Annotated in this window: 55 protein-coding genes (1 of these 55 running past the window's edge); 40 read left to right on the top strand and 15 right to left on the bottom strand. The window is 42.8% G+C overall.

What is annotated here, in order from left to right:
• Both NE638_RS12020 and NE638_RS12015 read right to left on the bottom strand, forming a co-directional pair.
• Positions 1 to 1,434 carry the 5' portion of a relaxase/mobilization nuclease domain-containing protein gene (locus NE638_RS12020; protein ID WP_173706623.1) on the bottom strand. It extends 216 nt beyond the left edge of the window, so the window shows 1,434 of its 1,650 coding nt (coding positions 1-1,434); the start codon lies at positions 1,432 to 1,434; the stop codon falls past the left edge of the window.
• Positions 1,421 to 1,798 (bottom strand): plasmid mobilization protein, encoded by a 378-nt coding sequence (locus NE638_RS12015; RefSeq protein ID WP_173706624.1) that lies wholly within the window; start codon positions 1,796 to 1,798, stop codon positions 1,421 to 1,423. The genes NE638_RS12020 and NE638_RS12015 overlap by 14 nt, the downstream gene beginning before the upstream one ends.
• A 375-nt stretch (positions 1,799 to 2,173) precedes the next feature.
• Here NE638_RS12015 and NE638_RS12010 point away from each other — a divergent pair, with 375 nt between their 5' ends.
• From NE638_RS12010 to NE638_RS18075, 8 genes are all read left to right on the top strand, one after another.
• Complete coding sequence (locus NE638_RS12010; protein ID WP_055056609.1) at positions 2,174 to 2,434, top strand: DUF6870 family protein; 261 nt, start codon at positions 2,174 to 2,176, stop codon at positions 2,432 to 2,434.
• 170 nt (positions 2,435 to 2,604) lie between these two features.
• Positions 2,605 to 4,260: a recombinase family protein gene (locus tag NE638_RS12005; RefSeq protein ID WP_173706625.1), complete on the top strand. Its 1,656-nt coding sequence runs from the start codon at positions 2,605 to 2,607 to the stop codon at positions 4,258 to 4,260.
• Complete coding sequence (locus NE638_RS12000; protein WP_173706626.1) at positions 4,248 to 5,750, top strand: recombinase family protein; 1,503 nt, start codon at positions 4,248 to 4,250, stop codon at positions 5,748 to 5,750. Before NE638_RS12005 ends, NE638_RS12000 begins: the two co-directional genes overlap by 13 nt.
• A 2-nt stretch (positions 5,751 to 5,752) precedes the next feature.
• The gene (locus tag NE638_RS11995; RefSeq protein WP_173706627.1) at positions 5,753 to 7,432 is read left to right on the top strand and encodes a recombinase family protein; all 1,680 of its coding nucleotides are present in this window, start codon (positions 5,753 to 5,755) and stop codon (positions 7,430 to 7,432) included.
• Positions 7,425 to 9,029 (top strand): recombinase family protein, encoded by a 1,605-nt coding sequence (locus tag NE638_RS11990; RefSeq protein WP_173706628.1) that lies wholly within the window; start codon positions 7,425 to 7,427, stop codon positions 9,027 to 9,029. Before NE638_RS11995 ends, NE638_RS11990 begins: the two co-directional genes overlap by 8 nt.
• On the top strand, positions 9,026 to 9,361 hold the full coding sequence (locus NE638_RS11985; RefSeq protein ID WP_173706629.1) for a DUF6050 family protein: 336 nt from the start codon (positions 9,026 to 9,028) through the stop codon (positions 9,359 to 9,361). The genes NE638_RS11990 and NE638_RS11985 overlap by 4 nt, the downstream gene beginning before the upstream one ends.
• On the top strand, positions 9,358 to 9,792 hold the full coding sequence (locus tag NE638_RS11980) for a helix-turn-helix domain-containing protein (protein ID WP_055052928.1): 435 nt from the start codon (positions 9,358 to 9,360) through the stop codon (positions 9,790 to 9,792). The genes NE638_RS11985 and NE638_RS11980 overlap by 4 nt, the downstream gene beginning before the upstream one ends.
• A gap of 193 nt (positions 9,793 to 9,985) precedes the next feature.
• Positions 9,986 to 10,114 (top strand): hypothetical protein, encoded by a 129-nt coding sequence (locus NE638_RS18075; RefSeq protein ID WP_330597992.1) that lies wholly within the window; start codon positions 9,986 to 9,988, stop codon positions 10,112 to 10,114.
• A 127-nt stretch (positions 10,115 to 10,241) separates the two neighbouring features.
• Here the strand turns inward: NE638_RS18075 and NE638_RS18250 are convergent, their stop codons facing one another.
• Positions 10,242 to 10,418 carry a helix-turn-helix domain-containing protein gene (locus tag NE638_RS18250; protein ID WP_334298095.1) on the bottom strand — a complete coding sequence of 59 codons (177 nt, stop codon included), beginning with the start codon at positions 10,416 to 10,418 and terminating at the stop codon, positions 10,242 to 10,244.
• A 228-nt stretch (positions 10,419 to 10,646) separates the two neighbouring features.
• On the opposite strand from NE638_RS18250, the gene NE638_RS11965 reads away from it, so the two are divergent.
• Together NE638_RS11965 and gloA2 are read left to right on the top strand one after the other, a co-directional pair.
• Positions 10,647 to 11,132, top strand: coding sequence for a hypothetical protein (locus NE638_RS11965; RefSeq protein ID WP_173706630.1), 486 nt, complete (start codon positions 10,647 to 10,649; stop codon positions 11,130 to 11,132).
• Between the two features lie 92 nt (positions 11,133 to 11,224).
• Positions 11,225 to 11,602 carry an SMU1112c/YaeR family gloxylase I-like metalloprotein gene (gene gloA2 / locus NE638_RS11960; protein ID WP_173706631.1) on the top strand — a complete coding sequence of 126 codons (378 nt, stop codon included), beginning with the start codon at positions 11,225 to 11,227 and terminating at the stop codon, positions 11,600 to 11,602.
• Between the two features lie 74 nt (positions 11,603 to 11,676).
• Here the strand turns inward: gloA2 and NE638_RS11955 are convergent, their stop codons facing one another.
• Positions 11,677 to 12,297 carry a helix-turn-helix domain-containing protein gene (locus tag NE638_RS11955; protein WP_173706632.1) on the bottom strand — a complete coding sequence of 207 codons (621 nt, stop codon included), beginning with the start codon at positions 12,295 to 12,297 and terminating at the stop codon, positions 11,677 to 11,679.
• 268 nt (positions 12,298 to 12,565) lie between these two features.
• Between NE638_RS11955 and NE638_RS11950 the strand changes: the two genes are divergently transcribed.
• The 3 genes from NE638_RS11950 (at position 12,566) to NE638_RS11940 (ending at position 15,543) form a co-directional block, all read left to right on the top strand.
• Positions 12,566 to 13,510 (top strand): ParM/StbA family protein, encoded by a 945-nt coding sequence (locus NE638_RS11950; RefSeq protein ID WP_173706633.1) that lies wholly within the window; start codon positions 12,566 to 12,568, stop codon positions 13,508 to 13,510.
• Between the two features lie 3 nt (positions 13,511 to 13,513).
• Positions 13,514 to 13,867 (top strand): hypothetical protein, encoded by a 354-nt coding sequence (locus tag NE638_RS11945; protein WP_173706634.1) that lies wholly within the window; start codon positions 13,514 to 13,516, stop codon positions 13,865 to 13,867.
• Between the two features lie 107 nt (positions 13,868 to 13,974).
• Positions 13,975 to 15,543 (top strand): caspase family protein, encoded by a 1,569-nt coding sequence (locus tag NE638_RS11940; protein WP_173706635.1) that lies wholly within the window; start codon positions 13,975 to 13,977, stop codon positions 15,541 to 15,543.
• A 150-nt stretch (positions 15,544 to 15,693) separates the two neighbouring features.
• On the opposite strand, the gene NE638_RS18245 is transcribed toward NE638_RS11940, so the two are convergent.
• Positions 15,694 to 15,876, bottom strand: coding sequence for a helix-turn-helix domain-containing protein (locus NE638_RS18245; RefSeq protein ID WP_180214205.1), 183 nt, complete (start codon positions 15,874 to 15,876; stop codon positions 15,694 to 15,696).
• A gap of 313 nt (positions 15,877 to 16,189) precedes the next feature.
• On the opposite strand from NE638_RS18245, the gene NE638_RS11930 reads away from it, so the two are divergent.
• From NE638_RS11930 to NE638_RS11900, 7 genes are all read left to right on the top strand, one after another.
• Complete coding sequence (locus NE638_RS11930; protein ID WP_167338123.1) at positions 16,190 to 16,498, top strand: helix-turn-helix domain-containing protein; 309 nt, start codon at positions 16,190 to 16,192, stop codon at positions 16,496 to 16,498.
• Positions 16,499 to 17,503, top strand: coding sequence for an AAA family ATPase (locus NE638_RS11925; RefSeq protein ID WP_173706636.1), 1,005 nt, complete (start codon positions 16,499 to 16,501; stop codon positions 17,501 to 17,503).
• Positions 17,490 to 19,373: a recombinase family protein gene (locus tag NE638_RS11920; protein ID WP_173706637.1), complete on the top strand. Its 1,884-nt coding sequence runs from the start codon at positions 17,490 to 17,492 to the stop codon at positions 19,371 to 19,373. The genes NE638_RS11925 and NE638_RS11920 overlap by 14 nt, the downstream gene beginning before the upstream one ends.
• Positions 19,370 to 20,092: a hypothetical protein gene (locus NE638_RS11915; protein WP_118315255.1), complete on the top strand. Its 723-nt coding sequence runs from the start codon at positions 19,370 to 19,372 to the stop codon at positions 20,090 to 20,092. Before NE638_RS11920 ends, NE638_RS11915 begins: the two co-directional genes overlap by 4 nt.
• 38 nt (positions 20,093 to 20,130) lie before the next feature.
• Positions 20,131 to 20,505, top strand: coding sequence for a hypothetical protein (locus NE638_RS11910; RefSeq protein ID WP_173706638.1), 375 nt, complete (start codon positions 20,131 to 20,133; stop codon positions 20,503 to 20,505).
• Between the two features lie 174 nt (positions 20,506 to 20,679).
• Positions 20,680 to 20,964 (top strand): hypothetical protein, encoded by a 285-nt coding sequence (locus NE638_RS11905; RefSeq protein WP_173746236.1) that lies wholly within the window; start codon positions 20,680 to 20,682, stop codon positions 20,962 to 20,964.
• Positions 20,965 to 21,278: 314 nt separating this feature from the next.
• Entirely contained in the window at positions 21,279 to 22,904 is a 1,626-nt protein-coding gene (locus NE638_RS11900) for an LCP family glycopolymer transferase (RefSeq protein ID WP_129975947.1), read from the top strand.
• 120 nt (positions 22,905 to 23,024) lie between these two features.
• On the opposite strand, the gene rfbD is transcribed toward NE638_RS11900, so the two are convergent.
• The 4 genes from rfbD to NE638_RS11880 all read right to left on the bottom strand — a co-directional run bounded on the left by rfbD (position 23,025) and on the right by NE638_RS11880 (position 27,290).
• On the bottom strand, positions 23,025 to 23,957 hold the full coding sequence (rfbD, locus tag NE638_RS11895) for a dTDP-4-dehydrorhamnose reductase (RefSeq protein ID WP_173746264.1): 933 nt from the start codon (positions 23,955 to 23,957) through the stop codon (positions 23,025 to 23,027).
• Positions 23,954 to 24,988, bottom strand: a complete 1,035-nt coding sequence (gene rfbB, locus NE638_RS11890; RefSeq protein ID WP_015525710.1) for a dTDP-glucose 4,6-dehydratase — start codon at positions 24,986 to 24,988, stop codon at positions 23,954 to 23,956. Before rfbB ends, rfbD begins: the two co-directional genes overlap by 4 nt.
• A 94-nt stretch (positions 24,989 to 25,082) precedes the next feature.
• Entirely contained in the window at positions 25,083 to 25,979 is an 897-nt protein-coding gene (rfbA, locus tag NE638_RS11885; protein WP_118170718.1) for a glucose-1-phosphate thymidylyltransferase RfbA, read from the bottom strand.
• A 129-nt stretch (positions 25,980 to 26,108) separates the two neighbouring features.
• Positions 26,109 to 27,290, bottom strand: a complete 1,182-nt coding sequence (locus NE638_RS11880; protein ID WP_173746262.1) for a MerR family transcriptional regulator — start codon at positions 27,288 to 27,290, stop codon at positions 26,109 to 26,111.
• A gap of 203 nt (positions 27,291 to 27,493) precedes the next feature.
• Between NE638_RS11880 and NE638_RS11875 the strand changes: the two genes are divergently transcribed.
• Both NE638_RS11875 and NE638_RS11870 read left to right on the top strand, forming a co-directional pair.
• On the top strand, positions 27,494 to 28,492 hold the full coding sequence (locus NE638_RS11875) for an acyltransferase (RefSeq protein ID WP_173746260.1): 999 nt from the start codon (positions 27,494 to 27,496) through the stop codon (positions 28,490 to 28,492).
• 170 nt (positions 28,493 to 28,662) lie between these two features.
• Positions 28,663 to 29,373, top strand: a complete 711-nt coding sequence (locus NE638_RS11870; RefSeq protein ID WP_173746258.1) for a hypothetical protein — start codon at positions 28,663 to 28,665, stop codon at positions 29,371 to 29,373.
• A gap of 86 nt (positions 29,374 to 29,459) precedes the next feature.
• On the opposite strand, the gene glgD is transcribed toward NE638_RS11870, so the two are convergent.
• The gene (glgD, locus tag NE638_RS11865) at positions 29,460 to 30,581 is read right to left on the bottom strand and encodes a glucose-1-phosphate adenylyltransferase subunit GlgD (protein WP_118514924.1); all 1,122 of its coding nucleotides are present in this window, start codon (positions 30,579 to 30,581) and stop codon (positions 29,460 to 29,462) included.
• A gap of 1 nt (position 30,582) precedes the next feature.
• Positions 30,583 to 31,722 carry a glucose-1-phosphate adenylyltransferase gene (locus NE638_RS11860; protein WP_059086314.1) on the bottom strand — a complete coding sequence of 380 codons (1,140 nt, stop codon included), beginning with the start codon at positions 31,720 to 31,722 and terminating at the stop codon, positions 30,583 to 30,585.
• A gap of 356 nt (positions 31,723 to 32,078) precedes the next feature.
• Here NE638_RS11860 and NE638_RS11855 point away from each other — a divergent pair, with 356 nt between their 5' ends.
• Both NE638_RS11855 and NE638_RS11850 read left to right on the top strand, forming a co-directional pair.
• The gene (locus NE638_RS11855) at positions 32,079 to 32,732 is read left to right on the top strand and encodes a DUF3786 domain-containing protein (protein WP_015525717.1); all 654 of its coding nucleotides are present in this window, start codon (positions 32,079 to 32,081) and stop codon (positions 32,730 to 32,732) included.
• A 159-nt stretch (positions 32,733 to 32,891) separates the two neighbouring features.
• Positions 32,892 to 35,318 (top strand): putative bifunctional diguanylate cyclase/phosphodiesterase, encoded by a 2,427-nt coding sequence (locus tag NE638_RS11850; protein ID WP_022426269.1) that lies wholly within the window; start codon positions 32,892 to 32,894, stop codon positions 35,316 to 35,318.
• A 29-nt stretch (positions 35,319 to 35,347) separates the two neighbouring features.
• On the opposite strand, the gene NE638_RS11845 is transcribed toward NE638_RS11850, so the two are convergent.
• Both NE638_RS11845 and NE638_RS11840 read right to left on the bottom strand, forming a co-directional pair.
• Positions 35,348 to 36,142, bottom strand: coding sequence for an ABC transporter permease (locus NE638_RS11845; RefSeq protein WP_022426268.1), 795 nt, complete (start codon positions 36,140 to 36,142; stop codon positions 35,348 to 35,350).
• Positions 36,135 to 36,902, bottom strand: coding sequence for an ABC transporter ATP-binding protein (locus NE638_RS11840; RefSeq protein WP_044961273.1), 768 nt, complete (start codon positions 36,900 to 36,902; stop codon positions 36,135 to 36,137). The genes NE638_RS11845 and NE638_RS11840 overlap by 8 nt, the downstream gene beginning before the upstream one ends.
• Positions 36,903 to 37,031: 129 nt before the next feature.
• Between NE638_RS11840 and NE638_RS11835 the strand changes: the two genes are divergently transcribed.
• From NE638_RS11835 to NE638_RS11805, 7 genes are all read left to right on the top strand, one after another.
• Complete coding sequence (locus tag NE638_RS11835) at positions 37,032 to 37,697, top strand: epoxyqueuosine reductase QueH (RefSeq protein ID WP_092069260.1); 666 nt, start codon at positions 37,032 to 37,034, stop codon at positions 37,695 to 37,697.
• 151 nt (positions 37,698 to 37,848) lie between these two features.
• Positions 37,849 to 39,228, top strand: a complete 1,380-nt coding sequence (argH, locus tag NE638_RS11830) for an argininosuccinate lyase (RefSeq protein ID WP_173746256.1) — start codon at positions 37,849 to 37,851, stop codon at positions 39,226 to 39,228.
• Positions 39,229 to 39,321: 93 nt separating this feature from the next.
• Entirely contained in the window at positions 39,322 to 40,407 is a 1,086-nt protein-coding gene (gene asd / locus NE638_RS11825) for an aspartate-semialdehyde dehydrogenase (protein ID WP_015525720.1), read from the top strand.
• Positions 40,408 to 40,506: 99 nt separating this feature from the next.
• Complete coding sequence (locus NE638_RS11820; protein ID WP_173746254.1) at positions 40,507 to 40,743, top strand: DUF3343 domain-containing protein; 237 nt, start codon at positions 40,507 to 40,509, stop codon at positions 40,741 to 40,743.
• 181 nt (positions 40,744 to 40,924) lie between these two features.
• Entirely contained in the window at positions 40,925 to 41,680 is a 756-nt protein-coding gene (locus NE638_RS11815) for a formate/nitrite transporter family protein (RefSeq protein WP_173746252.1), read from the top strand.
• 1 nt (position 41,681) lies between these two features.
• Positions 41,682 to 43,733 (top strand): DNA topoisomerase, encoded by a 2,052-nt coding sequence (locus NE638_RS11810; RefSeq protein ID WP_173746250.1) that lies wholly within the window; start codon positions 41,682 to 41,684, stop codon positions 43,731 to 43,733.
• A complete protein-coding gene (locus NE638_RS11805) occupies positions 43,730 to 44,398 on the top strand; it encodes a transferase (protein ID WP_021651109.1) in 669 nt (222 codons plus the stop codon). Before NE638_RS11810 ends, NE638_RS11805 begins: the two co-directional genes overlap by 4 nt.
• Before the next feature lie 124 nt (positions 44,399 to 44,522).
• Here NE638_RS11805 and NE638_RS11800 read toward each other — a convergent pair whose 3' ends face one another.
• Positions 44,523 to 45,260, bottom strand: coding sequence for a TraX family protein (locus NE638_RS11800; RefSeq protein ID WP_173746248.1), 738 nt, complete (start codon positions 45,258 to 45,260; stop codon positions 44,523 to 44,525).
• 246 nt (positions 45,261 to 45,506) lie between these two features.
• On the opposite strand from NE638_RS11800, the gene NE638_RS11795 reads away from it, so the two are divergent.
• From NE638_RS11795 to NE638_RS11785, 3 genes are all read left to right on the top strand, one after another.
• Positions 45,507 to 46,199 carry an iron-sulfur cluster assembly scaffold protein gene (locus NE638_RS11795; RefSeq protein ID WP_015525726.1) on the top strand — a complete coding sequence of 231 codons (693 nt, stop codon included), beginning with the start codon at positions 45,507 to 45,509 and terminating at the stop codon, positions 46,197 to 46,199.
• Between the two features lie 40 nt (positions 46,200 to 46,239).
• Positions 46,240 to 47,250, top strand: a complete 1,011-nt coding sequence (locus NE638_RS11790; protein WP_015525727.1) for a GGGtGRT protein — start codon at positions 46,240 to 46,242, stop codon at positions 47,248 to 47,250.
• Positions 47,251 to 47,462: 212 nt separating this feature from the next.
• A complete protein-coding gene (locus NE638_RS11785) occupies positions 47,463 to 47,756 on the top strand; it encodes a phage holin family protein (protein WP_118752457.1) in 294 nt (97 codons plus the stop codon).
• 189 nt (positions 47,757 to 47,945) lie between these two features.
• Here the strand turns inward: NE638_RS11785 and NE638_RS11780 are convergent, their stop codons facing one another.
• A complete protein-coding gene (locus NE638_RS11780; RefSeq protein WP_173746239.1) occupies positions 47,946 to 49,229 on the bottom strand; it encodes an O-acetylhomoserine aminocarboxypropyltransferase/cysteine synthase family protein in 1,284 nt (427 codons plus the stop codon).
• 512 nt (positions 49,230 to 49,741) lie between these two features.
• Here NE638_RS11780 and NE638_RS11775 point away from each other — a divergent pair.
• The 6 genes from NE638_RS11775 (at position 49,742) to NE638_RS11750 (ending at position 57,531) form a co-directional block, all read left to right on the top strand.
• The gene (locus NE638_RS11775; protein ID WP_173741460.1) at positions 49,742 to 50,746 is read left to right on the top strand and encodes a Gfo/Idh/MocA family protein; all 1,005 of its coding nucleotides are present in this window, start codon (positions 49,742 to 49,744) and stop codon (positions 50,744 to 50,746) included.
• Between the two features lie 202 nt (positions 50,747 to 50,948).
• Positions 50,949 to 51,782 (top strand): sugar phosphate isomerase/epimerase family protein, encoded by an 834-nt coding sequence (locus NE638_RS11770; RefSeq protein ID WP_173746238.1) that lies wholly within the window; start codon positions 50,949 to 50,951, stop codon positions 51,780 to 51,782.
• A 45-nt stretch (positions 51,783 to 51,827) separates the two neighbouring features.
• Positions 51,828 to 53,936: a cytidylate kinase family protein gene (locus tag NE638_RS11765; protein ID WP_015525732.1), complete on the top strand. Its 2,109-nt coding sequence runs from the start codon at positions 51,828 to 51,830 to the stop codon at positions 53,934 to 53,936.
• Positions 53,933 to 54,853 (top strand): sugar phosphate isomerase/epimerase family protein, encoded by a 921-nt coding sequence (locus NE638_RS11760; protein ID WP_015525733.1) that lies wholly within the window; start codon positions 53,933 to 53,935, stop codon positions 54,851 to 54,853. The genes NE638_RS11765 and NE638_RS11760 overlap by 4 nt, the downstream gene beginning before the upstream one ends.
• A 439-nt stretch (positions 54,854 to 55,292) precedes the next feature.
• Positions 55,293 to 56,198, top strand: coding sequence for a quinolinate synthase NadA (nadA, locus tag NE638_RS11755; protein ID WP_173746237.1), 906 nt, complete (start codon positions 55,293 to 55,295; stop codon positions 56,196 to 56,198).
• 73 nt (positions 56,199 to 56,271) lie between these two features.
• Positions 56,272 to 57,531: an FAD-binding protein gene (locus NE638_RS11750; RefSeq protein WP_161209438.1), complete on the top strand. Its 1,260-nt coding sequence runs from the start codon at positions 56,272 to 56,274 to the stop codon at positions 57,529 to 57,531.
• Positions 57,532 to 57,671: the final 140 nt, after the last annotated feature.

The following is a 57,671-nucleotide window of genomic DNA, read 5'->3' as shown; positions in this document are numbered from 1 at the left end:
TGTTCGGAGAGCTGTATCGTAAAGGGAAAGTTCTGCCCGGTGTTCTTCGTAGAATTTATCCTTATTGCGGCTTTTACGGTAGTCGGCATATACGTTTTTATATGCAAGGTACTGTCCGGTAAAATGTATTTGCTCATTCACATCTTTAAGTTGTTGCTCTGTATCCTTTAAAGATTTTCTGGCGGCACTGGTCTGATCGGATGCCTGGTCAAGTGCAGTATGGAAATCTTCAAGAGAGTCATAACCGTGTTCCTGGATGTAGGCAACAGTCTGAGCCATCTGCTTTAAATTAGAGAGTTTGACCTTTTGGGCATAGGCTTCACTCTGCTGTGCTTTGATACAGGTCTGTAAATCTATCACAAGTCGGAGATCTGATTTTATGAAAATGAACGGTACAGGAATATCGGAAGCATCAGGAGAAAGTGCTGTCTGCAAATCTTTCACAGTGTTTGGAACTTGTGGTTCTTCAATTTTCATTTTCCTATCAGAGAGTGATTTTTCATTTTCCTTAAATGTCTGTAATAGAAAATCCTCTTCATATCGTGTTCCGAGATTTCGTCCAGTGATATATTTTTTTCTGCCTGGATGAAGATAGCTGTACCGGTTTCTGCTGATTTTGAAGATGATATGATATTTTTTATCGAGGATTTGTGCAAACTCTTCTGGTGACTTGGCGGTGCTTGCAGCATCATCAATAGCATCCCGGAGAAACTGTTTCTCTGTTTGATAGCGAGTCTCTTTTGGTGTGATACCATCTTCAAGCATTTTCTGGTTGAGCTTATCAAGTGTTTCCTGTCCACGACGCTGTGCCCAGTATTCTTTTTCCGTGATTTTTCTTTCAGCAGGAGAGAGCAAGTCAACTTGATGCAGGCCCTCTTTCTGACACATGTCCATAACATCTTGTTTTAAGTGAGCAAGGTAGGCTATGCTTAGGTGGTGTTTATATCCGGCTTTTGATTCACAGTCAAATTCCATATAGGGTTCTTGGGGTACGTCATATTTCCGAAGGCTGTTGATCACAATATGCACATGGATATTGCCGCTTTCATTATGACCGTCTGTATGAGTACAAACTAAAGCCTGATGACCGGGAAAGTTCTTCTTTGCAAAAGTCAGTCCAAGCTGTTGTGCCCGTTCACCAGTCAGTCCACATTCATCTCTGTCTTTTGGGTCAAAGCTGATAATGTAATGATGAGACTTGATCTCATTGAAATTTTTATTTTTATGGTAGTAGCTGTTTAGTTCCTGACATTCAGATGCAAAAGTAAACGGATCACAGTTCAGACCATCCAGGTAATATTCATCTCGTAATATCATATACCCCTCATCATCGAGGATTGGCTTTTGGGTGTATTCATTATGCTGAAAGATGAGATACCGTTCGGATTCTCCATAGTCAGCATTTTTGCTTGCGATATGTTTAATCACTGCCACGGAAATCACCTGCCATTCTCATCACTTCATATTTCATTTCATAAATATCCCGGAGAGATTTTTTTATTTCTGTTCTCATTTCTGAGGAGATAATTCCACCTTGATTAAAATATCGGGCAATCTGATTGAGGTTGCCTCCTATTTTTCCAAATTCACCAATCAGCTTTTTTATTTCTTTGACATCTGCAGTAATTTCATATTTGATAATAACATTCTGCTTATCCAAAGCATTGCGTATAAAATCAGAAACAGTCATGTTGGATGCAGTGGCTCTTCCAAAAAGAATCTCATATTCTGTTTCGCTCATACGCAGGTGAACGTCTTTGGTCTTGGTAAGTGATTCATCTTTTTTTGGTCTTGTCATTAAATGCTCCTTTCTGCATAAAGGCTCCGCACGGGAAAGAGAAAATTTTACAGCTTGCTGTGAAAACAAGTGATGAAGAATCATCACGCTGTGACCATGGCAATGGGAACCAATACGCATATCTTTGATTGCGGTCGAGGGTATGGGGAAACGAAATCCCCATCAAGTTGCAAGTGGCCAGTAACCCCGGAAGGGGTTATTGTGCTACATTGCGAAACTTGCTCTAAGAGAGAATCCCTTCCCATAATCATGCGTGGGAGACATCAAAAAGACAGGTAAAAATGTAAAAAAATAAAAAAAGTGAAAATTCATCTGACATTTTGCCCTCTGCCAGCTGTGATTAGTAGAAAAAGAGAGATCACAGGAGGTAGTCAGATGAAAAATATAGAAATGCCTACACTGGAAGAATTGCAGGAAATGGCAGCAGTGGACATCCGTACCGTAGATAAAAGTACGTTAGCAGAGCTGGATGATGTGGAGATTCATGAAGAATTACCGCAGGCAGAAAGGATTGCAGATTATATCAAGCAGATTAAAAATCCGTATTGCTATAAATCACATGGGATAGTTGTGAAGATCAGCTTTGCAGGAAAATGCTCTCTGGAAGAAAGCCTGAGCAGATGTATCTCCATGTAAAAGAAAAATCGTCCAGAAAAAATAATCGAAAAAAGAAAGAAAAAGGTATGGTAGTAATCCAGAAGTTATGTTAATATGGATGTGGGTCAAAATTTAAAAGCATTCAAGGAGCCGTGAATTTCTTGGTTTACACCGCCACAGAGCGAGTAAAGTAGGAGGTTGATGGCTTTATGTATTTCAATCAAAAGTCTATTTTAGCAGCGGATTATCTCCGGTTATCCAGAGAGGATGGAGACAAACTGGAGAGTGACAGCATCCGCAATCAAAGAAGTCTCATTAACGATTTTGTAAAACAGCACAAAGAGATTCAGCTGGTCGAGGAATATATCGACGATGGATACAGTGGAACGAACTTTGACCGTCCGGCATTTCAAAGGATGCTTGAGGATGTGAAAAGGAAGAAGATCAACTGTATCATCGTAAAAGATTTATCCAGATTGGGAAGAAACTACATTGAAACAGGAAGGTATCTGGAAAAAATCTTTCCATTTATGGGTGTACGGTTCATCGCAATCACAGACCATTATGACAGTGCTACAGGATCGGATGATGCAGATCAGATCATTGTCCCGTTTAAGAATCTTATCAATGATGCTTATTGCAGGGACATCTCAATTAAAATCCGAAGTCAGTTAGATGTAAAAAGGAAAAACGGGCAGTTTATTGGTAACTTTGCAGCTTATGGATACTTAAAAGATCCAGAAGATAAGAACCATCTTATTGTTGATGAATATGCGGCAGATATTGTACGGCTTATTTTTAATCTGAAAATAGATGGGTACAGTTCACAAAGAATAGCAGCCCGGTTAAATGAAATGGGAGTTTTGCCGCCATTGGAATATAAGAGAAGCCGGGGGATGAATTATAACAGCGGATTCCGTTCCGGTTCTGATCCTAAATGGGCAGTCACTTCCATCAACCGTATTTTGCAGAATGAACTTTACATAGGCACAATGGTTCAGGGCAAAAACCGAAAGATCAATTATAAGGTGAAGAAAAGTTCTCCTATCGCAAGAGAAAACTGGATTCGTGTAGAAAATACACATGAAGCAATCATTCCAGAAGAGAGTTTTCAATATGTACAAAGTCTGTTGGAAATAGATACCCGGATCGCTCCGAAAAGAAAATCCGTCTATTTGTTTTCTGGATTTGTACGTTGTGGGGACTGTGGTGAGAACATGGTCAAGCGAAGCACAACGAAGAAAGGGAAAAAATACTGTTATTATCATTGCTCCACTTATAAGAACAAAGAAGGATGCAGTTCCCATCTGATCAGTGAAAAAATGATTTATGAAGTTGTCCTGGATTCTGTAAAAAAGCAGATTGCATTATTGACCGAAGCAGAAGAGATTATCAAGAAAAATGGAATGGATACTTACAAGAAAGTGGAGAGCCGGTCTTTAGAACAGCAGTTAATGGCACTTTATGAGGAAGTGGAAAGATATAAAGACTTAAAGGCGAGATTGTATCAGGATATGGTAGACGGTATTGTCAGCAGAGAAGAGTACCATGAATATAATCAGAGATTCACAGAGAAGATGCAGAAAGCAGAAAAGGCGAAACAGGAAACGGAAGAGAAGAAAGAAAAGTTATCTGCGGAAGAAAAACGGATGCACCCATGGATAGAGGATTTCAAAAAATATAAAAATATCCAAAGCCTTGACCGGAAAGCAGTTGTTACATTGATAGAGCAGATCATTGTATACAGCAAGGAGCAGATTGAGATTCAGTTCAAGTATAGTGACGAGATGCAGGAAATGATAGAAGCAGTGCAGATCATACGTGAGCGGAAGGAACGGAAAGGAGAATTTGTATGCGGTGCGTAAGTTATACCAGAACGACTTCCTGTAAAGAGGACGGAAAGATTCCGGCGGATATTATAAAACAGCAGGACCAGCATATACAGGAATACTTGAAAAAACAGGGATGGACATTATCTGCAAAGTATTGCGACAGAAAAAAAGATACAGAAGAGAACACAGTTTTTGAAGAACTGACAAAAGATGGGATCAACCGCAAATTTGATATGGTAGTTGTAGACAGCATTGACAGATGCGGAAGGACAATATCCTGTGCAGATGATGTCTTAGTAAAAACATTTGTCCCGGCAGGAATACATTTTGCAGTTGTACAGGACGAATTTATCAGCATTGGAAAAACGAAAGAAGAATTATATGAATATATAAAGAAAGCTAGGTATGCGGCAGTTCAGTTAAAAGGCATGAGAGAGTATGCAGTCAGAGAACAGCTGGAGGGACTTTATACCGTGCATGATGAAAAGTATGGATACATTCTTTCTGATGACCGCAGGGAATTGCTTATTGATGAAGAAGCGGCAGTTGTTGTGCGGGAGATCTTTCAGATGGTATTAGATGGTATGCCGATTGCAAATATAGTGAAAATTTTAAATGACAGTGGAATAGAATCTCCGATGGTGCATAATGCACGAGTCGGTCATAAGGTATGGCCGACATATGACAATAAATGGTTATTCTGCTCTGTAAAGAGAATCCTTAGATGCACAGCGTATGCTGGTTATTGGCAAAAGACGATCAACAAAAAAATTTGTACACTTCCTATAGCTCCTATTTTGGAAGAAGGCATGTTTGAAAAAGTGCAGGAGATTCTCGATAAGAGAAAGAAGCCAAGAAAAACAAGACCAGGTAAAAATGGATTATTTGTAAAAAAGATATTTGATGCCGAGACAGGAAGAAAAATATCACAGAGAAATTTTAAAACGGGGGAAACGGTTTTTCTTTTCGCAAGTGGGACGAATCAGCTTCCAAGAGATAAAAGTACCTACATTTCTTTTGAAACCGTGATTGCTGAAGTAAGAAAAGCTATACAAAGAGAAATGGAACTGGCAGAACAGATAAAAAAGAAACTATCAGCCAGAGAAGCAGAATCAGAAAAATATGAATGGTTGAAGCAGTATTCACAAAGAGCGTGGACAATCTTTGAAGAGATGGAGCAAGTGGAAAAAGAGCGTATTCCATTATATCAGAACTACCAGACAGGAAAAATCAATGAAGAAGAATATCTGGTGGGAAAAGAAGAAATACGGGATCAGCTTCGTATGTATGATGGAGATTTCAGTGAACTTATGAAAGAGGTATCCGTTATAGAAAAGGCATATAGCAATAAAAATGAATGGTTAGAGACTTTTAAGAAAGAAAATCTTCCGAAAGAACTACAGCCAGAGCATATCAATAAATGGATTGAGAAAGTATTGATAAGAGATTTTAAAGAAGTGCAGGTATGTTTATCCAAGCAGGAATGGAAAAAATACTTTCCATCAGAATGGATGGAGGAATAGGGATGGCAAGAAAGAGCAGAAAAAACAGAAACGTAGAATCTAATATACAAACGGTTGTCAAAAAAGAAAACTTACTGGATACGGCTGCGTATATTCGTCTGTCTGTTGAAAACGGAGGAAATGAAACGGATGAAACATTAGTTGTGCAGCAGATGCTTGTAGAAAGATTTATAGAAGAGCATCCGGATCTGAGACTGGAAGAGGTATACATTGATAATGGATTTACAGGCACAAATTTTGAACGTCCCGGATTTATGAGATTAATGGAAGATGTTCGTTCTGGAAAGGTGCAATGTATCGTTGTAAAAGATTTATCCAGATTCGGCAGAGACTATCTGGAAACAGGATATTACCTGGAGACTATATTGCCAAAGTTAAATGTACGCTTTATTGCGATTACAGATGATTATGATAGCTCTAGAAAAGAGGACAGGGAAAATATAAGTGTTCCCATCAAAAACATGGTAAATGCCATGTATGCAAAGGATATGTCTAAAAAAATCCTGGCGGCAAAGGAAGCACAAAAGCGGAACGGAAATATCACGTTATCTAAGGTTGCATTTGGCTATGTCCGTTCTGAGGATAAAACAAGACAGGTCGTAGATGAAACGGTTGCCCCGGTTGTGCGTATGATATTCCAATGGACATTGCTGGGAGTCAGTAAGAGAGAAATTGCTGACAGGCTGAACCTGTTGGGAATTGCGACACCCGGACAGAAAGAAAAAAGAAAGATAGCAAGAGTGCCACTTGAGGAGACAAAGTGGAATGGAGGAACTGTCAGAAAAATATTAGAAAATCCAACCTATACAGGAGATATTGTCACAGGAAAATTGAAACAATCTTTGTACAAAGGAGTGAAACAGTATCGTACAGTACCAGAAGAGTGGGATGTGCAGAAAGATATGCATACTCCGCTGGTTGCGAGGGATGATTATGAGGAATTGCAGGAAAGCAGAGAAGAGATTCATAAGGTAACGAAGAAACGCCAGTCCAGATGTATGAAGGACAGAGAAAAGTATCAGGATAGTTTTCCGGGAATGGTCCGATGTGGCGAGTGTGGGAACGTTATGTATTTCAGACGATATACTCATAATTATACAACCAATGAAAAAATGGGAAGCGATTACTATTGTGGGAATGAACAATGTTCCAGAAATTTGATAGAAGGAAACTTACTCAAGATCCTTGTGATGGATCAGATCCAGATTTTGATCAAGAGTATGTGTGACAGAAAATTGCTTTTGCAGAAAATGAAAAGTGCAACAAAAGAAAACAATATTTTTTATAAAGCAGCGGCAAAGGTAAGGACATTGGAGCGTAAGATCGCACAGACGGAAGAACGCAATACAAGACTATATGAAGATTATGTAGCAGGTGTTGTGGATAAAGATGATTTTGATATGATGAAGGAACGCTATATAGGGGAACTCCAAAATCTCCGGGAAGAGCTTCAGGTACAAGAACAGAATCAAAGGATCTTGGAAAAGAAAGCAAACCGATATATGGATATGGTAAATCATATGGAAAAATATCTGGATAAAAGAGAATATAATGAGGCACTTGTACAAGAACTGGTGGAATATATAGAAGTATATGCAAATGGGAGTATCCATGTGTGCTTCAAATGTAAGGATGAATTCCAGCAGATAGCAGAAGAAATGGAAGGTGTTCAGATTGGCTAATGGATTGTATTTAAGACTCTCTATAGCAGATGGAGATTTAAGGAAAGAAAATAAAGATGAAAGCAACAGCATTGACAACCAGAGATCACTTCTTGTCAATTTTATCACTGACAGAGAGGACATGAGTGATGAATACATAGAATATGTGGATGATGGGTATTCCGGAACGAATTTTGAACGTCCGGCATTTAAGAAAATGATAGAAGATGCGAAGGCAGGAAAAATAGATACCGTCATTGTAAAAGACTTTTCACGATTTGGGAGAGATTATATTGGAGTTGGAGATTATCTGGAGCAAGTGTTCCCACTCCTGGGAATCCGCTTTATTTCATTAAACAATAATTATGACAGTAAAGAGTACATAGGAAGAACGATGGGATTAGATATGGCAATCAATAATCTTGTCAACAATCTTTACAGCAAGGATATATCCAAAAAGTTAAAGAGTGCCTTGAAGGTGAAATGGAAGAATGGAAAATGGACAGGCTCGAAACCTCCATTTGGTTATTTAAAAGATGAAGAGCATGGATGCTGGAAAATAGATCCGGTAGCGGGTAAATATGTCCGTATGATATTTGATAAAGCGATGGAAGGCTGCAATACTTCTCAGATTTGCTATTACATGAACGAGCAGAAGGTGCCGACACCTGGAAAATATAATCAGATGAACGGATTGCTGCGGCAGGGGAATTATAAAATGCCAGATAAGGAAGTTGTTTGGGATACCGGGATGATCCGTACAATTCTTGGAAGGTTTGAGTACACAGGTGCTTTAGTTATGGGAAGGCGGCATACAGTAGCGGTTGGAAGTAAAGTAACAAGAAAGACAGCAGAACGAGATGTCATTATACGGAAGAATATCAATCCGGCAATCATTACGGAAGAAGAGTATGAAGTGGCAAGTGCATCTATTATGTTTATGACAAAGCCAGAATATCGTGGTGCGAAAGACTTTCTTCTGAAAGGAAAAGTACGGTGTGGAAACTGCCACAGGGCATTAGCTTATACAGATGGCGGTATTCATCCGAAAGTATATTGTCCCCATAAAGCTCAGGCAGGAAGATATTCCCATTGTTCTGAAGATGTATATCCGGTATCTGTGATAGAGGGACATATCTGGTATTCTTTAAAAAGGATACTAAGGATATTGGATTCAGTGCAAAGAGAATCCGAAGAAAAATATACGGATAATAGTTTTACAGGGAAAAAACAACAAAGGGTGTTGGAATCGGAACTGGAAAAATTAAAAAATGAACGTATTCATCAGTATGAAGCTTATGCAGAAGGTGTACTTAGCAGAGAAAAATATATAACAGTGAAGAAACAACTGACAGAAAAAATCGAAAAAATACAATCCGAACAAAAAGCACTTGCCAGTGTGATCATTGAAGAAGAACGATACAGAAGCCGGATAAGAACAGCAGTCCAACAGTTGGAGGTACAGATAGAAAGAGGAAAGCTGACCAAAGAGATTATAGATACGATGATAGATACGGTGTATGTGTATGATAAAAAACGGATTGAAGTAATTTTAAGATTTGATGATGTTTTACAAAAGGTGATCTCAGAATATATGGAAGGGGCGAAGGGTGCATGACATTTAAAAATTTTATGTATAAAGGGGTATTGATGATAGCTGTGCTGGCATTGATCGGATGGCTTGGAAAGTATCTGTATCTGGTAGATGGAGAAATTGACTGGTTTCGGCTGATGTTGGTATATGGTGTTCCGGTAGGAATCCCATATATGTTTTTCATCATTCCGTGGCATTGGGATTTATCTGGAACGATAGGAATGGTAGCCTTGTGTGCGATAATCGGAGCTGTATTTGGTTTTATTATTGCGATTGGAATTGCAATCAGGGCAGTATGGTATGTAATCGCATTTCCAATAAGCTGTTTGCTGCGAAAGGAGAAAAGCAGGCTATGAGTACAGGTGAAAATATTAAAAGAATACGGAAATTTAGAGGAATGACACAGAAAGAACTTGGAATTGCAATTGGAATCGGAGAAGAAAGTGCAAGTCCAAGAATGGCACAATATGAAACTGACAATAGAACACCGAGAAAGGAAATGCTGCATAAAATGGCAGTAGTCCTTGATGTAGATCCGAGAAACATTTCCATTCCGACCGGTTATAGGGAAGAAGATATGATATATAGGCTTCTTGTGCTGGAAGATTACTTTCCAGAAATGAAACTGGAGAGGAACGGAAGGACAGGCGAGGTCGTGATCAATCTGCAGAATAAGAAAATCAATGAATTCCTTTATCAGTGGGGAACTATTAGAGGAAAGAAAAAGCAGGGAATGATTTCCGAAGATGAATATATGCAGTGGAAATATTGCAGAAATCATGCGTAATATTATATATTATATATCATATATGTGAATTCACAGATAAAGGATGAAACAGCACTGGGAAAACTTATGCATGATTTTGCCTGTACAAATACGAAAGATATGTATTATGAAGTTCTGGCTGACCGTGTGCATTATTTTAAAGAAGATGAGAAAGGGGTGGCGGTAATGTGTAAAGCGATGGAAGATATGAGAAATGAAAGCAGTCCATATAGCCCGTTTAATGCTGGATGGTGGCAAACTCAGTTATGAAGATATTGCAGCATACACAGAGCTAACCATAGAGGAAGTCGAAAAGATAGCTTCAGAGAAGAAAAGTGCATAATTGTAAGGCAGTTTAATACCGATACAGCTTAGAAAATAGAAACCGCAGGAATTTTCACCTGCGGTTTTTCTCTGCCCTGCTATATACAGAAATACCGCCATAGAAATATTGCTATACTATGACGGTATTACAAATCTTTTTCATCTTTAAAAGCGAACACATCATTGGGTGTACAGTTAAGAATATTGCACAGTTTTTCAACGGTAAGGATTGTGATGTTCTGATTTTTCCGGAGCTGATCGAGGGTGTGCTTGTCAATTCCTTTGTTAATCAGGGCATATTGGGAAATGTGGCGTTTTTTCATGGTTTCCCATAATGGACTATAGTCAATCAAGGTATCCCCGCCTTTCTTTGCTTTTTGGCATAAAATACCATTAATTTTAATTATAATTGTCGAATAAAATAAAAAATATGGTGGACATCTTCACCATAAGAGATATAATTTGGTTGAGGGATATGTAAAATAAAGGAAAATAAAGTCGGGTAATGTAAGAATTGATTGATGGGTGCATGTGGGAGGAGAGTTATATAAGTGAATATTGAAAAGTTTTACTACGATGAACAGACAGAAATGTATGAGCAGATGAAGAAGGAACAGGATGAGCATGAACAGTCACTTTCGGTAGAGGAAAGGGAAAAAGAACATCAAAAATTATTCCAGGAAGCAAGAACGATTATGGAAAAAGCAGAGCGTAAAAAGAAAGAAGAATATCAGATCATCAATCCTGTAAAATATCAGAGATTTATATATCTGTCAGAACGGGCAATACAGTTTTCAAAAATCTCAGGATGTAATATTAAGATTCAGACATTTCCAGACATGTCTGCACTTATTAAAATGCAGACGGGATATATCTGGTTGCTGAGTGATGGTGAATCAGCACTGGAAGATAAGGAAACAATGAAGAATTTGTTAAATGAAGCGGACTGGGTAGGTATTGGCAGCAAAAAACATGGAGAAAAAGATGTCGTTGAATTGGAATTTTGGTTTGAACTGGCAGAAAAGTTAAAAAAGTAAATGAAGATGAAATGACTATTCCACATATATCGTTACTGTGATAAAATGTGAGAAAAATATATATCAACATATGAAAAACGGAGGAGAGAGTTATGTTCGATACCATTCATCATATTGCAATCATTGGAAGCGATTATGAAAAATCAAAACATTTTTATGTGAATCTTCTTGGATTTAAGGTGATCAGAGAGAATTATCGAAAAGAACGTGATGATTACAAGATTGATCTGGCATGTGGACCGCAGGAAATAGAACTTTTCATCATAAAAAATGCTCCAGCTCGTGTAAATTATCCGGAAGCATTGGGATTACGCCATCTGGCATTTAAAGTTGTGAATGTAGATGATACAGTAAAAGAATTGAATAGGAAAGGAATTGAAACAGAGCCGGTACGTTTGGATGATTACACAGGAAAGAAAATGACATTTTTCCATGATCCGGATGGACTGCCATTGGAAATTCATGAGTAGAAAAAAGCATAGGATAGAAAGAGACAGATGCAGGTAATGAAATATTCCCACATCTGTCTTTTTTGTGCAAAGATTTATTTATCGGAATGTCGTAGACAGTTTTTTATAAAGGCAGCAGCTTTTATCATTTGTTCTTTTTCTTCATCAGAACAGTCAGAGGATAATTCAAACCAAGTCTGATCAGCAGAAGAAAGAGAAAGTGCAGGTTTATCGGAATCTGCAGATAAAGCAGGACTGTCAGTATGGATACTGCTATTGTCATCCAATAATCTGTTCTGGATTTCTGATAGAGCTTTTTTACGATATTGAACATCCATGTCCTGGATACTTTCAACAGAAGCATGGTAATTGCTTAATATGTGATTGATGTATCCATTTTTAAAATGCAGAAAAAGAGTATCTTCAGATAGGTCCGCCAAATCCTTTGAGGTTGCAATTTCTAAATCTGCCTGTCCCTCCATTTGGAACAGAATAGAAAACAGATCGGATACAGACTGAATTTCAAAATCCATAAAGAGATTTACACTGATACCTAACGCATCTGCAATTTTTGAAAGTTGTTCATATTTCGGATTACGTTCATTGGCTTCGTATTTGCGGAGTGTACTGAAACTGATCTCGGCATCCTGTGCAAGTTGTTCCTGTGTCATGTTACGAGCCAGACGAAAATACTTGATTATTTCTCCTGTATTCATAGGCAAAGTCCTCCAATAGCAAAAGTATATCACATTTTTAAACGAAAGTGCCACAAAAGTTTTGATAAAAATATTGACAGATACAAATGTGACATATATAATGATAACAGATACAAAAGTAACACATAACTTACATAACAGACACAAAAGTACAAGTAAACTTATACATAACTGTCATAAGAAATATGAAAAAAGATGCAGAAAGTCAAACGGTTTGAAGTTAAGTAACAGTTAAGTATAAGATGATCAGGAAAGGATGGAATAGGATATGGCAGAAATAATTATGGGAATTGATCATGGAAACGGAAATATGAAAGGGGTACATGTAAACTTTCCATGTGGTCTGGTAAGATATACTTCTAAACCAGGACGATTTATGAATGAGGATATTCTGGAATACAACGGTGTGTATTATACGTTATCAGAAACAAGGATGCCATTCAAAGCAGATAAGACAGTGGATGAAGATTACTTTATACTAACTTTGTTTTCACTGGCTTTGGAAGCAAAGGAAAGAGGAATCACTTTATCCGGCAAAGATATTGTACTGGGAGTTGGATTGCCGCCTGCAGACTTTGGACAGCAGGCTCCGGGATTCAAAAAATATTTTACGGAACATTCAAAACATGGAATTTCTTTCCGATTCAATGGAAAGCCGGTAAATTGTTACCTGAAAGATGTTTTGGTAAGTCCTCAGAATTTTGCGGCAGTCATGTGCTATAAAGCAAGCCTGTTCCGACAGTACCGGACGGTCAACTGCATTGATATTGGAGACGGAACCGTAGATTTACTGGTAATCCGAAAAGGACAGCCGGATTTGTCAGTTCGTGTCAGTGACAGATCTGGAATGGCAATTCTCCGTTCAGAAATTTCTAATTCCATTCAGCAGAATTACGGTATTCATCTGGAGTCCTCAGATGTAGAGCAGGTATTAATGCAGGAAGCAACGATTCTGGATGAAGAAGTGGTAAGAGAGATTCAGAAAATGGCAGGAGACTGGATGCAGAGAATTATCAATAAACTCCATGCGTATGTACCAGATTTCCGAACTAATCCGGCAGTATTTCTTGGTGGAGGTAGCCTGTTACTGAAACAGCAGATTGAAAAATCTTCTGATTTTAAATATATAGAGTTTATCGAGGACATTCGGGCAAATGCGGTAGGATATGAGAAAATGACAGCATTACACATCCAGAAGAGACAGGGGGTGTAATGCGTGGGAGAGATAAGGGTTGTATTGATATTTAATGAAGATAATGAACGGCAGAAAGAAATCGGAAGGTATCTGAAATCACAGAAAAGGTGCAAAACAGCACTGATTACAGAACTGGTTTATGCGTGGCTGCATAAAGAAAATATACCCGTTTCTTCCTATAATAATGCAAATGTCAGTGTGGAGGAATTAAAACAGCAGTTGTTGCAGGATACGGATTTTATACAGCAGATAAAAAAGAGTGTAGTCATTGAAGAAGATGCAGGGGAAGTAATGGAAGAAAGGCAGAGTGATGGACTGGATATGGATGAAGGGATGCTGATGGCAGGGTTGTCGATATTTGAGAATGGATTTTAGAAGATACCGCTGAACAAAGGAAAAAGAATGTTCGGCGGTATTTTTTCTTTTTGGTCATAGAATAGTATGGTAAAATACTTTTAGAAAAAAAGAAATGGGGGAATACGATGATAAGAGGTTTATTCTGTGGAGTTAGTGAGTATAGAGCAAATCAACAGTTACCATATTGCATAAATGATGCAAAGAAAATGAAAGAAGTATTTACGGAAAATCTTGTATGTTCAGATGATTCGATAGTAGTGTTAGCCCAAGATGGTCGTATTGAAAATTCAGAATACATTAGAGAATTAGTGAGATTTAGTGAAAACTGTATGGAAGAAGATATAGCAGTTGTCTATTATTCAGGACATGGAGGAATAGATGAGAGAGGAGATAATTATTTATATGCAACAAACACATTTGATGGAAATGATATGACCTGCGTTTATTTTGATGTTATTATTGAGCATTTGAAAAAATCAAAGGCGAAAAGTAAATTGGTAATCATAGATTGCTGTCATGCAGATAGCAATTATGGTTCAGAAAAGCAAAAATTTGATACAGATAAAGCTATTAAGGATATATATCAATCAGGAATAACAGCAGTATTTTCATGTAGAAAAGATCAAGAGTCTCACCCATACTATGATAATGAAATAAGTGCTTTCACACAGTTTTTTTGTGATGCAGTTAGATATAAAAAGTCATATCAACCGGAAGGTTTATATCTGAGTGATTTAAAAATTACTTTAGATGCTTATGCCAGAGTATGGAATATAAAAAATGAATCTATGCAACAAGTACCTGTATTGCGCTCTAATATGATAGGAACTGTTGTGTTTCCATTGAAATATCCACCTAAAATAAGTGAAAGAAAAAAAAGAGGGTTCGTGTTTGACGATTTTGATGCGTTGGATTTTCAATGGCAGGTTAAAAAACCAAAAGAAATTGAACATTATCAGAAAGTATATAGAGCTGAAGTGGTGGCAAAGGTCGATATAGATGATGAAAATATAGCTGCTTTTTTGCAAAATGTAATAAATAAATTGAAAGCAATAAAGATACAACCTGAAACACAAAGACAGTGGATAACCCAGGAACAACCTGTAGATGTGGTTCAAATATGGATTGCGAAAGATTATCTTGATGTAAGCGATATTAAAAATTTTGCTTATCAGGCTTATTGGGAAAATGATGATATTTTGTATTGGTGCAAGCAATTAGGAACCTCAAGAGTTCAGATTGCAAATATGGCATATAGAAAAAATACAGATTATGAAAGACAACGAAAAGATAGAGAAAAATATGTTTTACCAGATGATTTAATTAAAGAATTTTGGAAAACAAATTTAAAGAAATTAATTGTTGAAACAGAATCTGTTATTTATGCGTATTCTAATTTTTATCTAAATAAAGAGCTATCTTATGAAGATTTGAGGAAAAAGGCGAGGGACGCATATTCTAAGTTGAATGATGTTTATAGAACTGTTGTTGAAGAGTGGTTTCCATTAACAGACAGTGATTTGAAAGATTATTCAAAACAAAGCTATGATTTAGCAATAGATATACAAGAACTTTTATTTCTTTTGAATTCAGATAAAGGAGAAGAGTGGGCAATAAGTAATTTCAAGTTGAAATTAATAAAATATTATAGATCTATGGAAGCATGGAAAGAAGCAACTGATAAACTGGAATAACAAGAGGAAGCTAGATAGGAGTATAACAAGAGTGCAGGGACATGAAAATTCCTGCATTTTTGCTATTTTCAGATATTTTTCATCAAGACCGCAACACCGCAAGACCGCAATGTTGCAAAATAAAACTGCCGGATTCATCGGTTCCGACAGTTATTTGTCATGTGTATCATCATCTGTAAAAGTTAAAATGTCATTGGGGGTACAAGATAAGATCCGGCAAAGTTTTTCAATAGTAGATGCGGTAATATTCTGGTTATTCCGGAGTTGCTGCATAGTTCGGTAGTCGATGCCATTGTTGACGAGATAATATTGAGATATATTTCGTTTTTCCATTGTAATCCATAACGGACTATAATCAATCACATTGTTCCCGCCCTTCTAATTTATTTCCTGATTGTTTAATTATAAGTAGGGGAAAATGCAAAAATATAGTGAATAAATTCACTAGATAATATATAATTGGAAACATAAAAAGAGAAAGCAGTATTTATGGATTAAAAATATTATAAAGCATTGTTAAGTGGAAATTCGTCTGGTTCTCGAAAGAGGAACCGCAGTTCCCCAAACGAGAACTATAAATTGATAGAATATACTAAAATACTGTAAAATCAAAAATTTTCATAGTGCATAGAAAGGTAAGATGCACATGATGGAATCATTAGGAAATAGATTAAAGCAATTAAGACAAAACAATCGCTTGCGGCAAGATCAGGTAGCAAGCTTGGTTGGAGTAAATAAAAATACAATGTGTTCCTATGAAAATGATGTCAGACAGCCTTCTTATGAAATTTTGGTCAGATTAGCTACAATTTATAGAGTGAGTACCGACTATCTGTTGGGGTGTGAAAGTAAAAGAACGGTTGACGTATCTGGTCTTACACCAAAAGAAATACAAACAATTACAGAACTGGTTGCAGATATGACGGAGAAAAATAAAAAGCTGGAAGGGTTATAGATGGCTCAAAATGAAAAGGAACAAAATGATTATAGAATTACATATTATAATGCAGTGTCATCAAAAGAAGTTGATTGGTTATGGTATCCGTATATTCCCTATGGAAAGATAACGATATTGCAAGGAGATCCAGGAGAAGGCAAATCGACCATGATGATGCAGCTTGCGGCACTTATTACAACTGGAAAAGCTATGCCAGATGGAAGCGGAGATAAAATACCGGGAAACGTAATTTATCAGGCGGCAGAAGATGGAATTGAAGATACAATCAAGCCACGATTGGAAGCGGCAGGTGCAGATTGTAGTAGAATTGCATTTTTGGAACAGCCGGATGAAGAACCAATATTACTAAATGACACAAGATTGGCACAAGCGATTGAAGGTACACAGGCGAAATTATTGGTTATTGATCCACTTCAAGCCTACTTGAGAATGGATAGTGAAATACAACGTACAAATTCGGTGCGTTCTGTTCTTACAAATCTTGCAAAAGTTGCAGAACGGACTGGATGTGCAGTTGTGCTGATTGGACACATGAATAAAAGCAATCGGACAAAAGGCATATATCGAGGACTTGGAAGTATAGATATAGCTGCAGTAGCAAGGAGTATTTTATTAGTAGGAAGGGATAGAAATATTCCGCATTATCGTGTAATGCTTCAGATAAAAAATAATCTGGCACCAGAAGGAAAGGCATATGTATTTGAACTACATCCGGATTTAGGATTTCGGTGGATAGGGCAGGAGGAATATGAGGTAGAAGATCTTTTGTCTCATAAATCAAAAACAGATAGTAAACTGGACAAAGCAAAGGATTATCTGCAATTACTGCTAAGTGGAACAGATATGGCATGTGCAGATATATTTGATAAAATGCGTGCAAATGGTATTGGTAAACGTACTGTGGAGCAGGCAAAAAAAGATATGGGGATTATATCCTATAAATTGGGAGATAAATGGTATTGGCAGTTAAATGGGAGTGATGCATCAGGTGAGCGGATATGAAAAAGAAATAAAGAAACAGGAAGAACAAAAGAATAAGATTCGTGAAAGATATAAGGGTGTTGACCGAAATGAATTGGAATTCATTCCAGCAAAACCAAGAGAAAAGTTGTTTGAGGATACAGCAGAGAAAAGGGTTTGTGCCTATTGCCGTGTTTCTACTGATGATGTTAATCAGACTTCTTCTTATGAGCTGCAGAAGAATCATTATGAAGATATGATTAAAGAACATCAAGGATGGGAGCTGGTAGGAATTTATGCTGATGAAGGAATATCCGGTACATCTTTACAGCATAGAGACGAGTTCAATCGGATGATAGAAGATTGTAAAGCTGGAAAAATAGATCTGATTGTTACCAAAAGTGTTTCCAGATTTGCCAGAAATATAGTGGATTGTATTGCAAAGGTTCGTGAACTTGGAAATATGCGACCAAAAGTGGGTGTGTTTTTTGAAACAGAACATATTTACACATTGGATAATACCAGTGAAATGATGCTGGCAGTATTATCCGCAGCTGCACAGGAAGAGTCTCATACGAAGAGTGAGATTATGAATATTTCCATAGAACAACGTTTTTCCAGGGGCATATTTCTTACACCAAAATTATTGGGATATGATGTGGATGAGGATGGTAATCTGGTAATTAATAAAGAAGAGGCAGAAACAGTGCGTTTATGCTATTATTTGTTTCTTAACGGTTTCCCAACTGCGGAAATTGCAGAAATACTGATGCAATTAAAACGGAAAACGAAACTTGGAAATACCAAATGGTCAAGTGGTACTGTGGGAAGTTTATTGAGAAATGAGAGATATTGTGGAGATGTACTTTCCAGAAAGACATTTACGCCTAATTATCTTGATCATAAATCAAAAAAGAATCGTCATGATCGGAACCAGTACCGACAAACAGATCACCATGAGGCTATTGTTGACAGGGATATTTATAATGCGGCACAGAAGATGTTGACAGTAACAAAGTATGCGAAAAAAGGCTTTCCATTTCCTAATCTCAAGGTAGTAGATGGTGGAGCGTTAAAAGGTTTTGTGTCGGTTAATCGGTCTTGGACAGGATTTACAGTAGAAGATTATAAAAAAGCAAGTCAGAGCGTGTATTCTGATCAGAATAGTATACAAGATATTGAAGAATCAAAAGAAGAAAAGAAAGACGGAGGATTTGATTTATCTGGATACGAGATTGTTCGGGCACAGTTCTTTTCTACAAGGTTGAATCCAGCCATGACAATTTCAGAAGGACGTATTACCTTTAACACTGCCTGTTTGAAGAAATTTGAAGATGTGGAATATGTAGAAATTCTTTTTAATTCAATAGAAAGATGTATCGCTGTAAGACCCTGCGATAAAGATAACATCAATGCCGTAAAATGGGGAACGATACGAAATGGTAAATGGGCAGTCCTGCCTAAAAGCTGCCGGGGATTCTCAGAACCACTATTTGAATTAATGGACTGGAATAATGAGTGTAAATATCGTTTTAGAGGTCAATATTCAAAGGAAGATAACGAACAGATCTTATTGTTTGACCTGGAAGAACCAGAAGTGATTAAACATGAGATAATTCAAGAGGATTTACCTGATACAGATACGACTGAAACGGAAGAGAATACCGTAGATACATCTAAAAATAAAACAAAGAAGATTGTCAGAACACTTTTCCCGAAGCAGTGGCAGAATCATTTTGGCGATAGTTCAGAAGATGTTCTTCTTTTACATAGAGTTAAGTATTATGGAAATTGGGATGTGCTGCGTCCAGCTAAAATAGTAGAAGGTTTGGAACCTATATCAGAAAATTTATTGGATAAGCTGAATGAAGAAGCGCAGAACATGATAGAAAAGATGAGGTGTGCAGTATGAGTGAAATGATGATAAATCAGACTATTGAGAACACAGAAAATATAGATCAGAAAGCACTGGAACTGGCACAAGATTTTAGTTATGATGGTTACCAGGTTGTAAGAAGGGAACTTTTTGCACATTTGCGGGAGCCAGCCGTTGTAATCCGAAGAGATAGTGTGACATTTAATACTGCCTGCATTGCCGGTTTAGAGGATGCAGTTTATATACAGATTCTTGTTAACCAGGATAATAAGCGAATGGTAGTGCGGAAATGCGAAGAAAACGACAAAGATGCTTTGAGATGGTGTATTGAAAAACCTGATAAGAGAAAAAGTAGAAAAATGTCAAATAAATTATTTTCAGCAATGATGTATGACATGATGGGGTGGAATACAGACTGCCGATATAAGATTTTGGGGCATAAAATAACACATGAAGATGAAACTATGTATATTTTTGATCTGCTGGAAACAGAGATATTCATGGATACAAAAAGAAAGAAAAAAGCAAATCCGGATTCGTTGGAGAAAAAGGAAGAATTAGTTACTGCAGAAACAGATCAGACACCGGAGCAGAATCAGGAAGAGATAGCAGCAAAAGTGGCGAGAAAGTTGAACAGAATACCATTTTATCCTAAAGATTGGAAGGATTCTTTTGGCTTATCAGTAGAAGAACATAAAAAGGCACTGGAAACTAATTTAACAGACGGCTATATAGAATTTTCAGCAACAAGGTGATAGGAGAAAGTGCGCTCATTTGGAAGGGAGGAGTGCAGATGCCGAAAACCACAGTAAATATCACAGGGGTATCTCTGTGCCAAAAAAAAGGAATAATACGAATATTTCGATCAACGATAAAAGAATTGGGTGATCCGAGGTATATTCGCTTCTTATTTAATCCGGAGAAAAGAACTTTAGCAGTTCAGTCTGTCAGCCGAAAAGAAGCGGAGTGTTTTCGTGTGCCTAAATATAATCCTAAAGACTGGGATTTTAAAATTTATAGTATTCAAATGCTGAGGATAATCTGGAGAGTTTGTGAGTGGAATAAAAATGACACGTATCGAATAGCAGGAACGCATTATCCAGAATATAATCTGGTGGAATTTAATTTGAATCAGGCTAGGATAGTGCAATTTGGAGAAATAGAGTAGAGATAGAATCGAAGAGTTTGGGACTTCTGAGAAATCAGGGGTTCTTTTTTTGTGCTTATTTTGAGGGTAAGTTGATAATACTGTGCTTTATGAGATATTTTTGAAAAAAAGTTGTTCCTGAGTTGACATAAGGAGGAGATATGAGTCTTGTAGGAACCAGACCGCCGACAATGGATGAGTGGGAGAAGCTTCCATGAGCTGATCAAGATCACGGTTGCAACTGTGATCACAGGTGTTCTGCATATTGTGGGTATCACGATCTTCTGGGGACGGATGCCGGCTTCCTATTATCTGATCGGTATCATGCTGCAGTTTTTCCTGACTGTAGGCGTACGTTTGCCTACGATGGAGATGCGGACCGCTGTCTCTGTGTGGATGAGAAGGGAAATGTGGTCAGCGGGGATTTTACGGTTTATATCCCGAAAACAGATCCACATTTTGCAACTTCTCTGGCAGTGATCCCGCTGCAGCTTCTGGGTTACTATGTCAGTGTAAATAAAGGTCTGGATGTGGATAAGCCGAGAAATCTTGCTAAGAGTGTTACCGTGGAATAAGGATATCTGTTTCATGGAAGGAACATTTTAGAGGCAGTTCCGTGACATCGTGAGAGCATAAAAGGATCATGATATCACGGAACTGTTTTTGCATTTGGCGATTTACGATATTTCTTGCTTTTATCAGTAAAAAAGCGTAAAATGATTAGGATATTTGAATCTGTACAGAGAGTGTCCATATGTAATATTCTCTGTACCATCAAAAATGGAGGATTGCATATGAGAAAAATGGGGAAACATATCCCAGGGCTGATCGTGACGCTTGTGGTTCTGATCACAGCAATCGTATTTGCGGTCATGCTTCTGAATATGAAGGTGATCCCGACGAAGTTCATTGCAGTGATCGGACTGGTAATGCTGGTCCTGATCGTGATCGTCGGGGCGCTTGTATGGAGTACGGATGGTAAGATAAGATTTGTAGTGGGAGTGATCCTGGCAGCAGTTTTTGCAGCAGTATTCATTCTCGGAAGTATGTATGTTTATAAGACACATTCCACACTGGCAGGGATCTCCGGTGTGAACACAGAGATTACGGAGGTCGGCATTTATGTCCGTGCAGATGATTCTGCAGATTCCATAGAGGCTACAGCAGATTATGTGTATGGTGTGCTGACAGATCTTGACAGAGCCAATTCGGACAAGGCTATCCAGGAAGTGGATTCCGAGACAGGCAAGACTGTGCAGGTCCAGGAGTATGCAGGACTTACAGAGCTGGTTGACGGTCTTCTGAACGGACAGACAGGTGCGATCGTGCTGAACAGCGCATATTTAAGTGTTATTGAAGAGATGGATGGATATTCCGATATTTCTTCCAGGATCAAAGAGCTGACCGTGAAGAAGGTGGAGACGACCATTGAGCCCCAGGAGACAGAGGCGAAGGCTGAAGAGCGTACCAATGACGGTTCTGTATATACCATCTTTATCAGTGGTATCGACAGCCGCAGCGGCCTTGTTGCAAAGAGCCGAAGCGATTCCAATATCATTGCTACGGTAAATACAGCTACCAGACAGGTGCTTCTGGTTTCCACACCTCGTGATTATTTTGTACCGCTTTCTATTTCAGGCGGACAGAGAGATAAGCTGACACATGCAGGTATCTATGGTATCAATGTATGTATGGATACTCTGGGAATGCTTTATAATGAGGATATCAACTATTATTTCCGTATCAACTTTGCGGGATTTGAGCAGCTGATCAATTCGCTTGGCGGAGTTACTGTTTATTCTGACTATGACTTTGATTCCAAGAATGAGACAGGATATCACTTCAATCAGGGAGAGAACTACCTGAACGGTGAGCAGGCTCTGGTATTCAGCCGTGAGCGTTATGCCTTTAAAGAGGGCGACCGTCAGCGTGGCAAGAACCAGATGGCAGTGATCAAGGGTGTGATCAACAAGGCTCTTTCACCGGAGCTTCTGAAGAATTATTCTTCTGTTCTTTCCAGCATCCAGGGATGCTTTGAGACCAATATCTCCTACGAGGAGATCGCCAGACTGCTCCAGCAGCAGTTGAACAACGGCGGTGACTGGAACATCGTAAGCTACAGTGTAAATGGTACCGGTGACACACAGAAGCCGTATTCTATGAGCCAGAAGGCTTACGTTATGATTCCGGATGAGTCTACCGTTCAGAAGGCGGAGGCCATGATGAAGAAGGTTCGTGACGGAGAGACTGTTTCCCAGGAGGAGGCAGACAGTGCAACATCAGCGGCAGCAACTACGGATAATGATGCACAGGCAGCTGCAGAGGGAAGTACAGCAGAAGCGCAGGGTGAGACTGCAGATGCCACACAGAATGGCACAGCAGATGCCCAGGCAGCAGACGGAACTGTTGCACAGCAGTAAGATAAAATTATTAAATTTTAGCATAAGAACAGCCGGGGAAGCGTAAAGCTTTCCACCGGCTGTTTTTTCATGAGAAACAGAACGAAAAAAATCCACCGGCGATCACCGATGGATTTTTTTTTACAGGATCTCTTTCAGATATCTTTCCAGGGCATCCTGCCATGTTGGAAGTGGCTGAAAGCCGTTTTTTACAAGCTTGGATTTATCCAGGCGGCTGTTGAATGGACGTACAGCCTTGGAAACGCCGTACTCTGCAGTTGTGACAGGAGATACCTCTACTTTTTCGTATTCCTTGTGGCCGAGGGCAGCAGCCTGGCGGAAGATCTCTTTAGTGAAATCATACCAGCTGATGAAGCCGCCTTCGTTGGTTGCGTGATAGTAGCCGTATTTCTCTGTCTCGACCATGTCTACCAGAAGACGTGCAAGGTCGTAGGTGTAGGTCGGAGTTCCGATCTGGTCACTGACTACGGTAAGCTTGTCATGGGTTTTTCCCAGATTTACCATGGTACGGATAAAGTTTTTGCCGTTTTTGCCGAATACCCATGCAATACGTACGATAAAGAATTTATCTACAGTGCCGGATACTGCCAGTTCACCGTCAAGCTTGGTCTGACCGTATACGTTCTGTGGAGCGTAGTCCTTGCAGTCCGGATCCCATGGTGTGGTTCCCTGGCCGTCAAAAACGTAGTCTGTGGAAATATACATCATCTTGATGCCAAGCTCCTTGCAGATGTCCGCAATGTTCTGTGTTCCTACAACATTGACAAGACGTACCTTCTCACGGTTTTCCTCGTCCTCTGCAGCGTCTACGGCTGTCCATGCGGCACAGTGTACCACTGCATCAGGCTTTACCTCACGGATGGTTTTTGCTACCGCTTCTTTATCTGTGATATCAAGCTGCACATAAGGCATGGTGGTAACCGGAGTACCATCTGCAATGCCGCTGTAGGAAGGTGCAATGTCGCTTCCTACGCCTTCATGTCCACGGCTGGACAGTTCATTCATCACGTCATGGCCAAGCTGGCCGCCAACGCCTGTTACGAAAAATTTCATGCTTTAACCTCCTCGCGGTTTCCATACATTTTTTCGTAGTAATTCTGGTACTCACCGGAGATGATGGTTTCCCACCATTCCTTGTTGTCAAGGTACCATTTGATGGTCTTTTTGATTCCGTCTGCAAATTTTGTCTCCGGAAGCCAGCCAAGTTCGTTATGGATCTTGGTCGGGTCGATGGCATAACGCATGTCGTGGCCTTTACGGTCAGCTACGTGTGTGATCAGGCTTTCCGGTTTTCCAAGTTCCTTGCAGATCAGTTTTACGATGTCGATGTTCTTCATCTCATTGTGTCCGCCTACGTTGTAAACCTCACCTACACGTCCTTTGTGGATGATCAGATCGATGGCACGGCAGTGATCCTCAACATAGAGCCAGTCACGGACATTTTCACCTTTTCCGTAAACTGGAAGTGGTTTGTCGTTCAGAGCGTTGGCGATCATCAGCGGGATCAGTTTTTCCGGGAAGTGATATGGGCCGTAGTTGTTAGAGCAGCGGCTGATGGTCACTGGCAGGCCGTAAGTTCTGTGATATGCCAGAACAAGAAGGTCTGCGCCTGCTTTGGAAGAGCTGTAAGGGCTGCTTGTGTGGATCGGAGTTTCCTCTGTGAAGAAAAGGTCCGGTCTGTCAAGCGGAAGATCTCCGTAAACCTCATCTGTGGAAACCTGATGATAGCGCTGAATTCCGTATTTACGGCAGGCATCCATAAGGACTGCAGTACCTTTGATGTTGGTGTCAAGGAATACTTCCGGGTTCTCGATGGAACGATCTACGTGGCTCTCCGCTGCGAAGTTTACCACGATGTCCGGATGCTCTTCCTCGAAAAGCTTGTAAACAGCGTCACGGTCTGTGATGCTCTCCTTTACAAAGCGGAAGTTCGGTTTGTCCATAACCGGTGCAAGAGTGGAAAGGTTTCCTGCGTAAGTCAGGCAGTCCAGGCATACGATACGATAGTCCGGATGAGCCTCCATCATATGAAAAATAAAGTTGCTTCCGATAAATCCGGCACCGCCGGTAACAATGATTGTCATAAAAAATCTCCTTTATAATATGAATGATTGATCTTATGCGGATTCCGTCGGAACGGAGCTCGCCGGTAAATACAGTGTTAAAAAACAGATCGGCTCAGTGAAGAGCGTCCAGATATTTTCCGTCCAGAACATCCTTGAGATACTGACCGTACTGGTTTTTCTTAAGGATTTCGTAAACCTTGAGCACGTCCTCCTTTGTGATCCAGCCGTTTAAGTAAGCAATCTCCTCAAGGCATGCGATCTTGCGGTGCTGATGCTGCTCCATGGTCTTTACGAAGTTGGTTGCCTCTACAAGGCTTTCGTGTGTACCGGTATCCAGCCATGTGAAGCCCTGGCCCAGAAGCTCGACGTTCAGCTGTCCCTTCTCAAGATAGATACGGTTCAGGTCTGTGATCTCAAGCTCGCCTCTTGCGCTTGGCTTCAGGTTCTTTGCGTACTCTACAACCTTGTTGTCGTAGAAGTAGAGACCGGTGACACAGTAGTTGCTCTTTGGCTTTTCCGGTTTCTCTTCAATGGAAACTGCTTTTCCGTTCTGGTCGAATTCTACGATACCGAAACGCTCCGGATCATCCACATAGTATCCGAAAACAGTGGCTCCTTTGCCTGTTTCTGCGTTGTTTACAGCAGCTTTCAGGCGCTTTTTGAGGCCATGTCCTGCGAAAATATTGTCACCAAGGACCATACATACAGTGTCGTTGCCGATGAATTCCTCACCAATAATGAATGCCTGGGCAAGTCCGTCCGGGCTTGGCTGTACAGCATAGGTGAGGTTGACACCAAACTGATGGCCGTCACCGAGAAGCTCCTCAAATCTCGGGGTATCCTGCGGTGTGGAGATGATCAGGATATCACGGATGCCTGCATTCATAAGAACAGACATAGGATAGTAGATCATCGGTTTGTCAAAGATCGGCAGAAGTTGTTTGGAGGTCACCATGGTAAGCGGGTAAAGACGTGTTCCGGAGCCTCCGGCTAAAATAATTCCTTTCATATGTTTTCTCCTTTGCGTGATGATGTGCAGCATAAGTCGTGCCTGCACATAACTTTGTTACTGTAACTGTATTATAAAAGGTGACGTAAGGTTATCTTCAAGCGCTTTTTTCATATTTTTTATTTTTGGCTATTTTTCACAAATAAATACGCCGGCGTCCTTGGTAATGCGGAAGCCTTTGGCAGTTTTTCTAGCAGTGTAGGCCCGGAATTCCTTGTAACGGTCCAGGATATACTGATTCTGGTTGCCGTGGCAGGAGAGAACGTAGGAGATCAGCGGCTCCGCATCCTGGACCAGAAGGCAGTCTTCATAAGAAAGCCAATGAGCCTTTGGGAAAAAAGGCTCCAGGATACTTTGACCGTTTTCACGTCCGAACCGTTCATAAAGCCGGTCTGCGGAAAGCACTATCCGTTCATCAAAATCCTGCACCAGCTGGCTGACCTCCTGCATATGTGCCTTTCCGTAAGCACTGCAGAGAAATCTTCCGCCGGGAGCGAGGACACGGCGAACTTCTTTCAGGACGGAGGGAATATCATCGCAGTAAAAAAGCACGTGATTGGCGATCACCAGATCAAAGCTTTCGTCCTTGCAGGGGATTTTTCTGCAGTCAAAGGCCCGGAACGCAAACCGGGTATCCGAGGAACCGATGGCTCGTCTGGCATCGCGGAGCATACCGTTGGAAATATCGGAAAGTGTGATGGAGATATCCTCCGGCAGAAGGGAAAGGTTGTCGGTCCATAACGTTCCGTCCCCGCAGCCCAGCTCCAGAATACGAAGACCGGGCGAGATCCGGCATTGCTCAAAGATCCAGGGAAACCATCCCTGTTTGTTCTGGGAGTACAGACTGTGGAGATTGATCCTGGAGGAAATGTTGGTGGCATTCTGATACTGATTCTTGAGGCTTTTTTCCATGCCGGTCAGGTGGATCAGGTTCAGCATCTGGCTCCAGTCAATGGTGTGCTGTTCATTTATCACCTGTGCGGTATCCTGGATCGCTTTTTCCACCAGCTGCATTTGTTCGATCCGGTCACGGACCAGACGAAGCTGGATATTCAGAGAATTCAGCATGAAATGATAATCGGAATCACCGATGGTCATTTCACGGATGTCATCCAGGGAAAAGCCCAGATATTTCAGAAGGAGGATCTGCTGAAGCCTTGCAAAATCCTCGTCTGTATAAAAACGTGCGCCGGATTCGGTGACGAGAGAGGGTTTCAGGATATCCTGTTTATCATAATAGCGGACAGTACGCAGAGTTACATGTGCCATGCGTGCAAATTCGCCGGAGGAATAGTAGCCGTCTTTTTTCATAAAAAATAGATTCCTTTCTGAGGAAATAATAAACATCCTGCAATAGAAGTCATAAAAGAATTATAATTCAGATTCGGAAGCCGTACAAGAGAAAAACAATATTGACAAAATTCTGCTGGTTTGTTAGTATATCGTTTCGAAAAAAAGGAACCCCGGAATCATATTTCCGGGATAAGCGTTCGATATAAAAAGGAGTAATTTTTATGCGAAACCGTACTCTGGATATGGTAAAGGCGATCTGTGCTTATGCAGTTGTGCTTCTTCACGTCCATTTTCCGGGAAATGCCGGGATCATAGCCAATGTACTTGCCAGATTTGCAGTACCTGTGTTTTTTATGGTTTCCGGATATTTCTGCTTCCGTGGTGACGATACGGAATTTGTAAGAACCGGGAAAAAAGTCCGGCATGTTCTTAAACTGATGCTTGTGGCATTTCCGGTCTGCTGTCTGTGGGAGCTGATCCAGAACCACATCGACGGAGCAAGCCAGAAGGAATGGCTGGAAGCCCTGGTTTCGGGGGAACATATTCGCCAGTTTCTTCTATATAATAACAGCTCTCAGGTGAAATGGCATCTGTGGTTTCTCCCGGCACTGCTCTATTGTTATCTTCTTTTTGCCCTGGCAGCAAGATTCCGGATTTGTAAGCAGGCATATGTTCTGATACCGGTGCTTCTTCTGATCCATTTCGGAATGGAGGAATTTTCGACCTTCCTGTTCCCGGAAAAGCATTTCCGTGTTATGCAGTTTCGAAACTATCTGTTTACCGGATTTCCGTTTTTTATGTTGGGACATCTGATACACAGACATCAGGAAAAGCTGGAAGCCTGGTTTGCCGGAAAAAAAGTGTTTCTTTTGTATGGCATGGCAGCTGGCGGCGGGATCGCAAGTCTGCTGGAATACCGGTATTTTGGCAAACTGGAATTGTTTCTGGGTTCAGTATTTATGGCTGTTGGCCTTTTTCTCATTGCGATCATGGGAAAAAATCGGAAAGTGCCCGAGCTTCCGGTAGCCATCGGTCAGAAATATGCATTTTTTATTTATCTGTTCCATCTCTGTGTGGCGGATATCCTGAAGGATGTGGCTGTGGCAGTTGGAATTGAGAAAAATCTTTTATATCTGTGGATGAGACCGGTGATGGTCTGTGTTTTTGTGACTGCTGTGGCGGTAATGTATGGATATGGAATGAGGATCTGCCGGAAATAGAGGAGTTTATGGTATTTTCATATTTATGCGCTGTGATTTTGTACTAAAATATGCTAAAATATCCTTTATTGATAAGTCACAGCACTCCCCCGGAGGATGTGGGGAAAGCGACTGGAATATCCTGCTTCAGGGTGAAAAATACTGAGACGTGAAAGAAAAAGGAGATTTTTATGGATTTACAAAACAGAGCGGAGGCCGGCGGTGACGGACACGATGAGAGTGTACTGAATCCGGAGATGCCCAACGAAACAGATCTGACGAAGAAGGAACGCCGCCGGATCGAAAAAGAGAAACTGAAGGGAATGGGAACAGGTAAGAAGATTCAGTATATCTGGATGTATTATAAGATACATATGCTGTGCGTGCTTCTTGCCATTGGCGGAGTCTGTCTGGGAGTGAATATTTATCGTCACGCACAGATGAAGACGGTGCTTTCCATTGCAGTGGTGAATGCAGGGGATTTTGACGCTGAGAAGGTGGAAGAGGATGCCCTGAAGACACTGGGAACAGAGGATAAATATGCAGAAGTCAGTGTGGCACAGAATCTGATGACGGACGAGACAGGAGAGGATTTCGATTATTATGCCAGGATCGCATATGTGACGGAAATCCAGAGTGCTACAGTTGATGTCCTGATCATGCCGAAGGAACTCTATGAACATGAGAAGGACAGCGGAATGTATGCAGATCTCAGGGAAACGTTTGGAGATGAGGTATTTGAGTCTTTGGGCGCTGTGGATGATCAGCATCTGGAGCTTGACGGCAGCAGTAGTATTGCTCAGGAATTTGGCCTGAGATATGATCCGGTGTGCATCTGCCTTCCGGGTAATGTGAAGAATAAAGATAATGCATTGAAATGGATCCAGTCTGTTCTGAAATGATGAATCCATATGTCTGGCTGAGTACAGAGATAAATAAGGCCTCCGGTTCGTAATACAGGAACCGGAGGCCTTATTATATATGAATATTACAGTGTATCGTTACGTTTGATGTAGCCGGGCTCATCTGCAGGACGGATGATCTCCTTGGCATGTGTGATCTTGGCATGCTTGTCTACGACCAGATTTTCGATATGGACATTTTCACCGATGGTGCAGTCTGCAAGAACTACACAGTTCTTGATAACAGCGCCCTTTTTGATGGTACAGCCACGTCCGACAATAGAATTCTCTACAGTTCCCTCGATCATGGAGCCGTTGGAGATAACGGAGTTGGAAACATTAGCTGTGTCAAAATAATGGGTCGGGCAGGAGTTATTGGTGCGTGTATAGATCGGCCAGTTATCATGGAAAAGATCTGTTGCAGTTTTGTAGTCGATCAGATCCATATTTGCATCGTGATAGCTCTTGAAATCAGTGATCGATGCAAAATATCCGCGATGAGATATACCACGCACATCCAGCTCACCGTCTCTGCAGCCGGCATTGATCACGTCTGCAAGGGTATAAAGAGAGGAAATCTCTTTTGCCTTATGGATGAGGCTGATGAAAAGCTCCTTGCTCATTACGTAGGTATCCATGAAAATGTTGCGGTTCTTTGCATTGCCGTGGTTGTGCTCAATGGAGAGAACACCCTTCTGACGGTTCAGGTTCAGGATGTGGCAGTTCAGATAGTTCTCCTTGGCATTATCAACGGAATGATAAAGCATGGTCACATCTGCACCGGATTCGATATGGGCATCGATCAGCTTGGAATAGTCGGTGGTGTAGATCATGTAATTCGGAGCGATAACAACATACGGATAATGAACTGCTTCGATGCACTCCAGATTGGAGTAGTAGTTGTCGATATCGGTGTTATAGATATCGTTGACTCCGAAATGCTCTGAAAAGAGGAGTTGGAGATTACCGCTCTTGGAGTTGATGTTATAGTGACGTCCGGTTCCGAGATGTTCTACAAGAGAACGGGGTTTGTTCTTTACATAGACCTGAATGTACTCAATTCCGCTGTTGGTCATATTTGAGATCGGGAAGTCGATGACACGATATCTTCCGAGAAATGAAAAGGCGCCGATCGCACGGTAGTCCTGAAGCCCCTCCACATGGATATTTCTTTCTGAGGAATTCACGATTCCAAATGCTTTAAACATATTACTCAGCCCCCTTTACACGTTTTGATACAAGTTCGATGTGCTCACTGTCCTTGGAACCGACACGAGCATTGGTACCGATCACGACTCCGTCTGCAACGAGAGCACGCTGGACAACGGCACCTGCTTCAACAACAACACCCGGCATCAGGACACTGTCGATGATCTTGGCACCAGGACCGACCTTGACACCTGTGAAAAGTACGGAGTTGGTGATCTCACCTTCTACAACACAGCCCTGAGTGATGAAAGCAGTGTTGATCACAGCTGTATCACAGATATACTGTGGAAGAGAGGTAGCATCCTCAGTGTAGATTTTCCAGGTAGGATCGTTAAGATCCAGTTCACTGTTTGGACTGAGAAGATCCATGTTTGCTTCCCAGAGAGAATCGATGGTTCCTACATCCTTCCAGTAGCCTTTGAACTTGTAGGCGTAGAGTGCCTTGTCCTGTGCAAGGAGTGTAGGGATGATGTCTTTACCGAAATCGTGATTGGAATCAGGATTCTTGATATCAGCCAGCAGGAGCTTGCGCAGAAGCTTCCAGTTGAATATGTAGATACCCATGGAGGCAAGATTGCTCTTCGGGTGTTCCGGTTTCTCCTCAAATTCCACGATGCGGTCATCTTCACCGGTGTTCATGATACCGAAACGGCTGGCTTCCTTCATGGGAACCTCGATAACTGCAATAGTCGCATCTGCCTTATGCTGGATATGGTCATCAAGCATCTTTGCATAATTCATCTTATAGATGTGGTCACCGGAAAGGATCAGAAGGTATTCCGGGTTCTGTGAGTCGATGAAATCAATATTCTGAGAGATCGCATCAGCTGTTCCACGGTATACATCCAGACCGGCATCAGCCTTCTCACGTGGAGGAAGTACATAAACTCCGCTGTCCTTGGCATCAAGGCCCCAGCGGCCACCGGCTGCTACATAGCTGTTCAGTAAAACTGATTCATACTGTGTCAGTACACCTACGACATCAATGCCGCTGTTGGCACAGTTACTGAGCGGAAAATCCACGATACGGTATTTACCGCCATAACCAACGGCTGGCTTGGCAACTTTATTCGTCAACTCGTGAAGACGACTTCCTCTTCCACCGGCCAGGATCATTGCTAACATACTGTTTTGTTTCATGGCGAATCCTCACTTTCATTTCTTGTTTACTGCCAGGTGTCTTTAACCATAAAAACAATAAACTTTGTTAATATTATACACCTTTTGAAAAAGAAAATCCAGTTTTTTGTGCAAAAAAACGTTATTTTTATATTGGGAAATTAGACGGATTTGGGAAAATTGATGGATGATCTGTCGAAAAAAAGAAACGCTTAAGAAGGTTCCGGGATGCTGAAAAAACAGTAACACTGAAAATAGCCGGATTTCGGATACATCGGCGAAGATTCTTGCGGAAAATGTGAAAGCAGTGTATTCTGTAAAAAAAGTCCGGAATACAGCGGAGAAAGGATATCGATATCAGACAGGGAGAAGACAGGATGAAAGAAGAAAGAATTTCCAACTATGTAAAACTATGTGAAGAGTGGGCACAACGCTTTTTGAAGATGGATCAGGCAGATCTGCATAAACGGGTGCCGGAACTGAAGGAAGAAAACGGGTTTCTCACGATCATTCATTTCGGAAGAAGATATGGGGTGAGTCTGGAAGACGGCAGTATCCGGAGCCTGGATGGACAGAGAGAACCGGATACTACGGAGATGCTGAATATTTATACGCTTCTGGGGTATGCGAAAGAGGGGGCTTTTATTATGGATAAGTGGGTCCCTTTTGCAGATCTCAGGAATGCAAGACCATTTGCGCCGGCGTATCAGATCGGAGAGACGGATGTGTTCAGTGCTACATTTTCCGGCCATGAAAAGGAATTGAGGGAGGCGTTTCAGAAGCTTGACGGCAGGGAACTGCCCCAGGGTGATGTGGGATATGAGATCAGGGCCTTTGACTGTATGCCTATGAGATTCTTTTTCTGGGAACGGGACGAGGAGTTTGAAGCACAGGGAAATATCCTGTTTGATTACAGTGCCACAGATTTCAATCATGTGGAGAGTGCGGTATCCATAGCAGATTCCGGGATCAAAAGGCTTGCGGAGCTTGCCGGGGTTCCGCTCAGGGGGAAATCTTTTCAGATGCGCTGATAACCGAAATATAATAAAACCAATATGAAAAATAAATAATACGAAAGATAATTGCAGTTATCAGAAAAATCGTATATAATGAAGGAATATTTAAGGATTTTGAGACAGTAACTGTCACGAAGGATCTATGAGAAATTTACGAATCCGGAGGTGATGCTCGTGGGGAAAAATGCATCGGGAATGTATGTCATAGATGAGGATTATAAGATTATCAGCTATAACCTGGCAGCACGTGAGATCTATCCGCAGCTGAAGAGGGGCGAGAAATGCTATCACTGTCTGAGAAACAGAGAAACTCCCTGTGAGATCTGTCCGGTCGTTAACGGGATCAAAGGTCCGAAGAATTATCTGGAACCGGGACGGAATATCCTGCGTTCGGTTGATGCTGTGGAGATTCCGCTGGAATCCGGCGGGACAGGACATGCCCTTGTTTTTTCGGATACAGAGACGAATGATGAGATCAGCAGCGGAATGATGGAGAATCCGATTCTTATGGGGATCATTAATGTTCTCGGAAAAAATTTTATCAATATCTACTCTGTTGACAGAGAGACTCATAAGGTCCAGGTATGCCGCTTCCAGGGGCAGAGTGGAGCTTATGGGGAGGAGGGACTTCGCAGGGATGAATCCTATGAGAAGATCATGGATATTTATATTGAGAGCAGTGTTGCGGCAGAGGACAGGATCCGGATGCATCAGATGATGGATTTTGAGAAGATATGCCAACGTCTTACAAGGATTCCCCAGTTGATGGTACATTATCGTGTACGCCGAAGCAACGGGAGGATTGAATATTTCTATGTGAAATGTGCCAGGGTAGGAACGGCTGAGGATTTTCAGACCGTGGTGTTTGCTTTTGCCAATGAGGATATGGATGTACGGTACAGTGAGATGGAGGCCATACTGGAACCAGGAGGAACAGCATCCGGAAGAAAACTTCTTATTGTAGTGAATGACGAGACGGATCGGAAAGCGCTTACAGAACATCTGGAGGGCAGTTTTGAGGTTATCTCTGCGATGAATGAAGCAGAGGGGATGAAGCGTCTGTCTGAGAATTACAAAACCCTTTCTGCAATTCTTCTTGATATGAGTGTGCCGGTATGTGATGAATTTCAGTTTCTGGAGCTGATCCGTGATGATGTGATGCTGACCTCTGTGCCTGTGATCATCATAACCGGAAGTAACCGGTTGGAGGATGAGGTGCGATGTCTGGAACTGGGAGCAGTGGATTTTGTACGGAAACCGTATAATGTCCGTATATTAAAAAGTAAGATCAACAATGTGATCAAGCTGAGAGAGTCCGTGATGGTACTCTCAGCTCTGGAATATGATGATCTTACAGGGCTTTATATCAGACAGGCCTTTTTCCATCATGCAAAGACGCTGATGCGCTTTAATACGAATCAGGATTTTCATGTGGTGGTGGCAGATATAAAGAACTTTAAATGGATCAACGGAACCTATGGAGAGAAGACCGGTGATCAGGTTCTTACCTATCTGGGAGATACGTATAGAAATCAGGTTCGCTACGGGACGGTGGGCAGATATGGAGGAGACCAGTTTGTAGCCATCATATATGGAAAGAAAGAGATCCGTATGACAGATATGGAGAAATTTATCCACAGGGTCGAGAGTGGAGCACCGATTCCTAATCTGGTGGTCAACTATGGGGTCTATGAGAATGTGGATAAGACACTGCCTTTTACCCTGATCTGTGACAGGGCTTTTCTGGCCATGAAGAGTATCCGGGATGACTATGAGCACCAGATCGCTTTTTATGATGATGAGATGAGAAAGAGGCATATCCGTAACGGACAGATGGAGAATGCTTTCGTGGAGGCTATACGCAATGAAGAATTCGTAGTCTACCTGCAGCCGAAATACAGTGTGGAGACAGAAGAAATCGTTGGGGCAGAGGCACTGGTGCGCTGGAAGAGAGCGGAAGGAACTATGGTTTCGCCGGGAGAATTTATCCCTCTTTTTGAGAAGGATGGTCTGATCGTACGCCTTGATGAATATGTTTTCCGAAAGGTATGCAGCATCCAGGGGGAACGTATAAGATCAGGGAAAAAGATACTTCCGATTTCGGTGAATCTGTCACGTGCCAGTATCCATTACGATAATATGATCTGTCGTTATGTGAAGATCGTGGAAGAAAATGGCATTCCGTTTTCTTCTGTTCCCATTGAATTGACAGAAACTGCTGCGTTGTATAATGATCGGATCAGTAAGCTCATAGAGAAGATGGTGGATGCAGGATTCGAGCTGCATATGGATGATTTTGGCTCCGGCTATTCATCTATGACAAGCCTGAACCAGCTGCCATTCGATACTCTGAAGCTGGATAAAAGTCTGATCGATTACATAGAGAATTTTCGTGGGCAGCAGGTGATCCGTCATACCATTTCGCTGGCACACAGCCTGGGAATGAAGGTTCTTGCCGAGGGCGTGGAGAAAGCAAAACAGGTGGAGATCCTGCGAAGCCTGAGCTGCGATGAGATCCAGGGCTTTTATTATGCACGGCCTTTGCCGTGGGAAAACTTTGAAACAAAGGTTATAAGAGCAAAAGAGGCGTGTAAAAAATGAGAGATCATTTTTACACGCCCTTTTTACAGCTAATGCTTCCGGACCTGTTTTTCAATAAGATAAAGTGCAAAATACAGCAGCATGGCAATGATGCAGAGGATCACAATGGACATCAGGACCCATGTAAGTCTGAATGTCTGGCTTCCGTAAATGATCAGGTATCCCAGACCTTTTCGGGCACCGATAAATTCTCCGATGATCACGCCTACCAGGCAAAGCCCGATGTTGACCTTCATCACACTCAGGATAAGAGGAACGGAGGAGGGCAGGACGATCTTCAGAAGCTTTTCCTTTTTGTGTCCCCCCAGAGTTTCGATCAGCTTCAGCTTTTCCGGATCTGCCTGGCAGAAACCGGAGTACAGATTGATAACGGAGCCGAAGATGGCTACAGACATGCCGGCGACTACAATGGTACGTTCGTTGGCACCAAGCCATACGATCAGAAGAGGGGCCAGAGCAGATTTCGGGAGACTGTTCAGTACCACCAGACATGGCTCCAGGATCCGTGCGATCCGTCGGGAGCACCAGAGAAGTACTGCGGTTCCTACACCCAGGATCACAACAAAAAAGAAACTGACAAGAGTTTCTGCCAGTGTCACGGCAATATGTGCAAACAGGGACTGATCCCTGCACATGGAAAGAAAGGTCTTTGCGATCAGGGAAGGACTGCTGAAGATAAAGGAATCGATCCATCCAAGATCAGAGGATATTTCCCAAAGTCCCATAAACAGAACAAAAAGAAGTGTCCGTGCAGCCAGGATAATGTGTTTTTCTTTTTTCTGCCGTGCAAGATATTGTTTCTGCTGTCTGGAAATTTCAGGCATTTTCATTGAGCTCCTTCCATATGATGTTAAAATATTTCTTAAAATCCGGAGCATTTCTGGAGGAGAGGGGAGTGCGGTCGCTGATATCCAGATCGATATCAATGATCTTTCGTACAGTGGCAGGACGTGCAGAAAGGATCAGTACCCGGTCGGCCATACTGATGGCTTCGGAGATGTCATGAGTGACCAGGATCGCAGGCTTGCCGGAGCTTTTGAGGATTTTTCCGATATCATCACTGACATTTAAGCGTGTCTGGTAATCCAGAGCGGAAAATGGTTCGTCCAGAAGAAGGAGCTCCGGTTCCAGCACCAGGGTCCGGATCAGAGCGGCACGTTGGCGCATACCGCCGGAAAGCTGGGAAGGGCGGGCATCACGGAAACGGTCCAGACCGTAGGTCTGAAGAAGGGCTTCTGCATGTGCCAGCTTTTCAGGTGTGAGCTCTTTCCGGATCTCCAGGCCGAGAAGGATGTTTTTGTAGATGCTCCGCCATTCCAGAAGATGATCCTTCTGGAGCATATATCCTACAGCGGCACTGCCGGAGGATACCGGACGGTTTCCCAGAGTAATGGAACCGTGTTCCGGAGTGAGCAGGCCGGCAATGAGATTCAGAAGAGTGGATTTTCCGCATCCGGAAGGTCCTACAATGGACAGGAATTCACCGGGCATCAGGTCAAAGGATATATGAGAAAGGGCGGGTGTCTCACCGGACAATGTGTGATAGGAGAGACACACGTCCCGCACTTTCAGGACAGGATTCATGGATGTTGCCTCCTTTTCGTAGATAATGGTATAATATTATCATATGTCTGAAACATGAGAAGGCCAATGGCAGAGATGCATACTTTGATGTCTGCCTGAAAACGGTCATAGAGAAAGGAATTACAAACATTGAACAAGAGAAACTACCAGAAAGAACTGGATAAACTGATTGAAAGAAACCAGAAAGAAGGGAAAACCCCCAGACTTTTTCTGCATGCCTGCTGTGCGCCATGCAGCAGCTATGTGATGGAATATCTGTCGCAGTATTTTGAAATCACGATATTTTTTTATAATCCCAATATCGCACCGGTGGAGGAATATTCACACCGCGTGGCTGAGATCCGCCGCCTGATCGGGGAGATGGAATTTGTCCATCCGGTAACTCTTATGGAGGGCCGGTATGACCCGAAGGAATTTTATGAGATGGCAAAAGGCCTGGAAGATGTTCCGGAAGGAGGAGAGAGGTGCTTTCGGTGTTACCGCCTGCGGATGGAAGAGGCGGCAAAGCTGGCGAAGGAGGGCGGATATGATTATTTCACCACAACCTTAAGTATCAGTCCGCTGAAAAATGCACAGAAGATCAATGAGATTGGCGAGGAGCTGGCAGAAATCTATAAAGTGCCACATCTGACTTCGGATTTTAAGAAAAAGAATGGCTACAAGCGTTCTATTGAACTGTCTCATGAGCATGCTCTGTACCGGCAGAATTACTGCGGCTGTGTATTTTCAAAGAAAGAAGCCATGGACAGAGAACGGCTGGTTACTGAGAACCGAGTGAACAGTAACAACGGCTGAAGACAGCAAACGTATAATTATGAAAAACTTTGCATTTTTATAAAAATATGTTACACTAACACAGAAAAGTGCAGACGTCCGGGAGACGGAGCTCGTGTATGTCCGGAGAAGACAGTTCTGCCGCAAAAAAGAAAAGTGAGGAAGAATCAATATGGCACAGTTATGGGGAGGCCGTTTTACAAAAGAAACGGACAAGCTGGTTTACAATTTTAACGCATCCATTTCCTTTGATCAAAAATTTTACAGACAGGATATCCGTGGAAGCAAGGCACATGTTGCCATGCTTGCAAAACAGGGAATCCTGACAGAGGAAGAAAAGGAGCAGATCACAGAAGGACTGGACGGTATCCTTGCAGACGTGGAAGCAGGCAAGCTGGAGATCACAGCGGAGTATGAGGATATCCACAGCTTCGTGGAGGCAAACCTGATCGACCGTATCGGAGATGCCGGAAAGAAGCTTCACACAGGAAGAAGCCGTAATGACCAGGTAGCTCTGGATATGAAGCTTTATGTCCGCGACGAGATCGATGAGACAGATAAGGAGCTGAAGGACCTTCTTCTTGCCCTGCAGAAGATCATGGAAGAGAATGTTCACACCTACATGCCGGGATTTACCCACCTTCAGAAGGCACAGCCGGTAACTCTGGCACACCATGTAGGCGCATATTTTGAGATGTTCCGCAGAGACCGTGACAGACTTTTTGATATCCGTAAGAGAATGAATACCTGTCCGCTTGGAGCGGGAGCACTGGCAGGAACCACTTATCCGCTGGATCGTGCCTATACTGCAGAGCTTCTCGGCTTTGATGCACCAACCAGAAACAGTATGGATTCCGTATCTGACAGAGATTATGTCATCGAGCTTCTCAGTGCATTTTCTACGATCATGATGCATCTGAGCCGTTTTTCAGAGGAGATCATTCTGTGGAATTCCAATGAGTACCGTTTCGTTGAGATCGATGACGCATACAGCACAGGCAGCAGTATCATGCCGCAGAAGAAGAATCCGGATATCGCAGAGCTTGTCCGTGGAAAAACAGGCCGTGTTTACGGAGCGCTGACATCTATTCTCACAACCATGAAGGGAATCCCGCTTGCATACAACAAAGATATGCAGGAAGACAAGGAGCTGACCTTTGATGCCATCGACACCGTAAAGGGCTGTATCGCCCTGTTTACCGGCATGGTTTCCACTATGCAGTTCAACAAAGCCAACATGGAGGCAAGTGCAAAGAGAGGCTTTACAAACGCCACAGATGCAGCAGACTATCTGGTTAACCACGGTGTACCGTTCCGTGATGCTCACGGCATCGTCGGAAGACTGGTCCTTCTCTGTCTGGATAAGGGAATCTCTCTGGATGAGCTTCCGCTTTCCGAGTACAAAGAGATCAGTCCTGTGTTTGAGAAGGACATCTATGAAGCCATCAGTATGAAGACCTGCGTGGAAAAACGTGTGACTCTGGGAGCGCCGGGACCGGACGTGATGGAGCAGGTGATCGCTCAGAATAAAGAATATCTTGAAAAAAATTAAGATAATGCTTGCATTTTAGGAAAAATTGGTATAGTATTTACAGAAAAGACAAATGTGTGCCATGGAGGGACACAAGATGAGGAGAGTTTTATTATGAGTGAAAAGCTTAAAGTCGGTATTTTAGGTGCAACTGGAATGGTTGGTCAGAGATTCATTTCTCTTCTGGAGAATCACCCGTGGTTTGAGGTGGTTACTGTAGCGGCAAGCCCGAGAAGCGCAGGCAAGACCTACGAGGAGGCTGTAGGCGGCAGATGGAAAATGGATACTCCGATGCCGGAGGCAGTAAAGAAGCTGGTTGTTATGGATATCCACGAGGTTGAGAAGGTTGCAGCTACTGTTGACTTTGTATTTTCCGCAGTTGATATGACTAAGGATGAGATCAAGGCGATCGAGGAAGAATATGCAAAGACAGAGACACCGGTTGTGTCCAACAACAGCGCACACCGCTGGACACCGGACGTTCCGATGGTAGTTCCGGAAATCAATCCGGAGCACTTCGAGGTTATCGAATTCCAGAAGAAACGTCTCGGAACAAAACGCGGCTTTGTAGCTGTTAAACCGAACTGCTCTATCCAGAGCTACGCTCCGGTACTTACCGCATGGAAAGAGTTCGAGCCGTATGAAGTAGTTGCCACTACATACCAGGCTATTTCCGGAGCAGGAAAAACCTTCAAGGACTGGCCGGAGATGGAGCACAACATCATTCCGTACATCGGTGGTGAGGAAGAGAAGAGTGAGAAGGAGCCATTAAGACTCTGGGGCAAGATCGAGGACGGCGTGATCGTTCCGGCTACCACACCTGTCATCACATGCCAGTGTGTACGTGTTCCGGTCCTCAACGGACATACAGCAGCTGTATTCGTTAAATTCCGCAAGAAACCTACCAAAGAGCAGCTGATCCAGAAGCTGGTTGAGTTTAAGGGACTTCCGCAGGAGCTTGAGCTTCCAAGCGCTCCGAAGCAGTTCATCCAGTATCTTGAGGAGGACAACCGTCCGCAGGTACAGATGGATGTAAACTATGAGAATGGAATGGGAGTATCTGTAGGACGTCTTCGTGAGGATACTGTTTATGATTACAAGTTCATCGGACTTTCCCATAACACAGTAAGAGGTGCCGCAGGCGGAGCAGTTCTCTGTGCAGAAACTCTGAAAGCGAAAGGATATATCCAGGCTAAATAAGAACTGGATCCTTTACAGGAAATAAAGAAAATCATCAGAAACGGGATATCGGTTTTTCCGGTGTCCTGTTTTTGCGTATGTGGAAGGAACAAAGGAGATATGCGCAGAAAAGTAATTACTACAGTTGTGACATTTCCCACAACCACGGCTGCCATGAAAATGGAAAGAACGGCCAAGGAATCCGAATTTCCGGGAAGGCTGATCCCGATCCCTTCAGAGATCAGTGCCCAGTGCGGACTGGCATGGAAATGCGTGGAGCAATCAGAGGAGGAAACAGAAAAATTCCTGAAAAAAAAGGAACTGGCCTGGGATGGCATCTATCGTGTTCTGGTATAAAACGGATATTGTTTGTTGTATGTAACAAAACGGAAATTTTTGAAAATTTTCGCATTTTTATTGTTAAATAATTGGTAAAGTGTTACAATATAACAAGCAGATTTCCGGAAAGCGTGTTGCTGTGAACAAAGAAGCAGCAACAAAGTGCCACGCTTGCTAAAAATATGTGGAGGTGCTATTTATGAACAGGGAGGATGTAGAGAAACTGTCAACCGCTGCGAAGGGTAAGATAAACTTACTGAACAGCAATTTCGGAAAATTCTTTATGCGGGCGATCATGGCCGGATTTTTTATTGATGTGGCGATGATCTACAGTAACGTTGTTGGAAATGTATTTTCCAAGACATTCCCGGAATGGGGGAAATTCCTTGGAGCCATCGTGTTCTCTATTGCGGTCCTGCTGATCGCAATGGTAGGAGGAGAGCTGTTTACCGGTAACAATCTGGTAATGGCTTTTGGTGCGTATGACAAGAGCGTATCATGGAAAGACGTAGGCAAGGTCTGGGGAATCAGTTACATCGGCAATTTTGTGGGATGCCTGATCCTGGCGCTGATCTTTGCAGGTGCCGGAGCGTCCGGTACAGCAGATTATTTTGCAGGATTTATAAACGGAAAACTGAGTATTCCGGCAGGACAGATGTTTTTCCGTGCGGTACTTTGTAATTTCTTCGTCTGTCTTGCTGTTCTCTGCGGCATTAAGCTGAAGAGTGAGTCGGGCAAGTTCCTGATGATCGTGATCTGTATTTCAGGTTTCGTTGTCAGCGGATTTGAGCATTGTATTGCAAATATGGGTATTTTTACAGTTGCATTCTGTATGGTGCCAGGATTGTCTGTCGGCGCTATGCTTAAAAGCATGGTGATCGTAACACTGGGAAATATAGTTGGCGGAGCTGTGCTTCTGGCATGGCCGCTTAGAAAGATGAGTGCAGATAAATAGTATGGCAAAGGCTTTATACATAGCGGAGAAGCCCAGCGTGGCACAGGAATTTGCGAAGGCTTTGAAGATCAACGGTCAGAGAAAAGACGGATATCTGGAATCTGATGATTCTGTGGTAACCTGGTGTGTAGGACACCTGGTTACCATGAGCTATCCCGAAAAATATGATATCAAGTTTAAAAGGTGGAGTTTTGATACCCTGCCTTTTTTGCCGCGCGAATTTAAATATGAAGTGATCCCCGGGGTCAAAAAGCAGTTCGAGATCGTAAAAGGACTGCTGAACCGGCCGGATGTGGATACCATTTATGTGTGTACCGACTCCGGACGTGAGGGTGAATATATCTACCGTCTGGTAGCCCAGATGGCAGGAGTAAGGGGAAAAGTCCAGAAACGTGTGTGGATCGATTCCCAGACAGAGGAAGAAATCTTAAGAGGGATCCGTGAAGCGAAGGATATCTCGGAGTATGATAATCTGGCAGCATCTGCGTATCTCCGCGCAAAGGAAGATTATCTTATGGGAATCAATTTTTCCAGAGTTCTGACCTTGCGCTACGGAAGCAGTGTCACCAATTATCTCCATTCCAAATATCAGGCCATTGCAGTTGGGCGTGTGATGACCTGTGTTCTTGGCATGGTGGTGCGGAGAGAACGGGAGATCCGTGTCTTTGTGAAGACACCCTTCTACCGTGTCCTTGGCAGCATTGGACTTGCAGGCGAAAATTTTGACGGTGAATGGAGGGCTGTGGAAGGCAGCCGGTATTTCCAGTCCCCGTATCTTTATAAAGAAAACGGCTTCAGGAAAAAAGAGCATGCACAGATGCTGATCGATCAGCTGATGGTGAATCAGCCCCTTTCCTGTATTGTGGAAAAGGTGGAACGAAAAAAAGAAAACAAAAATCCGCCGCTTCTTTTTAACCTGGCGGAGCTTCAGAATGTGTGCTCAAAGCTGTTTAAGATCAGTCCGGACGAGACACTCCGGATCGTACAGGAGCTTTATGAGAAGAAGCTGGTGACTTATCCGAGAACGGATGCCAGAGTTCTTTCCACGGCAGTGGCCAAGGAGATATACAAGAATATATCCGGTCTTCGAAATTATCAGCAGGCCGGTGCTGCGGCGGCAGAGGTTTTGGGGATGGAATCCTGGAAAAGCATTGCAAAGACCAGATATGTGAATGACAAGCAGATCACAGACCATTACGCGATCATTCCTACCGGTCAGGGATTGAATGCGCTTGGAAGCGTGTCTCTTACTGCACAGCGTGTGTACGAGACCATTGTACGGAGATTTTTGTGTATTTTTTATCCGCCGGCCGTTTATCAGAAGGTGAGTCTTGTGACGAAGCTGGACGGCGAGGCATTCTTTTCATCCTTTAAGGTTCTCAAAGAAGAAGGCTATCTGAAGATCGCCACGAATTCTTTTTCGCGGAAAAGGGCTTCAGACAGTGAGAAAAACAGAAATGGAGAGGAAGACGAGGTTTCCTGTGATACTGTGCTCCTGGAGGCGTTGCAGAAGCTGAAAAAGGGTGATATACTTCCTGTGAACGGTTTGAGTGTCAAGGAGGGTGAGACTTCACCGCCCAAACGATACAATTCCGGTTCCATGATTCTTGCCATGGAAAATGCAGGACAGCTGATCGAGGATGAGGAGCTTCGAGCCCAGATCAAAGGAAGCGGGATCGGCACCAGTGCTACCCGTGCCGAGATCCTGAAGAAGCTTTTTAACATCAAATATCTGGCACTGAACAAAAAGACCCAGGTGATCACTCCAACGCTTCTTGGGGAAATGATCTTTGATGTGGTAAATTGTTCTATCCGGCAGCTTCTGAACCCGGAGCTTACGGCAAGCTGGGAAAAGGGGCTCACCTATGTGGCAGAGGGCAGCATCACGGAACAGGAATATATGGACAAGCTGGAGCATTTTGTGCGGGTACGTACCCGGCAGGTGGAGGCAAGCAATTATCAGTATAACCTGCGGCAGTTTTTTGATGTGGCCGCTGTAAACTACAGGAAGCCGGAGCGAGCTTCCAGACAGGGAGGAAAGAAATCATCATGATGAAAGATTTTACTATCAGCAATATGCTGGATCTGAATGAGACCATTGCAGCAGAGCTTTTTGAGGGGAAAACCTATCCGTGGGAGGTTCTTCCGGAGATCGGAGATTTCATTATCAAGCTGGGAAAAACACTGGATCCTTCTGAATATGAGGAGAAGGGCGAAAATGTATGGATCGCAAGATCCGCTACAGTTGCGCCGACTGCAAGTATCACCGGACCGGCTATCATTGGCAGAGACGCCGAGGTGCGCCACTGTGCATTTATCCGCGGCAAGGCTATCGTTGGTGAGGGCGCAGTTGTGGGAAATTCCACAGAGCTTAAGAATGCAGTGCTGTTTAACAAGGTTCAGGTTCCTCATTATAATTATGTTGGAGATGCTGTGCTGGGATATAAGTCCCACATGGGTGCCGGATCGATCTGTTCCAACGTAAAATCAGACAAGAAGCTGGTTGTCGTAAAAGACGGGGATGAAAAGATCGAAACCGGTCTTAAGAAATTCGGAGCGATGCTCGGAGATCATGTTGAAGTCGGATGTGGTTCTGTGCTGAATCCAGGTACTGTGATCGGACGGAATTCTAATATTTACCCGCTGTCACCGGTACGTGGATGTGTTCCTGCAGATTCCATTTATAAAAATGCAAAAGAAATCGTAAAGAAAAAATAAGAAACAGATTCTTCTGGACACGCATTTAGGCTGCACTTTTGAGAGAGTGCAGCTTTTTTTTGATGGGGTGATGGATGCAACAGTATTGGTCGTGGAAGGATGAACCGACTGGGAGCGGGCGTGATTAAGATAAAAACAAAAGCTGTCGAAGTATGACCAGTTCTATAATATGGACTGGGTAAAACCAGTAAAAGAAATATTTTGCTGATTTTCCGCGGATGAAGCCTCTTTTTCCATTGTACAGGTTAATGGACAGAAAGGCAAAGGAGGCTCTCCATTCATAGTAAAGCCAGCAGCTTCCGAGGATTGCCTGGCCTGGTTTATCGTTTCGCATATAGTATATGATCAGCAGGAAGATATACCCCCGCCATCCATAGTCTGCTTTCAGAAAAATGGAAACAACAAGCAGTCCCAGGATGCAGAGAAGCTGCATCGAAGGTCTGGTCTGGAAATATTCGATGGCACAAAAGGCCAGATATCCGAGGAAAAGCGTAAAAAACACATTTTGTCTTTCGTAACGCAGCGTATTTGTAAACATCAGATTCCACGGAATTTCTGAGAGCAGCGCAAAAAGAAGGAGATTTCTTCCATAGAGGAACCGGCTCCGTGTATGCCGGAAGCCTTCCAGCAGGAGAAAACAGAAGATGGGAAAAGCAGCTCTTCCGATATCGCGGAAAATAAGATATACAGTATATTCTCTGCCGAAAAGTGTAAACAGGATTTTCTGTGCAGGCTGATACATACTGAGCAGCACAGCTCCGATATGATCGATCAGCATGGTGATGACCGCGATCATCTTCAGAGCGCTTCCGCTGAGAATGCGGTATTTTTCTGGAAAAACAGAATCCACAGATGCATTCATGAAAAATATACCTCCAAGGTTAAACTTGCTAATATATTATCACATACATACAGTAGTTGCCAGAAATATTTGACAGTTAGGCATGCAATACTGCCGGAATAACTACCAATATTATGCGTTTTATGGCAAAATTTTATCAAATATGACTGGACGAAACAAAGGTTTTGTGAGAAAATAGCCGTAGGGTGTTATCGAACTTTTTTTCTCAATAACATCGGTCAATCTATACTTGAAAGGAGTTTTAAAATGATTTATTCACGCGAAGTAGAAGAAATGTGTCCAGTGGCACAGGGCGTACATCATGGTGCCGCTCCGATCCCGGAAGAAGCAAAATGGGTTCAGGCAAAAGAAGTAAAGGATATCTCCGGATTTACACACGGTGTTGGCTGGTGTGCTCCGCAGCAGGGTGCTTGCAAGCTTTCCCTTAACGTTAAAGAGGGAATCATCCAGGAGGCACTTGTTGAGACAATCGGATGTTCAGGAATGACTCATTCTGCAGCTATGGCTTCTGAGATCCTTCCAGGACTTACCGTTATGGAGGCGCTGAACACAGACCTTGTATGTGATGCAATCAATACAGCTATGAGAGAGCTTTTCCTTCAGATCGTTTACGGACGTTCCCAGTCTGCATTCTCCGAGGACGGACTTGCAGTAGGCGCTGGTCTTGAGGACCTTGGAAAAGGACTTCGTTCTCAGGTTGGTACAATGTATGGAACTCTGAAAAAAGGACCTCGTTACCTTGAGATGGCTGAGGGTTATGTTACAGGTATCGCTCTTGATGAGAACGATGAGATCATCGGATATCAGTTCGTAAGCCTTGGAAAAATGACTGACTTCATTAAGAAAGGTGATGACCCGAACACAGCATGGGAGAAAGCAAAAGGTCAGTACGGCCGTGTTGCAGATGCTGTTAAGATCATCGACCCAAGAAAAGAGTAATTACACTTCGTAAGGTGAAAATATCAGGAGGTTACAGGAAATGGCTTTATTTGAATCATATGAGAGACGAATTGACAAGATCAATTCTGTTTTAAACAGCTATGGAATCGCTTCTATCGAAGAAGCTGAGAAAATCACTAAAGACGCAGGACTGAACGTTTACGATCAGATCAAAGGCATTCAGCCGATCTGCTTCGAGAACGCTTGCTGGGCTTACACAGTAGGTGCAGCTATCGCGATCAAAAAAGGCTGCAGAAGAGCCGCTGATGCAGCAGCAGCTATCGGAGAAGGCCTTCAGGCTTTCTGTATCCCGGGATCCGTTGCAGACACACGTAAAGTAGGTCTTGGACATGGAAACCTTGGAAAGATGCTCCTTGAGGAAGAGACAGACTGCTTCTGCTTCCTTGCAGGACATGAGTCTTTCGCAGCAGCTGAGGGTGCGATCGGTATCGCAGAGAAAGCAAACAAGGTTCGTAAAAAACCTCTTCGTGTTATCCTGAACGGTCTTGGAAAAGACGCTGCTCAGATCATCTCCCGTATCAACGGCTTTACATATGTAGAGACAGAGTATGATCCATATAAGAACGAGGTTAAGGAAGTATTCCGTAAATCCTATTCAGAGGGACTTCGTGCAAAGGTTAACTGCTACGGCGCTAACAGCGTTCCGGAAGGTGTTGCGATCATGTGGAAAGAGGGCGTTGACGTTTCCATCACAGGAAACTCCACGAACCCGACTCGTTTCCAGCATCCGGTAGCAGGAACATACAAAAAAGAGTGCAACGAGAAAGGCAAAAAATACTTCTCCGTTGCTTCCGGCGGTGGTACAGGACGTACACTTCATCCGGACAACATGGCAGCAGGTCCTGCTTCCTACGGTATGACTGATACACTTGGACGTATGCATTCTGACGCTCAGTTCGCAGGATCTTCTTCCGTACCGGCTCACGTAGAGATGATGGGTCTTATCGGCGCTGGAAACAACCCGATGGTTGGTATGACAGTTGCTGTAGCTGTTTCCGTACAGGAAGCTGCTGACGCTGGCAAGTTCTGATTTCAGATAACGAAAAATAGTGGGAAAGGCTGTAAACCTTAGGGTTTATGGCCTTTTTCTTTTTGAATCGGAATAGAACAAAATATTTTCAAAAAGTGCGAAAAAACAGTAATAGCGAACACGTAGCTAACATTTTTGGGGAATTTATGAAATATTTTTTGGAGAAATTCATAAAATAAATCAAAGCGGCAGGGGAGATACTGAGAATATTTATGGAAGCGCTTGAGGATTATATTAAACCGGAATTGCTGATCACAGCGATCGCTTTGTATTTTATGGGGATCGCACTGAAGGAGGCTCAGGCTGTGAAGGACAAATATATTCCGCTGATATTGGGGTGTGCAGGAATCCTTATATGCGGAATTTATGTTTTTGCTACCTGTTCCTGTAAAAATGCACAGGATATTGCAATGGCAGTATTTACATCCACGACACAGGGAGTCCTGGTGGCGGGGCTTTCTACATATGTGAACCAGCTGATCAAACAGCTGGAAAAAGATGAATAATGGATTTTGTAAGGTAGTTTCAGATACTTGCAGCAGCTGCAGGAATTTATGCGCCAGAAGAAAGCCGTTCAGAACAGGATGCAGGTAATTTGCGGAAATGTCATAATTGAGAGTAGGAGAAAATATATCATAAAAAGGAAGGATACATCATGCATGAGCAGATGTATCCTTCCTTTTTGAATTGGTTATTTATGCATTTTTCAGTGCCTGATCCAGATCTTTGATAATATCATCCACATTTTCGATACCAATGGAAAGACGGATCATTCCGGGAGAAACTCCTGCTTCAACCAGCTGCTCGTCGTTCATCTGACGGTGAGTATGGCTGGCTGGGTGAAGGACCATAGTGATGGAAGCAGCAACATGAGTTGCGATGGTGGCAAGCTTCAGACTGTCCATAAAACGGACTGCTGCATCACGGCCACCGGTCAGTTCAAAGGAGATAACGCCGCAGGTACGGCCATCCTTCATATATTTCTGAGCCAGTGCGTGATATTTATCCTCCAGAAGTCCTGCGTAATTTACATGAGAAACCTTTTTGTGTGCGTTTAGGTATTCTGCGATCTTCTGGGCATTGGAGCAATGGCGTTCAACACGCAGTGGAAGCGTTTCCAGGCCGAGGTTCAGAAGGAAGCAGTTCATCGGAGACGGAATAGAGCCCAGATCACGCATCAGCTGGGAAGTAGCCTTAGTGATGTAAGCTTTTTTTCCGAACTGCTTTGTATAGATAACGCCGTGATAGGATTCATCCGGCTCTGTCAGGCCGTGATATTTATGGCCATAGGCATCCCAGTCGAAGTTACCGCTGTCGACAATGGCGCCACCTACCTGAACGGCATGCCCGTCCATATATTTGGTGGTGGAGTGGGTAACGATATCTGCACCCCACTCGAAGGGACGGCAGTTTACCGGTGTGGCAAAGGTATTATCCACAATAAGAGGCACGCCGTTCTGGTGTGCAACGTGTGCAAATTTCTCGATGTCCAGGACGACCAGAGCTGGATTGGCGATGGTTTCTGCAAAGAGAACCTTTGTGTTCGGTTTAAATGCGGCAGCAATCTCTTCTTCTGTTGCATCGGTATCAACAAAGGTGCAGTCAATGCCAAGCTTCTTGAAGGTGACGGCAAGAAGGTTGAAGGTTCCTCCGTAAATGGTAGAAGCGGCAACAACGTGATCGCCTGCCTCACAGATATTAAATACTGCGTAGAAGTTGGCTGCCTGTCCGGAAGAAGTCAGGATCGCAGCAACACCGCCCTCCAGATCTGCAATCTTTGCAGCTACGGCATCGTTGGTCGGGTTCTGGAGACGGGTGTAAAAATATCCGTCTGCCTTCAGATCAAATAACTGGCCCATTTCGTCAGTGGTGTCATATTTGTAAGTAGTGCTCTGATAGACAGGAAGTGCACAGGGCTCGCCCTTGGATGGGGTATAGCCGGAGTGGATACATTTAGTTTCTAAATTATAGTCGCTCATAGGGATAAGTCCTTTCTGCTGTGTTTTTCGTATGAATTTAACCGAATCAGGGAAGCCTGCCTGCGTTTCAGGGATTTCTGAGAGAATCTTTGATCCTTGCAGTTCGGCTAAATAAAGTATGAAAAATGCATTTGTGTATTTTAAATAAAACTACATATAAGTATAACTCTTTATGTGTTGAAATACAATAATATTCTACATAAACTCTACTAGGGTATAAGGGAAATGAAATATTGCGTTCTGGTGCACATAATAAAACGCTATATGATCAACGTTTGTAATAAGCATAGTAAGTCATTTTATAGATGCGAAAATGTGAGTGAATGCCGAAAAAATACTGTAAAACAAACAAAATATGTGAATGAAGTAACAAATAGTGAAAATCGCATAAAAATAAAATGGAAATTTTGTACAAAAAAGACATTGCGTTCACGTGCACAAAATGATAATATAACATCATCAAAAAGAACACAAAAACAGAAAACAATAAAAAATGAACGGAGGAATTTAAAATGTTAAGAGTAGGAGTTATCGGATGCGGCGGAATGGGAAGAGATCATATCAGAAGACTGACAGAGAAGATCCAGGGAGCAGAAGTAGTAGCTGTTTCCGATGTATTTGAGGAAAGTGCCAGGAAAGCAGCCGAGATCTGCGGAGCAAAAGTCTATGCAGACAGTAAGGAGCTCATCAATGCAGAGAACGTAGATGCAGTGTTTATCGTATCTCCGGGCTTCGCACATGTAGATTCTCTTCTTCAGGCGATCGAGGCCGGCAAGAGGATTTTCTGTGAGAAACCATTATGTACAACTGCTGAGGACTGCCTGAAAGTAGTAAAGGCAGAGGAGGCAGCCGGCAAACATCTCATCCAGCTTGGATTTATGAGACGCTATGACAAGGGATATCAGCAGATCAAGGAAGCACTTGCAACCGGAGAATACGGCGAGCCGCTGATCCTTCACTGTACACACAGAAATCCGGAGGTAGGTACCAATTACAACACACCAATGGCTGTGCACGATACCGCAATCCATGAGATCGATGTTCTTCACTGGCTGGTAGATGATGAGTATGAATCAGCACAGGTAGTAATGCCAAGAGTGACGAAATATTCCCACTCTGAGCTGAAGGATCCGCAGATCATGATGCTCCGTACTAAAAAAGGTGTATGCATTGATGTAGAAGTATTTGTAAACTGCAAGTTTGGATATGACATCAACTGTGAAGTTGTATGTGAGGACGGTGCACTGAAAATGGCACAGCCGGCTTATCCGTCTATCCGCAAGAATGCGGCAGTGTCCACTGCTATTGACACAGACTGCTTCGTAAGATTTAAAGACGCTTATGATAAAGAGGTTCAGGACTGGGTTGATAACGCAGAGGCAGGAGTGATCACAGGACCGAATGCATGGGATGGATACCTGGCAGCGATCACAGCAGATGCTCTTGTAAAAGCGCAGGAAACCGGACAGATCGAGAAAATCGTTTCAGCAGTTGAGAAGCCGGAATTTTATAAATAAATATATTTTACGAGCTCCACCTCATCAAGTGTGAGTTATCATACCAACTTATTGCTACAGACTTCCCCAATGAGTCTGCGGCGGCAGTTACCGGCAGGATCCGATTCCGCTTCGGCTTTGTTGAAACTGCAGTGGAAAACCTGCCGGTGAGATTAACCGGAAAAATTGGCTGAAAAGTAAAAACATATGGAGGGTATTGAAGATGAAATTAGGATTTAATGAAGCAACTGCACTGGAATGTAAAGGACAGTCTCTTATGGCAGACCTGGAGATGTGCGAGAAATATGGTTTTGATTATATTGAGATCCGCTTTGACTGCGTAAAGGACTATCTCAAAGAGCATACACTGGAAGAACTTGCAGACTGGTTTGAGAATCATCATCTGAAACCATGGGCATACAACACTCTGATCTTCTTTAACCAGAGAGATGAGGCAGGGGAAAAAGAAATCGACGAAGAAGTTGATTTTATCCTGAAGGTTTCCAAAGCAATCGGAATGAAAATGCTGATCACCGTTCCAAGCTTTGATGTAAAAGACAAATCTGTCAGTGAGATCAAAGAAGAAGCAGTTGCACGTCTTCGTTATCTTTCCGATAAGGTTGGCGCGGATATGAAGATCTCCTTGGAGTTCTGTGGTGCACCGAACTGCTCCATCAACCAGTTTGGAACAGCCTATGATGTGGTAAAAGCAGTAGACAGAGATAATGTAGGCGTTACCGTGGATACCTTCCATTTCCATGAGATGTGCTCCCGCCTTGAGGACCTGAGAGCTGCTGATGGCAAGAAGATTTTTGCATACCATTTAAATGACTGTGAGGATCTTCCGCTTGGCTCCTGCGGAGACGACAAGAGACTGTGGCCGGGTGAGGGTGTTGTAGATCATGCAGGAATCGCAGCTGCACTGAAGGAGATCGGCTTTGATGGCGTTTGCACCATCGAAGAGTTCCGTCCGGAATACTATGCAATGAGCCATGAGGACAACGTGAAAAAGGCTGCGGAAGTTACCAGAGACTTTGTGCAGAAATATTTCGGATAATTCATTCAGAAAGGTCCGACCTTAAACCGATAGGAGGTAGATACTATGGCTGGTAAGGGAATCCCTGAATTGTTGAATTACAAGCAGAAGGGGAAAGACTTGAATGAATTCATCAAGGTTCCGTTGTCGGAAAAGCTGGCATACTGTTTTGGTGATCCGGCACTGACCTTGATGTATACCATGACTACAACTCTGCTGATCTATTTTTACACCAACGTTGTTGGAATATCAGCAGGTGCGGTAGGAATGATCATGCTTTTGTCCCGTGTTTTTGATGGATTTTCCGATGTGCTGATGGGAACTATTATCGACCGGACTCATTCCAAGTATGGAAAAGCCAGGATCTGGATCTTAAGACTTGCGGTTCCTTATGCGCTGGCAGCGGTGCTTTTGTTCACCATGCCGCCAATGGGAAATATGGGAAAAATCATCTATGCTTTTGTTACCTATAATATCATGAATACGGTTGTATACACTGCTATCAGCCAGCCATTCCATGCACTGGGATCTCTGATGAGCCGTGACCGTCGTGAACGTGATGTGATCTGTAACATCCGCATGGTATTGTCGATCACAGCAAGTATGATCATTACTGCGTTCACACTGCCGCTGATCAATATCGTAGCGAATATTACCGGCAATCAGCAGATGGCCTGGATCCTAGTAACTGCCGGCTATGCGATCATTTCTGTCGGTGTACTTGTGAATACTTATATGGTCTGTACAGAGCGTGTTTCTGCAGCAAAACAGGAAAAGGAAGATATTCCTTTTGTGGAAGCATTTAAAGCAACCGTTACCAACCGGTATTTCCTTATCGCTCTGGGGCTGATGATCTTTTATACCGCATATCAGATCATTATCGGAACGGACCTTACCTATTACTGCCAGTATGTACTCGGAAATGTAGACCTCGTCATGCCTCTTTCCGCAGCTGAGAAACTGGCAACTGTGGCAGGAATTGCCCTTTTGCCGAAGGTGCTTCCCCGCTATGGAAAAAGAAATCTCATCTGTGTCGGCTGCATCCTGGGCGTTGCAGGACAGCTTCTGTTCCTGATGAATATTACCAGTGTTTCGCTTGGTGTTGTAACCTGTATCATGAGAGGTATCGGAATCGCCCCATTCTATGGTGTGCAGTATTCTCTTCCAAGCGATGCTATTGAGTATGGCCAGTGGAAAACAGGCAAGCGTGTGGAGGGTCTGATGTTCTCATCTATGAGCATGGGTCAGAAAGCCGGTTCCGGACTGACTTCTGCTATTATGGGAGGAATTCTTTCGGCGGCATACTTTGACGGAACAAAGGCGACAGCGGCAGAGCAGTCTGCAGAGGCAATCCGCGTGATCAAGGGATTTTATCTGTATGTTCCGATAGCAATCTGGGTAGTGATGTTTGTGATCGCAGCATGCTACCAGCTGGACAAAGTTTATGACAAAATGATGCGTGAACTGATCCAGAGAGAATCGGGAGAGGAAAGCGTCTCTGTGCCGGGCGAGATCCAGTCCATGCCGTTACCGGAAGCTTCCGGAAACCGGATCAACGTGGCAATTGGAAGACTGTATGGCAGCAGTGGAAGAAAGATTGCCGAGGGTGTTGCAAAAGCACTGGACTGCAAGGTTTATGATCGCCAGATCATCTGTCTTATGGCAGAAAAGTTCGGTATGGAAAAAGCAGATCTGGAAAGTGTAAGGCAGTATCTGGATTCCTACAATTATGAGGATTCTGAGCTTACATTTTCCCCGTATGGACATTCATCGGCAGGTGCGGCAGCAGATTATACAGGTGTTCAGATGTTTGAGGTGCAGAGCCGGATCATCCGTGAGCTTTCTGAGAGAAGACCAGGTGTATTCCTGGGAAGATGTGCCAACTATGTGCTTCGTGGAGAGCCGCATACATACAGCTTTTTCGTTTATGCAGATGATGCTTACCGGGAAAAAGAGGGCCAGGAATATTATAAAGGCCAGTCTCTTGGAGAACTGAAGAAACGTGATCAGATCCGAAATGAATACTATGAGAAGTTTACCGGAATCCGCAGAGACGATCCCCATTATTACGATATGGTGATCAATGTATCCAAAACAGGTGTAGCCGGAGCGGCCAGCCTGATTCTGGATTATATCCGGAATAAAGAAGAGGAAAAAGGAGGGAATGCATCATGAAGATCGCATTTGACGTAGATGTTCTTGCGAAACAGATGGATATCAACCGTATGGTCCATCAGGTGGCGGACTGGGGATATAAATATATTGAACAGTCTCCGCATCCGAGAATCAATCCGTTCTATAAGCATCCGTTGTTTTCAAAAGAATGTGAACAGGAATACAGACAGGCTCTTAAAGAGACTGGCGTTGAGATTTCGTCCTTTATCGTGGTGTATCGCTGGTCTGGTCCGACGGAGGAACAGAGACAGTTTGCAGTTGCAAACTGGAAACGGATGATCCAGATCGCCGGAGATATGGGAGTGAAGGTTATCAATACAGAGCTTTCGGGTGATCCGAACCAGCAGGAGATCTGCAATGGAATGTGGTTTAGATCCATGGAGGAATTGCTTCCGCTGATCGAGCGTGAGGGTATCCGTGTGGAGATCCAGTCTCATCCTTATGATTTCTGTGAGCTGAATAATGAGACCTGTGATATGGTGAAATCCTTCCGTTCTCCAAACCTTGGTTATGTGTATTCTTCTCCTCACGGCTTCTTCTACGATGAGGGCAAAGGAGATGTGCGGTCCATGCTGAAATATGCGGGAGATGAACTGACCCATGTACTTTTTGCGGATACCTTTAACCAGACCATGGACTGCAGATACATTTTAAATCCGCCGTGGCTGAATGGCCGTGGAAAAGCGGATGTGACGGTGCATCAGCATCTTGCAATGGGTGAGGGTGATGTGGATTTTGATGGTATTTTTGAAACATTGAGAGAAATGGATTTTGCCAGCAAGCAGCTGAAACCGGATGCACCGAAAGCCGGCGGCGATAACATTGCCTGCGTTTCCATGTTTGGTTTTCCGGAAAAGATGGATAAGCAGGCACCGGAAGCAAGAGAGCGGATTGAGAGAGAACTGCTGGGGAAATGATCGGGTGATCGCGGCAGATCAGAAAGAAAACTGTAATAAATGAGCAGCTGACAGTACGCAGAACGGTGAATAAGACTGATAAAATAATGAATGTGTGCAGAAACACGGTTTCCAGGATGAAAGTTTCATTGTGGAAACCGTGTTTTTTGATGTCTTTCTTTATAAAAAAACTTTACATATATCAAACAACTGTCTTGTCACATGTAAAGGACTGTGGTATTATGTGTAAGATGTTTTGAAAAAAGTTACATGATAATAAAAAAGCAGATCAGAAGCATCTGCATAATAAAGACTAGTACAGCGAAAATTAAGTTTCTGCTATATTGACGCAGCAGATGAAAAATCAGACAAGTCAATATGGCGGTTACTTAATATTCGCTGTACTAGAAAGCAAAAGCAGGAACTCAAAAAAGAAATCCTGCAGGAAAGGTGAAAGATAATGACAGTTGCAGAAGAAATCCAGAAATTAAAAAAAGAAAAAGATGCCATCATCCTTGCACACTACTACGTGCGTCCTGAAGTGCAGGATGTTGCTGACTATATAGGAGATTCCTTTTATCTCAGCAAGATCGCAGCCAGCGCGAAAGAGAAGACGATCGTGTTCTGTGGAGTAGGATTTATGGGAGAGAGCGCCAAGATCTTAAGTCCGGATAAAATTGTTCTGATGCCTGCCATGGATGCAGACTGTCCGATGGCTCATATGGCAACAGAAGAAGGCATCCGCAAGGTGCGAGAGGAATATGACGATGTGGCAGTTGTCTGTTACATTAATTCCACAGCAGCATTGAAGGAGCTTTCTGATGTATGTGTTACTTCCGCAAATGCAGTAAAGATCGTAAAAGCGCTTCCGAACAAAAACATCTTTTTTATCCCGGACAGAAATCTTGCACATTTTATTGCAGAACAGATTCCTGAGAAGAACTTTATTTATAACGAAGGTTTCTGTATTGTCCATGAATTTATGGATCCGGAAGAAGTAAAAGCAGCAAAAGAAGCGCACCCGGATGCACTGGTTCTGGCACATCCGGAATGTCCTCAGACAGTTCTGAAACAGGCTGATTACATCGGAAGCACATCCGGAATCATTAAATATGCACAGGAAAGTGACAATAAAGAGTTTATCATCTGCACAGAATGTGGCGTTCAGTACAAGCTGGAAACTACCTGCCCGGATAAAAAATTCTACTTCACAGAAACCGTACCGGTTTGCAAAAACATGAAAAAAGTATTTCTGGAAAAAGTTCTCCACGTTTTGAAAACCGGGGAGAATGAGGTTAATGTAACAGACGAGACACGTGAAAACGCGAAGAGACCGCTGGAGCGGATGCTGGAACTGGCAAAATAAATAAAACACATTTGTATAAAAGATTTGTCTGAGTTGGCTGAAAAGAGAAATCAAGACAGAGAGGCGAAAAGCAATGAGAATTAAAACAGACGTAGTGATCGTGGGAACAGGTGTTGCAGGTATGTTCAGTGCCTTGAAGCTTCCGCGGGACAAAAAAATCGTGATCATCACAAAAGAGGATATGAGGAGCAGTGATTCTTTCCTGGCCCAGGGCGGGATCTGTGTGCTTCGTGATGAAAACGATTACGACAGCTATTTTGAAGACACCATGAAGGCAGGACATTACGAAAACAGAAAAGAGTCGGTAGACATTATGATCCGAGGCTCCAGAGACATCATTAATGACCTTGTCGGATATGGCGTGGATTTCAAGATGGATGGAGATGATTTTGCCTATACAAGAGAAGGTGCACATTCCAGACCGAGGATCCTTTATCATGAGGATATCACAGGAAAAGAAATTTCCGAAAAACTGCTCCAGCAGGTCCTGAAGCTTGAAAATGTAACAATTCTGGAATATACTACCATGCAGGATATTCTTGTGGAAAACGGCAAATGTACAGGCCTGAAGGCAGTTTCCGCAGAAGCGAACAGGGCATGTCTTGAAGCTATGGAAGCCGAAGAAGCGGTGAAAACCCAGGAAGAGATCCAGCCGGGCGGAGAAATCCCAGTAGAGATTTATGCACAGGATACGATCCTGGCCAGCGGCGGGATCGGAGGAAGATATGCGCATTCCACCAACTATCCGCATCTTACAGGGGATGCTCTTGATATTGCAAAAAAACACAATGTGCGTCTGGAACATCTGGATTATGTGCAGATCCATCCGACAACGCTGTATTCCAAGAGACCGGGCCGCAGATTCCTGATCTCAGAATCGGTTCGAGGAGAAGGTGCAGTACTTTATAACAGCAAAAAAGAGCGTTTTGTCAATGAACTTCTTCCAAGAGATGTAGTAACAAATGCGATCCGGGAAGAAATGAAAAAAGAAGGAACAGACCATGTATGGCTTTCCATGGAAAATATTGATAAAGATACGATCCTGAATCATTTTCCGAATATTTATCAGAGGTGTCTGGAAGAAGGCTATGATGTGACAAAAGAATGCATCCCTGTTGTTCCTGCTCAGCATTATTTCATGGGCGGTATCTGGGTGGATTCTGACAGCAAGACCAGCATGGACCAGCTTTATGCAGTGGGAGAAACCAGCTGCAACGGTGTACATGGCGCGAACAGACTGGCAAGTAATTCCCTGCTGGAGAGCCTTGTATTTGCAAAACGTGCAGCCAAAGCAATCTCAGCAGAAAAGAAAAGTGCTGCAGGTGCGGCATAAATGCAGTCGGAATATAAATATCCGTATTATGAAAGACAGGAGCAGCCTTGCTTTGGAGAACAGGGCTGATGTGATAATTAAGAAACTATAAATGAGCAAATTTGAAAAATTGCACAAAACTACACTGCGAATTTCATAAA

This window comes from Blautia sp. MSK.18.38, from assembly GCF_024460535.1.
Classification (GTDB): Bacteria; Bacillota; Clostridia; order Lachnospirales; family Lachnospiraceae; genus Blautia_A; species Blautia_A fusiformis.
Note: the sequence above shows the minus strand (reverse complement) of the source record. Positions and strands in the feature narration are given on the sequence as shown.

Excerpts from the sequence above, each read along its gene's own strand:
- NE638_RS12015 (WP_173706624.1), bottom strand. The coding sequence starts at position 1,798 with ATGACAAGACCAAAAAAAGATGAATCACTTACCAAGACCAAAGACGTT.
- NE638_RS12010 (WP_055056609.1), top strand. The coding sequence starts at position 2,174 with ATGAAAAATATAGAAATGCCTACACTGGAAGAATTGCAGGAAATGGCA.
- NE638_RS12005 (WP_173706625.1), top strand. The coding sequence starts at position 2,605 with ATGTATTTCAATCAAAAGTCTATTTTAGCAGCGGATTATCTCCGGTTA.
- NE638_RS12000 (WP_173706626.1), top strand. The coding sequence starts at position 4,248 with ATGCGGTGCGTAAGTTATACCAGAACGACTTCCTGTAAAGAGGACGGA.
- NE638_RS11995 (WP_173706627.1), top strand. The coding sequence starts at position 5,753 with ATGGCAAGAAAGAGCAGAAAAAACAGAAACGTAGAATCTAATATACAA.
- NE638_RS11985 (WP_173706629.1), top strand. The coding sequence starts at position 9,026 with ATGACATTTAAAAATTTTATGTATAAAGGGGTATTGATGATAGCTGTG.
- NE638_RS11980 (WP_055052928.1), top strand. The coding sequence starts at position 9,358 with ATGAGTACAGGTGAAAATATTAAAAGAATACGGAAATTTAGAGGAATG.
- NE638_RS18075 (WP_330597992.1), top strand. The coding sequence starts at position 9,986 with ATGAAAGCAGTCCATATAGCCCGTTTAATGCTGGATGGTGGCAAACTC.
- NE638_RS18250 (WP_334298095.1), bottom strand. The coding sequence starts at position 10,418 with ATGAAAAAACGCCACATTTCCCAATATGCCCTGATTAACAAAGGAATT.
- gloA2 (WP_173706631.1), top strand. The coding sequence starts at position 11,225 with ATGTTCGATACCATTCATCATATTGCAATCATTGGAAGCGATTATGAA.
- NE638_RS11955 (WP_173706632.1), bottom strand. The coding sequence starts at position 12,297 with ATGAATACAGGAGAAATAATCAAGTATTTTCGTCTGGCTCGTAACATG.
- NE638_RS11950 (WP_173706633.1), top strand. The coding sequence starts at position 12,566 with ATGGCAGAAATAATTATGGGAATTGATCATGGAAACGGAAATATGAAA.
- NE638_RS11940 (WP_173706635.1), top strand. The coding sequence starts at position 13,975 with ATGATAAGAGGTTTATTCTGTGGAGTTAGTGAGTATAGAGCAAATCAA.
- NE638_RS18245 (WP_180214205.1), bottom strand. The coding sequence starts at position 15,876 with ATGGAAAAACGAAATATATCTCAATATTATCTCGTCAACAATGGCATC.
- NE638_RS11930 (WP_167338123.1), top strand. The coding sequence starts at position 16,190 with ATGATGGAATCATTAGGAAATAGATTAAAGCAATTAAGACAAAACAAT.
- NE638_RS11925 (WP_173706636.1), top strand. The coding sequence starts at position 16,499 with ATGGCTCAAAATGAAAAGGAACAAAATGATTATAGAATTACATATTAT.
- NE638_RS11915 (WP_118315255.1), top strand. The coding sequence starts at position 19,370 with ATGAGTGAAATGATGATAAATCAGACTATTGAGAACACAGAAAATATA.
- NE638_RS11910 (WP_173706638.1), top strand. The coding sequence starts at position 20,131 with ATGCCGAAAACCACAGTAAATATCACAGGGGTATCTCTGTGCCAAAAA.
- NE638_RS11905 (WP_173746236.1), top strand. The coding sequence starts at position 20,680 with ATGAGTGGGAGAAGCTTCCATGAGCTGATCAAGATCACGGTTGCAACT.
- NE638_RS11900 (WP_129975947.1), top strand. The coding sequence starts at position 21,279 with ATGAGAAAAATGGGGAAACATATCCCAGGGCTGATCGTGACGCTTGTG.
- rfbD (WP_173746264.1), bottom strand. The coding sequence starts at position 23,957 with ATGAAATTTTTCGTAACAGGCGTTGGCGGCCAGCTTGGCCATGACGTG.
- rfbB (WP_015525710.1), bottom strand. The coding sequence starts at position 24,988 with ATGACAATCATTGTTACCGGCGGTGCCGGATTTATCGGAAGCAACTTT.
- rfbA (WP_118170718.1), bottom strand. The coding sequence starts at position 25,979 with ATGAAAGGAATTATTTTAGCCGGAGGCTCCGGAACACGTCTTTACCCG.
- NE638_RS11880 (WP_173746262.1), bottom strand. The coding sequence starts at position 27,290 with ATGAAAAAAGACGGCTACTATTCCTCCGGCGAATTTGCACGCATGGCA.
- NE638_RS11875 (WP_173746260.1), top strand. The coding sequence starts at position 27,494 with ATGCGAAACCGTACTCTGGATATGGTAAAGGCGATCTGTGCTTATGCA.
- NE638_RS11870 (WP_173746258.1), top strand. The coding sequence starts at position 28,663 with ATGGATTTACAAAACAGAGCGGAGGCCGGCGGTGACGGACACGATGAG.
- glgD (WP_118514924.1), bottom strand. The coding sequence starts at position 30,581 with ATGTTTAAAGCATTTGGAATCGTGAATTCCTCAGAAAGAAATATCCAT.
- NE638_RS11860 (WP_059086314.1), bottom strand. The coding sequence starts at position 31,722 with ATGAAACAAAACAGTATGTTAGCAATGATCCTGGCCGGTGGAAGAGGA.
- NE638_RS11855 (WP_015525717.1), top strand. The coding sequence starts at position 32,079 with ATGAAAGAAGAAAGAATTTCCAACTATGTAAAACTATGTGAAGAGTGG.
- NE638_RS11845 (WP_022426268.1), bottom strand. The coding sequence starts at position 36,142 with ATGCCTGAAATTTCCAGACAGCAGAAACAATATCTTGCACGGCAGAAA.
- NE638_RS11840 (WP_044961273.1), bottom strand. The coding sequence starts at position 36,902 with ATGAATCCTGTCCTGAAAGTGCGGGACGTGTGTCTCTCCTATCACACA.
- argH (WP_173746256.1), top strand. The coding sequence starts at position 37,849 with ATGGCACAGTTATGGGGAGGCCGTTTTACAAAAGAAACGGACAAGCTG.
- asd (WP_015525720.1), top strand. The coding sequence starts at position 39,322 with ATGAGTGAAAAGCTTAAAGTCGGTATTTTAGGTGCAACTGGAATGGTT.
- NE638_RS11820 (WP_173746254.1), top strand. The coding sequence starts at position 40,507 with ATGCGCAGAAAAGTAATTACTACAGTTGTGACATTTCCCACAACCACG.
- NE638_RS11815 (WP_173746252.1), top strand. The coding sequence starts at position 40,925 with ATGAACAGGGAGGATGTAGAGAAACTGTCAACCGCTGCGAAGGGTAAG.
- NE638_RS11810 (WP_173746250.1), top strand. The coding sequence starts at position 41,682 with ATGGCAAAGGCTTTATACATAGCGGAGAAGCCCAGCGTGGCACAGGAA.
- NE638_RS11805 (WP_021651109.1), top strand. The coding sequence starts at position 43,730 with ATGATGAAAGATTTTACTATCAGCAATATGCTGGATCTGAATGAGACC.
- NE638_RS11800 (WP_173746248.1), bottom strand. The coding sequence starts at position 45,260 with ATGAATGCATCTGTGGATTCTGTTTTTCCAGAAAAATACCGCATTCTC.
- NE638_RS11795 (WP_015525726.1), top strand. The coding sequence starts at position 45,507 with ATGATTTATTCACGCGAAGTAGAAGAAATGTGTCCAGTGGCACAGGGC.
- NE638_RS11790 (WP_015525727.1), top strand. The coding sequence starts at position 46,240 with ATGGCTTTATTTGAATCATATGAGAGACGAATTGACAAGATCAATTCT.
- NE638_RS11785 (WP_118752457.1), top strand. The coding sequence starts at position 47,463 with ATGGAAGCGCTTGAGGATTATATTAAACCGGAATTGCTGATCACAGCG.
- NE638_RS11780 (WP_173746239.1), bottom strand. The coding sequence starts at position 49,229 with ATGAGCGACTATAATTTAGAAACTAAATGTATCCACTCCGGCTATACC.
- NE638_RS11775 (WP_173741460.1), top strand. The coding sequence starts at position 49,742 with ATGTTAAGAGTAGGAGTTATCGGATGCGGCGGAATGGGAAGAGATCAT.
- NE638_RS11770 (WP_173746238.1), top strand. The coding sequence starts at position 50,949 with ATGAAATTAGGATTTAATGAAGCAACTGCACTGGAATGTAAAGGACAG.
- NE638_RS11765 (WP_015525732.1), top strand. The coding sequence starts at position 51,828 with ATGGCTGGTAAGGGAATCCCTGAATTGTTGAATTACAAGCAGAAGGGG.
- NE638_RS11760 (WP_015525733.1), top strand. The coding sequence starts at position 53,933 with ATGAAGATCGCATTTGACGTAGATGTTCTTGCGAAACAGATGGATATC.
- nadA (WP_173746237.1), top strand. The coding sequence starts at position 55,293 with ATGACAGTTGCAGAAGAAATCCAGAAATTAAAAAAAGAAAAAGATGCC.
- NE638_RS11750 (WP_161209438.1), top strand. The coding sequence starts at position 56,272 with ATGAGAATTAAAACAGACGTAGTGATCGTGGGAACAGGTGTTGCAGGT.